Origin of the sequence: Halomonas litopenaei (assembly GCF_017303055.1) — a bacterium.
Taxonomy (GTDB): Bacteria; Pseudomonadota; Gammaproteobacteria; order Pseudomonadales; family Halomonadaceae; genus Halomonas; species Halomonas litopenaei_A.
Window position 1 is genome coordinate 1 of the sequence record NZ_JAEKJT010000011.1, and the last position, 57671, is coordinate 57671.

Genomic DNA, 57671 nt, shown 5'->3' on the forward strand with positions numbered 1-57671 from the left:
CGCGTACCACCTCCGTGGGCAGCGCTGCCATTCACCGCTTCCTGCGTCCGGTGTGCTACCAGAACCTGCCCGACAGCCTGCTGCCTGACGCGCTGAAAGACGGCAATCCGCTCAAGCTCAGTCGTCTGGTGGATGGCCAGCGCGAGGCGTGAGACTTGCCGCCAGTCATTCAGCAGCAAGGTAGATGATTCGGCAATACGTCGTACTGCAAGGACCGGCATATCATGCTGGTCCTTGTTTCTCCCTTATCCCAGGTTGTGCTTTCCCTTTGGCAGGCTCACCGGTCCCTTTTCGTGAACGCTATCGTCTGAATGACGAACATCAGGCGGTGACATCCGCTATCGATCAAGCTGAAGCATCCCCCTTACATCCGCCATGTCAGCGGTGCCTTTTCCTGCCCTTTACACCGAATTTCCGCAAAGTATTGACGTTGGAATGATGCGCTCAGGTCATCCTGTCAGCCTTGGTGTCTCTTTGCCTATTGTGCTGAAATTGCGCACTGACATCGTCCGATGCCCCGGCTCCCAAGCCTTGAACAAGCGGACGGCTGTATTGCGTCCGGTCTATCCGGTCAGCTCTTGCACCAGCTCCTTCAACGCTTGTGGCCAAGGCTCATTCTTGCGCGTGAGGATGCCGTAGTAGCCAAGCGGCTCGCCGATGGTCAGCGGCAGTACCGCAAAGCGACCCTGAGAAAAGGCGGTCTTGACCACCGAACTCGGCAACACCGACAGGGTGTCCGATGACGCCACCAGCTGCAGCGACGCCTGGGTTGAGGTGGTTTCGATGACGTTGCGCGGTGACGCGACACCCGCCTCGGCCAGTGCCGCTTCAAACAGGCCGCGCATGGGACTGGCCATGGGATGCAATACCCAGGGCCAACGCACCACCTCGGCAAGCTCTGGCACCCCTTGGCACAGCGGATGCTCCGGACGCGCCACCACCGATACCGGTTCTTCCTTCAGCGGCAGAAAATCGAACAGGTGGCGCTGGGAGGGGTCGGTATATCGGCCAATGACCGCATCCAGCAACTTGTACTCCAGGTCCACCAACAGCCTGTCGCTTGAGTTTTCCATCAACGAGATCGCCAGACGCGGTCGCTGGCGTTTCAAGGCGGCCATGGCGTGGGGCAGCATCACCGGTGCTGCACCGGGTACTGAGCCCAGCGCCAACCGGCCATGCCCGCCCTCGCGCAAGGAAGACAGCTCTTCTACCAGCCGATCGGTATCGTTCAATAGCCTTCTGGCATAGCGCAGCACTGTCTCACCGGCGGCAGTCGGCTCCATCCGCCCTGGTTCACGCTCGAACAGCGGCAGACCGAGAAAGCCCTCGATGTCCTTGAGCATCTTGCTGGCGGCCGGCTGACTGATATTTAGCTGTCTGGCAGCGGCATGCATGTTACGACTTTCGTCCAAAGCAACCAGCAACATCATATGTTTTACCCGCAGCCACGTCTTGACGTGAACGCCGCTATCATGGGCCATTGCGTGCCTCCGATGGGATCGGTATTCACGCATGATAACCTGTGGTTATCGGCACGACAAAAACTTCCATTGGCCGGTCTTTTTTCTGTCTGATTAGACTCTCCCTACGCCACTACATATCACGACAGATTTTTCTGACAGGTCTCTCTCTTCATCGTTTTCACAGCGCTTAATGGATGCGATATCGAGCCCTGCCTTTCAACAACATCAATGACAAGGCCGCCAGCATGACCACCATCACCCGCGTGGACGCCCGCGACATTCGCTTCCCCACATCCCGCCAGCTCGATGGCTCCGATGCCATGAACGAGGCCCCGGACTACTCCGCCACCTATGTCATCCTGCACACCGATCAGGAGACCGAAGGCCATGGCCTGAGCTTTACCATCGGCCGCGGTAACGACCTCTGTGTCGCTGCGGTAAAGGCACTGGCGCCGACCCTGGTCGGGCGTCGGCTGGAAGACATCACCGCGAACATGGGCACCTTCTGGCGAGAACTGACCAGCGGCGATAGCCAGCTGCGCTGGCTGGGTCCGGAAAAGGGGGTGATGCACCTGGCCAGCGCTGCCCTGGTCAATGCACTGTGGGACCTGTGGGCCAAGCACGAAGGCAAGCCGATCTGGAAGCTGCTGGTCGACATGCAGCCGGAAGAGCTGGTGCGCTGCCTCGACTTCCGCTTTGTCACGGATGCCATCACCCCGGAAGAAGCGATTGCCCTGCTCCGCCGCAATGCCGCCACCAAGGCGGATCGCGAAGCCGAGATGCGCGCCGACGGTTATCCCGGCTACACCACATCCGCTGGCTGGCTGGGCTACTCAGAAGAAAAGATGCGCAGGCTCTGCCGCGAGGCCCTGGCCGAGGGCTGGGAGCACTTCAAGCAGAAGGTCGGCGGGGACATCGAGGAGGATCGTCGCCGGGCCGCCATTCTGCGCGAAGAGATTGGCGAAGAGCGCACGCTGATGATGGACGCCAATCAGATGTGGGATGTGGACGAAACCATCGTCAACATGCGCCGTCTGGCCGAATTCAATCCGCACTGGATCGAAGAGCCGACCAGTCCAGACGATATCCTCGGCCACGCCGAGATCCGTCGACGTCTCGGTGGGGGCGTGTTCGGTCCCTCCCAGGGCAAGCAGCCGGGCGCCATTGGCGTGGCCACCGGCGAACACTGCCACAACCGGGTGATGTTCAAGCAGCTGCTCCAGGCAGGTGCCATCGATTACTGCCAGCTGGACGCCGCACGTCTGGGCGGGCTCAACGAAGTGATCATCGTGGTGCTGCTGGCGGCCAAGTACGGCGTGCCGATCTGCCCCCACGGCGGCGGTGTCGGCCTGTGCGAATACACCCAGCATATTTCGCTGTTCGACTACATTGCGGTCTCTGGCTCCCTCGAAGGTCGCCTGCTCGAATACGTCGACCACCTGCACGAACACTTCATCGATCCGGTGCGCATTCGCCACGGCCGCTACCTGGTACCCGAGGCGCCCGGCTACAGCATCACCATGAAGGCGGAATCTCTCGACGCCCACCAATTCCCCGAAGGCGCGGCCTGGCAAGACGCCTGAATCGCGCCCACCCCGGCCCATCCGACCCTGTCGGATGGGCCAGCATGCCACTCACCACAGCCTCTGAAAGGAGAGCACCATGACAACAACCACAATGCCCCAAGGCCCCTTCGCTCTTAGCCGACTCAAGCTGGCGATCTCAACCCTGACCGTCGCGTCGCTGGCCGCGGGCTTCGCCGCCACCAGCCAGGCGGCGACGGAAATGCCGCCGATTCCCGAGGTCTCCGGCAGCACTGTCGAGGGCGACGGCGACGACTACACCCTCAAGTTCAGCATCGGCACCACCCAGTCCGGTGCACAGTATCGCGGACTCGAGTACTTCGAAGACATCGTCGAGGCCCGCAGTGACGGCCACATCCAGGTCGAGCTGTTCCACAGCGCCCAGCTGGGTGACGACCTGCAGGCTGTCAGCGCCCTGCAGTCAGGCACGCTGGAAATGACCGCCCCGTCGACCTCTCCCCTGGTCAACATGTTCCCGCAGTTCGCGGTGTTCGACCTGCCGTTCCTGTTCCCGACCCCTGAAGTGGCGGATGAGGTGCTAGACGGCGAGATCGGCGACAGCATGCTCGAGGTGGCCAGCACCAACGGCCTGAAGGCCATCGGCTGGGCCGAGAACGGCTATCGCCAGCTGACCAACAGCCAGACGGCGGTAGACTCGCCTGACGATCTGGATGGCCTCAAGGTCCGCACCATGCAGAATCCGATCCACCTGGATATCTGGAAGACTCTGGGCGCGAACCCCACACCGATGTCCTTCGCCGAGCTGTTTACTGCACTGGAGCAGGGCGTGGTCGACGGCCAGGAGAACCCCTGGATCACGATCCAGTCGTCCAAGTTCAACGAAGTGCAGGGCTACGCGACCGAGTCCAACCACGTCTATACGCCGTTCATCACGCTGGTGTCGGAGCGCTTCTGGAACAAGCTTCCAGAGAGCTACCAGCAGCTGCTGGTCGAAGCCGCTGGCGAGATGGGTGACTACCAGCGCCATGTCAGCCGCACCCTGAACGGGCAGATCAAGCAGGAATTGATCGATGAGGGCATGACCATCACCGAGTTGACGCCGGAACAGGTGGCCACCTTCCAGGACACCCTGGCCCCGGTCTATGACGACTGGCGCGACAAGATTGGCGGCGAGCTGATCGACGATATCCGCGCCGTGTCCCAGTAAGTCGGCACGACACTGGATGCGGACCCACGAACGTCCATGACAGGGCTTGGCGCCACAGCAGCGTGCTGTGGCGCCAAGCCCTGCCGCCGCCCGCGGCGGCGGTGCTGTTGTCACCACGGAGGTGACCCATGACCACCCTATCTTCCACGACCACCCCGGGCATTCTGGGATGGCTCATCACGACGCTGCGTGTGGCCGTTGGCCTGCTGGTCCTCGGCGTCGTGTTCTGTGTGACCGCCAACGTGTTCGGTCGCTTCGTGCTCAACACCTCCTACGCCTGGGCGGAGGAGATGTCGCGCGTCATGTTCATCTGGCTGGTGCTGCTCGGTGCCGGTCTCGGCAGCCTCGAGAAAGAGCACGTGGCCGTCACCTACTTCAAGGACCTCGCCCCGGCGGGACTGCGTCGCCTGCTCGGATTTGCCGCAGTCGCGGTGATCTACCTGGTCTGTGCCTGCATCCTGATTGGCTTCAAGGAGCTGATTTCGGGCTACACCAGTTCGACCCCGATGCTCGGCATTCCCAAGACCTGGCTGTACAGCGCCATGCCGGTCATGGCTGGCCTGACCCTGATCGCCAATACCCTCGCCCTGGTGGCCCTGTGCAGGAGATCTGAACCATGATCCTCTGGAGCATTCTGATCGGTCTCGCGATCTGCATCGTCATCGGCATGCCGATTTCGTTTGGTCTTGGGGCCATCAGCCTGTTTATCTTCTTCTATTCGGACTACTCGCTGTCCCCCATCGTCGACCAGGCGGTCAATGGTCTCGACTCGTTCCCGCTACTCGCCATTCCGCTGTTCATCCTGGTGGGCGAAGTCATGAGTGAAGGCGGCATTGCTACGCGCCTGGTACGTCTGGCCAGCGCCCTGGTGGGCTTCGTGGCAGGCGGGCTTGGACAGGTCGCGGTCATGACCTCGATGTTCTTCGGCGGCATCAGTGGTTCTGCCGTGGCGGATGCCTCGGCCGTAGGCAGCATGATGATCGAGCCGATGAAGCAACACCGCTACACCGCTTCCATGGCGACCGCCATCGTGGTGGCGGCGTCGGTGGTCGGTATCATCATTCCTCCGTCGATTCCGATGATCCTGTTCGGGGTCGTGACCAATACCTCGATCTCGCAGCTGTTCCTGGCAGGTATCGTGCCAGGCATCTTGATCACCCTGGCACTGGCAGGAACCACCTACGTGCAGTCGCGCAAGAACGGCAAAGGACAGGCGTTTTCCTTTCCGGAGCTTGCCAGCGCGCTCAAGGACGCGATGTTGGCACTGCTGCTGCCGGTCATCATCGTCGGCGGGATTCTGACCGGCGTCTTCACCCCCACCGAGAGCGCGGCTATTGCGCTGGTCTACGCCTTCGCGGTGTCGTTCTTTGTCTATCGCAGCCTGACCCTCAAGCGCTTCTTCGAGCTGTGCATTGCCACCGGCCGCCTCACCGGCGTGGTCATGCTGCTGCTGGCCTTTGCCAGCGTGCTGGCGTGGCTGCTGACCGCCAATATGATCCCGCAGCAACTGGTGGTCAGCCTGTCCGCGATCACCGAAAACAAGCTGCTGCTGCTATTGATCCTGTCCGGTTTCCTGCTGATCGTCGGCTTCTTCATGGACCTGACTCCCGCCATGGTGATCCTGGCCCCCTTGATGACCCCCGTGGTCGTGAAGCTGGGTATCGATCCGGTGTACTTCGGCGTGCTGATGTCCTTCATCCTGGGCATCGGGTTGATCACGCCGCCGGTGGGAACCGTGCTCTACGTCGGCTGTGGCGTTGGCAAGGTGGGCATGGAAAGCCTGGTCAAGAGCCTGCTGCCCTTCTACTTCACCCTGGTGGCGCTGCTGGTGCTCTTCCTGCTCTTCCCTGGACTGGTGCTGTGGTTCAAGTGAGCCAGCGTGAACAACCCAGGGCGCCCGGAAAACCGGCGCCCTGGCCCCCTTTAGCGATGCGACCGAGCGCCTGTCTCGTCAAGACACTGGAGGGCGACGCTCCATCGCCCACTAAGCGGAGTTGGCCCATATGAGCCCCCACGATCCTCTTTTGCAATTCCTCGTACAGACCCTCGGCAACAAGGGGGTACTGACCGAGACGAGCGACATGGAGCGCTACCTGGTCGACTGGGCCGGAGCACGCGGTGGCCTGCCATTGGCCGTCGCCCGGCCCGACACACCCCAGCAGGTGGCGGACGTGCTTGGCTACTGCCATCGTCACGATATTCCGGTGGTGCCTCAGGGCGGTGGCAGCGGCCTGGTGGAAGGTGCGCTGCCGGACAGCCATGTGCCTGAGCTGGTGATCAGCCTCGAGCGACTCAATCGCGTGCGCTCGATCGACCCCCTCAACTTCAGCATGAGCGTCGATGCAGGCTGCATTCTGCAGACCGTAAAGGAAGCCGCTGAGGTACAGGATCTGACCTTCCCGCTGTCACTGGGCGCCCAGGGCAGCTGCCAGATCGGTGGCAATATCGCGACCAACGCCGGCGGTCTCAACGTATTGCGCTATGGCATGATGCGCCAGCTGGTGCTCGGCATCGAGGTGGCACTGCCCGACGGTCGCCTGCTCACCGATATGAAGGCGTTGCACAAGAACAACACAGGCTACGATCTGAAGCAGCTGTTCATCGGCGCCGAAGGGACCCTTGGCATTGTCACCGGAGCGGTGCTCAAGCTCTACCCTCGTCCCCAGGTCACCCGCACGGCCCTGATCGGCTGTCCCAGCGTCGAGGCCGTGCTCGGGCTCTACGCCCAGGCACGCCGCCACTGCTGCGATCTGTTGACGGCGTTCGAACTGATTCCCCGCGCCTGCCTGGAGCTGGCCTTCGAAGCCGATGCAACGTTACCCGACCCGTTGGACGGTGCCCATCCGGTGTATGTGCTGATGGAGGTGGCCGCCAGTGGGCCAGCAGATCTGGATGCGATGATCGAAGCGCTGTTCGAGCGTGGTATGGAAGACGGCCTGCTCGACGATGGCGTGCTGGCCTCCAGCGAGACCCAGGCCGCCCAGCTGTGGCAGCTGCGCGAGGCCATGCTCGAGGGCCAGCAGCGCCGTGGTGAACACCTGCGCACGGATGTTTCCCTGCCCATTTCCCAGCTGCCAGCGTTTCATGCTCAGGCGGAGGCAGCGGTGCTCGAGTCGTCACCGGAGTCCCAGGTCATTGCCTATGGCCACGTCGGCGACGGCAACCTGCACTTCAACATCCTGCCTCCCGGCCACCTGGACGATGACGCCAAGCGCAGCCTGCTGCACGAGCTGGAGGAACAGATCTTCTCCATTGTCGGCGAGTACAACGGCAGCATCAGCGCCGAGCATGGGATCGGCCGCGTCAAGCAGCCTCCCTTCCTCGAGAGCCTGTCCGCCCCGGAACACGACATCATGCGCGGCCTCAAGCGACTTCTCGATCCACGTGGCCTGATGTGCCCTGGACGCATCCTGCCGCGTACCCAGGGTTGAGCCAGGGCTAAGCGATAGGTAAGCGATAGGTGAGAAATAGTTCAGACATAGTTAAGAGCTAGTTAAGAGCTAGTTAAGCCAAAAGTGGTCAGGGCCGAGACACGCCCTGCCCCATGTGACGCTCGAGCGGCTGACGCGACATATAGCAACGCGAACTGACAAACGAACCAAAGGATGCCCCTATGAATAGCCTGCCTTCTGCCCACGACGTGCTGCCGCAAGACGCCGAGCGCGCCCTGCTGGTCGGCCGAGTCTGGCTTGATGATCAGCGCGGCCCTGTCGTCGTGACGGTGCGTAATGGTGAGGTGATCGACCTGTCCGCCACTGTCAACGTGATGGCTGACCTGCTGGAGCGGGATGACGCTGCACATATCGTAGCCAACGCCGAGGGCGAGTCCCTGGGGACTCTGGACCGCCTACTCGACAACGCTGGCTCCTCCAGCGCTCCTTACCTGCTCGCCCCCTGCGACGTCCAGGCCATCAAGGCCTGCGGCGTGACCTTCGCGGTCAGCCTGCTTGAGCGAGTGATCGAAGAACAGGCCGGCGGCGACGCCGCCCGTGCCGGTGAGCTTCGAGAAGAACTCAAGCGCGTCATCGGCGGCGACCTGTCAAAGATCCGTCCTGGCTCGGACGAGGCCATGGCGCTCAAGGCAGAGCTACAGTCCCGAGGCGCCTGGTCGCAATATATGGAGGTCGGCATCGGCCCCGATGCCGAGGTCTTTACCAAGGCTCAACCGCTGTCCGCCGTTGGCCACGGTGCTGCCGTCGGCCTGCACCCGTCGTCACACTGGAACAACCCGGAGCCGGAAATCGTGCTGGCAGTCGACGCCCGCGGCAACGCCCGCGGCGCTACGCTGGGCAACGACGTCAATCTGCGCGACATCGAGGGACGCAGCGCGCTGTTGCTGGGCAAGGCCAAGGACAACAACGCGTCTTGCGCAATCGGCCCCTTCATCCGCCTGTTTGACAAACACTTCTCCATGGATGACGTGCGCTCGGCGATGGTCAGTCTGCGTATCGAGGGGGACGATGATTTCCTGCTGGAAGACGCCAGCGACATGCGTGAGATCAGTCGCGATCCGCTGGACCTGGTAAGTCAGACCATTGGCGACCACCACCAGTACCCGGATGGCTTCATGCTGTTCCTTGGCACCATGTTCTCGCCCATCCAGGATCGCGATGGTCCCGGCCAGGGCTTTACCCATCATCTGGGTGATCGTGTCACCATCTCGACGCCACGCCTCGGCGCCCTCACCAACCAGGTCCAGCGCTCCGATCAGTTGCCCCCCTGGACCTATGGCATCCGTGCCTGGCTGAAGCATCAGAGCCGCGGCTAGCCCTTGATATGGCGCTTCGGTTGGCTCTTCGGGTCCACAGACAGCGCCTCCCACTCCCTTTTGCCTCGTCTCGCGACGGGGCTTTTTTCGTTATAGCGGTGCCTACACCGCGTCTCCCCAACGGCCGCTAACTCTGAGCTGAACCGCGCGGATACTACAGAAATCTCGCATGCAGTATGCGAGTTCCAGCACCACCCGTAGCTGCCTTTTCGAGCTTGACGTATACCTTCCACGACACCGGGCGCCCGCGGCCGCACTCGCTGCACCCCATGGCGACACAGCCAAACAACATAGCCGAGCGACATAGCCAAGCGACACAGCCAAGCGACACAGCCAAACAACATAGCCGAGCGACATAGCCAAGCAGCGCAAGCCGCCCACGCCCGCGCTCCTAAAAGAGCGACCGGAAACGTCTGATCAGAAACGCCTGTCCCGAAACGACTAACCGGAAACGCCTAACCGAAAGTCACTGGCTGGCCATCACTGGCCGGCAATTAATGACCGGCAATTACTGACCGGCAATCACTGACAAAGGAACCGGACTGAATCCAAAAGGCCAGCCAAGAGCCTTATGACCGACCGACTACCGTGCACAGCCCACAAGCGAGGCGACATCAGCCCTACAAGGCCGTCCCCTGCGCAAGGGCGATCAAGGAGGAACTACCATGCTCAACCTGCTGCGCTACTCAGCCGCCATGGCTGCAGGCCTGATGGCTACCAGCGCCCTGGCCGATACCTACTTCGAGATCAAGGACGGGGAGTTGACCCGGCCTACCGGCTTCCGCGAGTGGGTGTTCGTGGGGACCCCGCTGACCCCCAATGACATGAACAATGGCAAGGCCCCTTTCCCGGAATTCCATGCTGTCTACCTTGACCCGGAAAGCTGGGAGCATTGGAAGGAGACTGGCGAGTTTCGCGATGGCGCGATCATGGTCAAGGAGCTGATCAGCGTCGGCAGCAAGCAGGCTGCCAGTGGCAACGGCTACTTCATGGGTGAGTACATCGGTCTCGAGGCCACCATCAAGAGCAGCGAGCACTTCCCGGACGAGCCAGGCAACTGGGCCTACTACAGTTTCTCGACGCCGGATCACTCAAGCCTCAAGGAGACTGCGGCCCCCTTTCCCACCGCCGCCTGTAACGCCTGCCATGCGGCAGCGGCGGCAGACGACTTCGTCTTCACCCAGTACTACCCCGTGCTGACAGCGGGCAAGGGTGCTGGTGTAGACGCAGGCGGCGGCACGCAGTCCCAACTGGGCACCACCCCATAGCCTGACTGACAAATTCCACCTTAGCGCCTGACGCTTACCGGTTCCCTGCCCTTCTGGCGGCCACCTACGGCCGCCTCTTTTTACATCAAAGACCCTTCTTTACTGAGGCCTGCTGCTTGTTTCTGACGGCGCCGGTCACCGCGCTTTGCTGCGACCATGGCCACGGCGCCAGAGCGATACTTATGCACCCGTCCTCTCACCCCAGTTCTTTGCCCAGCACTTTCAAGCTCAGCACTTTCAAGCTCAGCTCTTTCAAACCCAGCCCTTTCACCTTCGACTCAGTCCACCCCAGTCCCTTGAAGTGAAGCCTCGCATGGGTGGTTGCCGCCGTATCGCGATGATCAGGCTCGACCAAAGTCGACCCGTTCAGGCAATTGCAATCTCTCGTAGCTGCGCCATACTGCACCTACCATCATGCTAGCATCCTGTCATACCACCAAGACTAACGTCGAACAAAAGGGCTCGCCCTGGCAAATCCCAGCGTCACGGCCACCATAAGCAAGTCGCGATGCCCTGTTAGGTGCTGCATGACGACACCGCCGAGCCATAACTGAGGCATAACTGAGGCATAACTGAGGCATAGCCGAGCCGTGACTGAGGAATGGCCGAGCCGTGACTGAGGAATGGCCGAGCAATGACCGAGCTGCGAGACAGCAGAAGAGCACAGGCACGGGCCGGCGGGAGAAGTGAAGAAAAGGACTGAGGTTGCCTCTGAACTCTCGCCGCGGTTGCGGCAGATCAGCAGGTCCGGCGACCAGACTAAGCCAGCCGACACGCTGGGTAAGCAGGTCGCTGTCGCCGAGCAACGAGGTCCACAACGATTCACAACAACGATGACCCGGATTACAGGAGTTGCCATGCGCCTGTCAGGAAAGACCGCCTTAATCACCGCCGCAGGTCAGGGTATTGGACGCGCCACCGTCGAACGTTTCTTGGCCGAGGGTGCCGAGGTGCACGCCACCGATATCGACGTGAGCAAGCTGGAGGATCTCGCCGGCACGCCCCGTCTTCACTGCCATCACCTGGACGTGACCCAGCCAAGTGCCATTGACGCCCTCAAGCACTCACTGCCAAGCCTGGATATTCTGTTCAACTGCGCGGGCTACGTGCACAGCGGTAGTCTGCTCGAATGCTCGGAAGACGCCTTCGAGCGCTCCATGGCGATCAACGTCACCGCCATGTACCACACCCTTCGCGCCTTTCTTCCCGGTATGCTGGATGCGGGCGGCGGCAGCATCATCAACATGGCGTCGGTTGCCAGCAGCCTCAAGGGGGTGCCGGGACGCTTCGCCTATGGCACCAGCAAGGCTGCCGTGATCGGCCTGACACGCTCGGTGGCGGCGGACTACGTCACCCATGGCATTCGCTGCAACGCCATTTGCCCGGGGACCGTCGAATCACCTTCCCTGAGCGAACGTATTCGCGCTCAAGCCGACGCGCTGGGCCAGGACGGAGCCCAGGTACGCCAAGCCTTTCTCGATCGTCAGCCCATGGGCAGACTGGGCAAGACGGACGAAATCGCGGCACTGGCCGTCTACTTGGGCTCAGACGAATCGGCCTATACCACCGGCACCTGTCAGATCATCGACGGAGGCTGGCTAGCCTGACGCCAGTCGACCGTGAGGTCTCGGCGCCTCACTTCGCCGCCCTGATATCGACGCCCTGTCATTGACACCACAACGCACAAGGACCACCCATGAAACTATTGAGATTCGGCAACCCAGGACAAGAAGCGCCAGGCATCCTTGATCAAGCCGGCCGCATTCGCGATCTGTCAGGCGTCCTCGACGATCTTTCCGGCGCAGCACTGGGTCGTGAAAGCCTGGAGAAAATCGCCCGCCTGGATCTTGAGCAACTTCCCCTGGTGCCTGCCGATACTCGTATCGGCCCCTGCGTCGGCAACGTCGGCAAGTTTATCTGTATCGGCCTGAATTACGCCGATCACGCCGCAGAGAGCGGAGCTGAGGTCCCGCCGGAACCGGTCATCTTCAACAAGTGGACCAGCGCTATTTGCGGCCCCGATGACGATGTCATGATTCCCCGCGACTCCAGCAAGACGGACTGGGAAGTGGAGCTCGGTGTCGTCATCGGCAAGGCCGGTCGCTATATCGACGAAGCGGAGGCACTCGAGCATGTTGCCGGCTACTGCGTCGTCAATGACGTGTCGGAGCGTGAGTTTCAGCTCGAGCGCAGCGGCACCTGGGACAAGGGCAAGGGCTGCGACACCTTCGGCCCCCTGGGCCCCTGGCTGGTCACCAGGGATGAAGTCGCTGACCCCCAGGATCTCAACCTCTGGCTTGAAGTCGACGGCAAGCGCTATCAGGACGGCAGCACCAAGACCATGGTGTATCAGGTCGCTTTCCTGGTCAGCTATCTGAGTCGTTTCATGAGCCTGCAGCCGGGCGATGTCATCTCCACCGGCACGCCCCCAGGCGTTGGGCTTGGCCAGAACCCACCGGTCTTCCTGCGCCCGGGCCAGACCATGCGCCTGGGTATCGAAGGGCTGGGCGAGCAGACCCAGAAGGTCATCGCGGATCCGCTGGCATGACCACCCCCGCTGCCCAGATGGATGTCGCCGTCTGCGTCGAGCCCGGTCACCTGCGACTGGAACAGCGCCACCTTCCCCGGCCGGACGCCGGGGAAGCGCTGGTGCGCATTCAGCGTATCGGCGTCTGCGGGACCGATATCCATGCCTTCTCCGGTCGTCAGCCCTATTTCTCTTACCCTAGGGTTCTGGGACACGAGCTCGCCGGCACCGTTGAAGCCCTGGCCGATGACGTGCCGGGGGCCTTGCGGGCGCAGCTGCTGGGGCAGCAGGTCTACGTGATTCCCTACCTTCACTGTGGCCAGTGCCGCGCATGCCAGCGCGGCACCACCAACTGCTGCCAGCAGATGCAGGTCGTCGGGGTCCATCAGGACGGTGGTATGGCCGAGTGGCTCACGGTCCCCGTCGGCCATCTTGTTGCTTGCCAGACGCTGACGCTGGATGAGCTGGCGCTGGTGGAATGCCAGGCCATCGGCGCCCACGCGGTGCGTCGCGCCGCCGTCACCGAGCGCGACCTGGTGGCCGTTGTCGGCACCGGTCCCATCGGTATCGGCGTGGCCCAGGTCGCTCGTGCCCAGGGCGCGCGGGTGGTGGTACTGGATAGCAATGCCGAGCGACTGGCGTTCTGCCGCGAGGCGCTTGGCTTCCATGACACCCTGCTGGTGGGACAGGACGACCCGGCGCAGCAGCTTGTACAGCTTAACCAAGGTGCCCTGGCCGACGTCGTGTTCGATGCCACCGGCAATCCCGCTGCCATGGAGGCGGGGTTCGAGCTGGTGGGCCACGGTGGACGCTACGTGCTGGTCAGCCTGGTCAAGGCCGACATCCGTTTTCATGACCCCGACTTCCACGCCAAGGAAGTCACCCTGCTGGCCAGCCGCAATGCCACCGGTGAAGACTTCGCCAAGGTGATTGACCTGCTGGCCACTGGCCAGCTCAAGGTCTCCCCGATGATTACCCACCGCGCCGAGTTATGCGAGCTGCCGGACACCATGGCGCAGTGGTGCGACAGCAGCAACGGGGTGATCAAGGCGATGATCAGCGTGCCCGACAGGACAGCGGATCAGTCCTAGAACGCGACAGGCCAGGACACCTATGAGCCAGCTAAAGGCAGACGCGCTATCGCTCCTCTTTCTGGCGCCTGGCCATACCCAGCTTCTCAACACATAGCGACAGTATTGACCGTGACGATGAGGACATCACTATCATGACCACGCAAGCCAGCCACCGCGCCTCGACCGCGACCATCGCCACCGACCTGCCGCAGGAAAGCCTGCGCGTGCACCCCGACGACAACGTCCGCGTGGCCTTGCGTGATCTTGCTGTGGGGCAGCAAATCGAAGATGAAGCGGGTTCGCTGACCCTGGTGGAGGCGATCCGCCGCAAGCACAAGTTTGCCCTGGTGGACCTCGCCGAGGGCGACATCGTCACCATGTACGGTGTGACCGTGGGAAAAGCCACCCGAGCCATCACCAAGGGTAGTGCGATTCGTACCGACAACCTTGAACACTTTACCCATTCGGACACGCCCGTCAGCCGTCGTCAGAGCTGGCAGGGACCGGATGTCTCGCGTTTCGACGGCACCACCTTCGATGGCTACCATCGCCCGGATGGCAGCGTCGGCACGGCCAACCTGTGGCTCGTGGTGCCCCTGGTATTCTGCGAAAACCGCAACATCGAGGTGCTGCGCCAATGCGTTGCCGACGCCCTTGGTGACGATCCTTTCCGCGACTACAAGCAGCTGGCGCGCACCATGCTGCACGGCGACACGTCCGCCAGTCTCTCGGCTCCGCTGACGTCTCCCTTCCCCAACGTCGACGGGGTGCGCTTCCTCACCCATACCCTGGGCTGTGGCGGCACTGACGACGACGCCCAGGCATTGTGCAATCTGCTCGCCGGGTACATTACCCATCCCAATGTGGCAGGCGCTACCGTGTTGAGCCTGGGCTGCCAGAAGGCTCAGATCGCCATGCTCAGGCAGGCGGTCGCCACCAAGGATCCCGACGGCCTGCGGCCGGTACACTATCTTGAGCAGCAGGCCAGTGACAGCGAAGATGCGCTGATCGAGCGCGCGCTGGGCACTATCTTCGACGGCCTCAAAGAGGCCAACCAGGTGACCCGTCAGCCGGCTCCCCTTTCCAAGCTGCGCATTGGCGTCGAATGTGGCGGATCCGATGGATTCTCCGGCCTGTCTGCCAACCCGGTGGTCGGGGGCACCATCGATCGCCTGGTCACCCTCGGGGGTAGCGGGATTCTCAGCGAATTTCCCGAACTGTGTGGCGTGGAGCATGAGCTGCTGGCCCGCTGTGTCGATGATGCCACCGCCGAACGCTTCTCTAGCCTGATGCAGGCCTATCAGCGACACGCCGAAGCCGTCGGCGCGAGCTTTTCCATGAACCCCTCACCGGGCAATATCCGCGATGGCTTGATCACTGATGCGATGAAGTCTGCAGGGGCCGCCAAGAAGGGCGGGGACAGCCCGGTGGTGGAAGTGCTCGACTACACCGAGACGGCCACTCGGACGGGGCTTGCCCTGCTCTGCTCCCCTGGCAATGATGTCGAGTCCACCACCGCCCTGGCGGGCTCCCACGCCAACCTGATCATCTTTACCACCGGACTGGGCACGCCGACCGGCAACCCGGTCGCCCCTACCTTGAAGGTCGCCAGCAACTCGGAGCTGGCACAGCGCATGTCCGATATCATCGATTTCGACACTGGCGCTGTCATCCGCGGGGAGGCGTCCATCGACGAGCTGGCCGATGCGCTGCTGGCGCTGTGCATCGAGACCGCCTCCGGGCGCTACACCACCCGTGCGGTAGGCCTCGCCCAACATGACTTCATCCCCTGGAAGCGGGGTGTCTCACTGTGACGCTAGTGCCGACAGAGACATCTGCGGCATTGCCTCCGGCGACGCTGATGCAGTTCGGCGTGGGACGTTTCCTGCTCGCCCATGTCGATCTGTTCGCCAGTCAGGCCCGCTCAGCCGGCGGTGACGTCGAGATCATCGCCGTACAGACCTCAGATCGCCCTACCGGTCGCGGCAAGGCCCGCGCCCTCGCCCAGGCAGCAAGCTATCCGGTTCAGCTGCGCGGACGACGCCACGGCGAGCTGATCGACACACGGCTCGCTGTCGACAGCATCACCCGCTCGCTGGTGGCCGCGGAGGACTGGGCGGAAGTACACCGGTCCTTCTGCAACGACGTCACCCATGTGGTGTCCAACACCAGCGAATCGGGTTATCTCGTCGCCACCGGAGACAGCCCGCTGGCGCCATGCCCGGTCAGCTTTCCTGCCAAGCTGACCCAGTTGCTAAAGGCACGCTTCGACGCTGATCGCCACGGGGTCACGCTGCTCCCCTGTGAACTGCTGACCGACAATGCCGGCGTGCTCAGAGACGTGGTGCTGGGCCTGGCCCGGGACAGCTATCAGGATGCAGCCTTCGAGCAATGGCTCACCGCTGAGTGCGTCTGGGTGCCTACCTTGGTGGATCGTATCGTGTCCGCCGAGCTTGAGCCGGTGGGCGCCGTGGCTGAGCCCTATGGCCTGTGGGCGATTCAGCAGGTGGACGGGCTGACACTTCCCTTTCGGCATGACGATGTGCTGCTGGTGGAGGACCTGGGCCCCTATGAACGTCGCAAGCTTCATCTGCTGAACCTGGCCCACACCTGGCTGGTGGCGCGAGCGCGGCAGCTGGGTGTGATGGAGCAGCTGCCGCTGGTGCGCCAGGCCATGGAGGATCCGCGACTCGGCGGTGAACTCATTGCGCTGCTGAGAGAGGAAGTCGTGCCGGTGCTCGATCATGAGTACCCGGGGATGGCGCTCGACGAGTACGTCGACAGCATCATCGAGCGCTTCTGCAACCCCTGGCTGGACCACCAGCTGGTCAATATTGCCCAGAATCATGAACAGAAGCTGGAGCGTAGACTGGCGCCTGTGCTTGCCATGGCAAGACGCCAAGGCAGAGCGCTGCCTCGCCTCGCTGCAGCCCTTGCGCCACACAAGAGAGACACGAGAGCGACCCCGCCATCAGCGCAATAGGCTGACAGCAGATACGACGCAGGCCCAGAGGCTTATGCCCCTGGGCCTGCACGTTTGGCGACCAGCGCTCACCATACCGACCACCAATGCGAGTCAGTCTGCGTCCTGTCGAGACCCCAGCCGTTGCTTCATCTGCATGTAGGTTCCGTAATGGCGGTCCAGATGACGTCGCATCGCTGACTCGGCAGCTTCGGGGTCACGGGCAGCAATCGCCTCCACAATCTCGGTATGCGCCTCCAGTGCCGCCAGATCCTCTCCGGGTTGTTGCAGCGCCTGGGCCCGACGATCGTCCAGCCATTCAGACAGGGCCTGATGGATGGCATCGTAGATGGGGTTGTGACCGATCCGCGCCAGCACCCCATGAAAGTCGTTGTCGGCGCGTTTGACCGCGGCCTCGTCACCGATGACGGAGCGCTGCGTCTCCAGCGCATCCCTCAGGGCCTGAACCTCTTCATCGGTGGCATGCTGAGCCGCCTGGCGAGCCAGCGCCACTTCGAACAAGGCCCGCGCCTCCTGGAAGTACTGCTGCCCCTCGGGCTTGGCCAACAGCTGTCGAGTGACCCCCGACAGGCGCGCCATCACCGCCTCGGCGGTAGGTCGAATCACCCTGGCGCGGGTGCCACTATTAATGGCGATCAGCCCAAGCTGCTGCAGGTAGAACAAGGCCTCCCTCACCGCAGGGCGGCCAACACCGAACTGCTCCATCAACTCACGCTCTGAGGGCAGCTGATCATTCTCCCCCAACCTGCCTTCCAGAATCTCGGCCTCAAGTTGTTCGGCCACCTGCTCGGACAGCGTCTTGCGCTCCACCCGAAATCTGCTCATCGACGCGTCTCTCCCTCAATCACGCCCCCGAGACATGCGGGGCATGGCGCACATGGTACTGCAACAGGGTGGCCCTGTGGGACTTCCCGCGTCAGCCAGGGCCGCGATGCCCTTGTGCGTCGCTGCTTGTCTGCGGCCCATTGACATCGTTGGCGCGACGAGTGACTTGCTCTTCAGCCCTCGCTGAGGGGCTCAACGCGGTATTGCTCGGCGATACGGCGATAGGCATCCCGCTGGGCATGATCCAATGGAATCCCCTCTGCACGTCGCTCGCGACGGGTCTGCCACTCTCGGTCTCCTGGCGCCAATACCTTCGCTTCTGCGCTTGACGCCATACCGCGCAAATCCCTGAGGTAGTCACCCATACGCTGCGCAAACTCGCCTTGGCCTGCAAAGGCGTCTGGATGCATCACCAGAAAGAAGTGGCCGACACCTCTCGGTGTGTGCATGTCGGGACCGCCCATGGGCAATAGATGGAAGCCATGGACCATATTGGACAGCGTCGAGCTAAGCACCTCGACCATGCCCGCCAGCCCCGCCCCCTTGAAGCCGAAGCTGCCTCCACCTAATGGCAGCAGCGCTTCCACCCGCTTGGCATCAGTGGTCGTGGTGCCGTTGCCATCCGCGGCAATGTCGGACGGCAGCGGCCGATCGATGGCGGCATACTGCTGCACCCTGTTCCAGGGCACCGCGCTGGTGGCCATGTCCAGCAGATAGGGGTCGTCGTTCTCCACCGGTGCGGCAAAGGCGATGGGGTTGGTGCCGTGGAAGGGGGCCTGACTACCATGCAGCAGAACAAACGGATCGGAATTGCAGAACGCCATACCGATCAGCCCCTGTTCTGCCGCAGCCAGGGCATAGCATCCCGCCGCACCGAAGTGAGAAGAATGACCGACCGCTACCGCACCCATTCCGGCCTGCCTTGCCATGGCGGCAGCGTGCTCCATCGCCCGGTAACCGGCCAGGTGGCCCAGGCCATTGTCTGCGTCCAGCACTCCTGTGGCGGCGAGGCGCTGTTCAAAGCGCATTTCCGGACTGCCATTGATGCGCCCTCCCTGCAACGCTTGCAAGTAGTGTGGCAGCAGCCGCAGACCGTGACTGTCGGTGCCCATCAGTGACGCCGTGACGAGGGCTCGGCTCACCGCCTGCTGCGATGCGGTATCGGCCCCCGCCGCCGCCAGCGCCTGCTGGATAAAGCGACTCAGGTCGTCTTGGCCCACCCTGCAGGCCAAGTATTGGCTGTGACTCATGTCGAGATCCTTGCGTGTCCTTGCGTGTGGTGAAATCCGTCCGGCATGGCGGGGAGCCCTTCACTCACCCGCCACACCCCGACGCGATGGGGTAACTCAGCGATAGACCAGCGTCGGCAACCATAGGGAGATCGCCGGAATGAAGGTGACCAGCGCCAAAGCCACGACCAGCGGCACCAGGAACGGCAGGGTCCCCCGCATGCATTTCTCGAAGGAGATATTCGATACCCGGGACAGCACGTACAGCACCATCCCCACCGGCGGCGTCAGCAGCCCGATCATCAGGTTAAGCACCATGATGACGCCGAAGTGCACCGGATCGACGCCCGAGGCCACCGCCACCGGCAGCAGTACCGGCACCAGGATGGTGATGGCGGCGATGGTTTCCATGAAACATCCCACCACAATCAGCACCAGGTTGATGATCAGCAAGACCGCGATCGGATTGTCCTGGAACGGGCCGAGCAGCCCCATCACGTGCTGGGTGACCTGGTTGCTGGTCAGTATCCAGGCAAAGATCGAGGCGCCGGCGACGATGAACAGGATCACCGCCGTGGTCTCGATGGTCTCGAAGCTGACCTTCAGCAGCCGTCGCCAGGTCAGGGTCCGGTAGACCAGTCCGCCAAGAATCAAGGCATACACCACCGCGGCGATGGCCGCCTCCGTGGGCGTGAACGCCCCGGTGACAATGCCGCCCACGATGATGACCGGAGTCAGCAGCGACAGCAGCGCCCTGGAAAAGGTCTGGCCCAGCACCGACACCGAAAAGCGCGCGTCACGCTGATAGCCACGACGACGGGACAACCAGGTAATCATCAGCATCAAGGTGAGCCCCATCAGCAGGCCCGGCACCAACCCTGCCGCGAACAGCTGGCCCACGGATACCGACGCCATCACACCATAGATGACCATCGGCAGGCTGGGCGGAATAATCGGGCCGATGGTGGATGACGCAGCGGTGATACCGACCGCGAACTCCTGGTCGTATCCCGCGTCACGCATGGCCTTGATCTCGATGGTACCCAGCCCCCCGGCATCTGCCACGGCGGCGCCGGACATGCCAGAGAACACGATGCTTGCGCCCACGTTGACGTGCCCCAGGCCACCGCGCATCCAGCCCATCAAGGCCTTGGCGAAATCAAAGATGCGTGTGGTAATGCCGCCGTTGTTCATCAGGTTGCCGGCCAGGATAAAGAAGGGAATCGCCAGCAACGGAAAGCTGTCGATACCGTTGATCATCCGGTGCACCACGACCACATCGGGCACCCGCCCGGTGAGCAGGACGTACATGAGGCACGAGCCAGCCAGACTGATCGCGATAGGCACGCCACAGACCAGCAGGGTGAACAGCGACGCAAACAAGAACGACAGATGGTAGTCAAACAGCGCCAGCCCAACGCACCCAACAACCGCCATCGCCGCCACGATGGGCGGGATGACGGAGCCGCGTCGAGCGCTGATCATAGCTTCAGTCATGTTGTTATTCCTTGTCAGTCGTCTTCACGGCACATCAGTTCGCTCTCGCCCGTCTTCCAGTGGCGAATCGCCAGCTGAATGGAGCGCACCAGCATCAGCACCACGCCGACGAAGACCACGTAGTAAAGCAGGCTCTTGGGCAGGTCTATCGACACCATCATCGAATTGGTGCGTCCCGCCAGCTGCCAGGTAATCCAGGCCAGCATGCCGAGAAAGGCAATCCGCACCAGGTCGACCAGGGTCCACATGGTGCGGGCGACCGGCTCCGACAGATAGCGATAGAAGAACTCCACAGCGATATGCGAGCCCTTGCGCGCCGCCATGGCGCTGCCAAGAAACCCGACGGCGACCAGCAGGTAGCGAGCGATCTCTTCCGTCCAGGCCAGCGAGTTGCCGAGGACATAGCGGCTGAAGAACTGCACAAAGACATCCAGCGCCAGTAACCAGAACACCACCAGGGTCAGGTAGTCCTCGAGGCCAACGTCACCCTTGCGAATGGCGTCGTCGTCCTCGGGAACGTCAAATGCGACGGTTGTTTGCTGGCTCGGGCCTTGCCCCGAAGATGGGCCGGCATCGGGTGACGGGCGCGCCGCTCCATCAGGTGCATGATGGATGTCAGCACCTTCATCAGAATGTGTCATCGATAGTCTCCTTCGGGGAGGGCGTCCAGCGCCCTCCCCGGCCGTCAATTACTGGCCGATGGCCTGGAGACGGTCGTAGGTTTCCTGATCCCAGGTCGCCACGTCACCGTTATGGGCAGGCAATACCGCCTCACGGAAAGGTTCGGTATCGACCTCGTTGACCGTGACGCCCTGCTCTTCGAACCAGGCAATCAAGTCCTGCTCCTGTTGCAGGATATCCGCGGTGATCTTCTCGCCGGCTTGCTGGTAGACATCGCGGAAGATCGCCCGATCCTCCTCGGACAGCCGATTCCACAGCGGGCCGCCGGCGATAGTGATCAGCGAGTCGGTAATGTGGCCGGTCAGGTTGATGTAGTCCTGCACTTCATAGAATGCCTTGGCCTTGATCGTGGGCAGCGGGTTTTCCTGCGCATCCACCACGCCCTGCTGCAGGGCCAGATAGACTTCGGCGAAGGCAATCGGGGTCGGGTTGGCACCGACCGCCTCGGGGAACATCATGTACATCGGTGCGTTGGGCACCCGAATCTTGAGATCCTCCATGTCCGCCGGAGTATCGATGGCGACATTAGAGGTAGTGTGGCGCTTGCCATAGTAGTTCATGGCCAGCGGGACGTTGCCCGTGGCCTCTTCGTAGCCCTGGGCGATCTCGGCGAAGAGGTCACTGTCCACATAGGCCTGCCAGTGGTCGACGTCGCGGAACATGTAGGGAGCCCCGGCAATGCCAATCGGTCCGTAGGAACGGCCAGCGAATTGATTGCCGGTAAAGATCAGATCGACGGTACCAAGACTTAGCCCCTCATTGATGTCCGCTTCCTTACCCAGAGAAGATGCAGGGTGCACTTCAACGGAATAGCGACCATCGGTTCGCTTCTCGATTTCTTCTCCTGCCCACACCGCCCACTCGTGATAGGGCTCGGACGTTTCGTAGACGTGGGCAAAGGTCAGGGTCTCTGCCTGAGCCGCAGCGGACATACTCAGGCCGACGGCGACCGCCAGGAGGGATCGACGTGCGAGACGGTGTGACGACTGGCGTTGGTTGGAGCGCATCTTGTTATTCTCCCGTGCTCTTGGACGGATGGATGAGGGACCGGTAAACCGCGAGTCAATCTGCCGCCCTGACAGGACGACTGTATACGTGTCATACCAGTCAGGCTGAATCTAGATGCGCATCACATCCTGTGCAAGCGTGTCAGGGACCAACTTTGGTCGACCAGGTACCGCTAGAGTGCTATCGCTACCGTGCTACCGATACCCGACATGCGCAGCAAGGCAGGCGTCTCACAGGTGCCTCACCCCGATGATTCCCACGACAACCTCACCCACGATTGATCTCGGTCAACCATCTGAGTCAGTTCGGAGAATAGTACGTCGCCGAAGATACCCCTCAACCACCAATAAAGTGTGCACTCTCACCTTTAACGGGGCATCGAGCATGCCTATTTTCACCCTTATCATCATCACGACTGATACACTACAGCGGCAAAGTTGATAGAGGTAAGCCAGTTCGACCAATATGTTGCGAGCTCTGTATCACTTGTGACCAAGCGCCCGCATATAAGTAAAACGCAAAGCATTAACCGCGTAACAAAGAACGGGCACACTATCAATATTGCTATGCCGGAAACGTCGCTACCCCCTGGCAACCCAATTCCCCTTAGGAACAAACTGTGACAACCTACCGCAAAGCATCATGAGAAGGACTCTGACGGAGCATTGGCTCTACTCGGTCAACCCCATGGTCCCAGACATCACCTTTTCCAGGAGTATCGGCATTGATCAGAGTTCTCGTCGCTGACGATCATCACCTGGTTCGCACCAGTATCGTTCATCTGCTGAACGCAGAAAAAGACATCAATGTGGTGGGCGAGGCTGCCGATGGTGAAGAAGCCATTGCGCAGACCCGGCGCCTCAACCCGGATGTGGTGGTCATGGACATACGCATGCCAGGCATCGGGGGTTTGGAGGCGACGCGCAAGATCCGGCGCCTGACCTCGGATATCCGCATTCTGGTGCTGACCGCCTTTATCGAAGAGGCCTTTGCCCAGCGCCTGCTGGAAGCCGGTGCCCATGGGTTTATCAGCAAGGGCTCCCAGCATGACGAAATGGTAAAGGCTATCCGAGCGGTATTTGCCGGCCAGCGCTTTGTCAGCCCGGAGATCGCTCAGCGGCTGGTGCTGTCACGCATCGATCACGAAGAAAACCCCTTTGATCAGCTGTCCCAGCGCGAGCTACAAGTGGCCATGATGATTGTCAACGCCCAGCGTGTTGCCGACATTGCGGATCGCATGTTCTTAAGCCCCAAGACGGTCAACACCTACCGCTATCGCATTTTCGAAAAGCTTGGGGTCAACTCCGATGTCGCGTTGACTCACCTGGGCCTGCGACACGGGCTGGTCGAGGGCTTCAAGGAAGACTGACGCCATGGCGGCGCGCCGAACCCTCTCATCTGCCATCAGATGTCGGCGCGCGTGCCCTGTGGCGGTCTGTCGAACGTCCCCCTCTTTTCCTGCTCCAGCTCCCCCCCAGCCAACGCGGCACGTCATCCCCACGTTACTTGGGCCGTCCTTCTAGCTTATAGCACCTTTCGTTTCCTTAAGGCGTGTACCTGGATTCTTGCCCACCTGCACCGACAACCTGGTGCGCAGCAATTGACGCAGCATGTTCATTGCTCTGGTAGCATGGCTCGACGATGCTACGCCAACGGAACACGCCACGCTCGCCTATGACCTTCGACGCTCGACGCTTTCTTGAGACGGTCAGTGAATCGCCCGGTATCTACCGGATGTACGATGACCAGTCCAACACCCTGTACATTGGCAAGGCTCGTCGTCTCAAGCCTCGTCTCGCCAGCTATTTCCGCGGCGCCTTGAATGCTAAGACACAGGCGCTGGTGAGCCGCATCCACGATATACAGGTCACGGTCACCAACAGCGAGACCGAAGCCCTGCTGCTCGAGCAGACCCTGATCAAGCAGCTGCGCCCGCCGTACAACATCCTGCTGCGTGACGACAAGTCGTATCCTTTTGTGTTTGTCAGCGATCGACACCCCTATCCCGCACTGGAATACAAGCGCGCCCGCACGCGCCACGAGGACGGGCGGTATTTCGGGCCCTATCCGAGCAGCAATGCGGTACGCGATACCTTGTCCTTGATGCAGAAGGTCTTTCGCATCCGCAATTGCGAGGACAGTGTCTTCGCCCACCGTACTCGTCCCTGTCTGCAGTACCAGATCCAGCGCTGCAGTGCTCCCTGTGTCGACTACATCAGCGAAGAGGACTATCGCCGCGATATCGAGCATGCCATTCAGTGCCTGGAGGGACGCAGCGAGGCGGTCAGCAAGGAGCTGACCGAGGAAATGGAAGCCGCCAGTGAGGCACTGAATTTCGAGGAGGCCGCGCGCCTGAGAGACCAGCTTCAGGACCTTCGCCGCCTGCAGCAGCGCCAGGTCGTGGATACTGGCAGCGGCGACGCTGATGCCTTTGCGCTGGCATCACAGCCCGGCGCGCTGTGCATCTCCGTGCTGTCTATTCGACAGGGGCGCCTGCTGGGCGCGCGCCACTACAGTCCCACCAACAACCTGGACCTGGGGGAAGCGCAGCTGCTGGGCGACTTCGTCAGCCAGTACTATCTCGGACAGGCCAGGGAAATCCCTTCTGACGTGCTGACCAGTCACCCGGTACCGGATGCAGAGCTGATCGCCAGCGCGCTCAGCGAAAATGCTGGGCGACGCATTCGCCTGACCGACAAGGTGCGTGGTCATCGCGCACAGTGGCGGGAGCTGGCCAGGACCAACGCTGAGCAGCAGCTGGCGGGACAGCTAGCGAATCAGACCCAGCTGGCCAAGCGCTTTGAAGACTTGCGCCAGGCACTCGACCTTGAACACACCCCCCAGCGGCTTGAGTGCTTTGACATCAGCCACAGCCACGGCGAAGCGACGGTGGCCTCCTGCGTTGTCTTCGACCAGGACGGACCGCGCAAGAGCGACTATCGCCGATTCAACATCAAGAACATCGCGCCAGGGGATGACTATGCGGCGATGCAGCAGGCGTTGACCCGGCGCTTCAAGCGCCTGGCGGAAGGCGAAGGGGTGCTCCCCGATATTCTGGTAGTGGACGGCGGCAAGGGTCAGCTCAACATGGCACGGGACGTGCTCGCTGACCTCGGCGTTACCCAGGTCCAGCTACTCGGCGTCGCCAAGGGCACCACCCGCAAGGCCGGGCTTGAAACGCTGTACGTCGATACTGTCGATCGCAGCCTGGCGCTGCCCCCCACCTCGCCCGGTCTTCATCTGATCCAGCATATCCGCGATGAATCTCATCGCTTCGCCATCGCCGGTCACCGGGCAAAACGCGACAAGGCCAGGCGCACCTCAACCCTGCAGGATATCCCCGGCGTCGGGCCCAAACGCCGCCGCGAGCTCCTGCGCTTCTTCGGCGGACTGCAAGGCATCAAGCAGGCCACCAAGGATGAGCTGGCTCGCGTCCCTGGCATCAGCGCGACCATGGCCGACACAATTCACCGCGCTCTGCATGGATGAGTTGAGGTATCGCGGATAGAATGGACCACCCTGACGGGGCACCGCGCATCCCCGACCCCTATTACAGCACCCTCCAGCAAGGACAGCGGTATCCATGAACATTCCCAACATTCTGACCCTGGCACGCATCGTCTTCATTCCTCTGCTGGTGGTACTTTTCTACCTCCCCTTCGAATCCAGCATGCTGGTCGCTGCGGCGCTCTTCGGGCTGGCCTCGGTGACCGACTGGCTGGACGGTTATCTGGCACGCAAGTGGGATCAATCCACGCCCTTCGGCGCCTTCCTCGACCCCGTGGCCGACAAGCTGATGGTGGCGGTGGCGCTGGCCCTGCTGATCGAGCGCTATGACGCAGCCTGGCTGACACTTCCCGCCCTGGTGATCATCGGGCGAGAGATCGTCATCTCGGCCCTGCGTGAATGGATGGCGGAGATGGGCAAGCGGGGCTCAGTGGCCGTTTCATGGATCGGCAAGGTCAAGACCACGCTGCAGATGGTGGCGCTGCTGTTGCTGCTGGCCTTCCCGCCTGGACACCTGATCGCAGAGGCGGGCGTCGCAACCCTCTACGCTGCCGCCATCCTGACCCTGTGGTCGATGATCCAGTACCTGCGGGCCGCTTGGCCCCATCTGGCTCGCTCGCTCTGATAAAAACATCGACTCGAGGAAAAGCGTTTGACAGTCACCGACTTATCCGTATAATACGTCCTCGAGTCAGGCGGGAATAGCTCAGTGGTAGAGCACAACCTTGCCAAGGTTGGGGTCGCGAGTTCGAATCTCGTTTCCCGCTCCATCAACAGACGATGGTTGACTCTTGAGGCTGGATGGCAGAGTGGTTATGCAGCGGACTGCAACTCCGTGTACGCCGGTTCGATTCCGACTCCAGCCTCCATCTTTTCTTTTCAGACCCCCATGCTCTGGAAAGTCTGATGGTTGCCCTGCCGCACCAGGTACAACGGCACCCCTCCTCTATTGCCACATGGCTGGCGATCTTGTTGCCCGGATGGCGAAATTGGTAGACGCAAGGGACTTAAAATCCCTCGGTGGCAACACCGTGCCGGTTCGAGCCCGGCTCCGGGCACCAATAGTTTCAATGCCTTACGCTACCTCCTGACGCTACTCAGCTCTCGACGCCCTCCTCTCTGGTCGCAGTTTGATCGCGCGAATCCGGCTAATGCCCCGCCCGCAGCATGTGTTAAGCATCAGAATGAAACGCTACATCACGCTTTATGCGACCTTGCTCAATAAGTGGCCTAGACTACACTTCAGAAGTGCAGGTAGCAGTGCAAGTCGCAGTCGTCCGAGAAGTACGCAGCGCCTCATACCATGAGGCAGCCAAGCAGTGACTTTTATTGGAGAGGCCGTATGAAGCTGAAGCTACTGAGCGCCATGGCGCTATCATCTCTCATGATGGCGGGTGCCGCATTCGCCATGGACTCCGAGATGCTCAACGAAAAGATGGCTGAGATCGAGGAGCGTACCGCGCAAGCAAGTGAGGAGGATCGTGTCGCAGCCCTTGAGCAGCAAGTGGAGGACCTCAAGGAACTTATCCATATGATGGCCGAGGAAGACCATAGCTCTTAAGAGTGGCTCTTGAGGATGACTCCTAAGGATAGCTCCTGAGGACTGCACGGACATCCATCACGCTACTTAGTTAAAGATCAGGGCCACTACGGGGTAGTGGCCCTAGCTTTATCCGCGCGACTTGTATCCGCCCGATCTGTATCCACCCCAGCTGTATCCGCCAAATGTCATCAATGACTCACCACGCTCACATCTCAGGACGCGAGCTGGCGGCATCCAGCGCCTCACCTTCATCGTGCCCCCTTCACCTGGCCCCTGCCCCTTAGCCAGGCCGCGACATACACCTGGGTCCGGTACTGAATAGCCCCTGAGGCCAGGACGACGTCGCCGTGACGTGTTAGCATCTGCGCCTCTTTACGCCACTTCATGACGGCCGCCGAACCTTGAGCAACCGCTTGCTTCCGCCCGCCCTTCGCCAGACATCAATGACGCTTCCAGCCGTGACCGCACCCCACTGCGCGGAACCAGCCTTGCGCACATTGCCGCTTGCACCCACGCTGGCCAGGAGCTGATCCATGTTACTCGGACGCCTGCGCGACCCCTTTATCAACCACCGACATCGGCGCCTGTTCCATGTGCTGCGCGTCACGCTGGCCCTGATGGTGACCTTCACCATTGTCGAGCTGTTGCCGCTGCAACATAGTGGCTGGGCCCTGGTGAGCACCGTTATGGTCATGGGCAATCTGCCCCATGTTGGCGGCGTCATCGACAAGGGCCGTCAGCGCCTGGCAGGTACGCTGATTGGTGCCGCCCTGGGCCTGTTGCTGATCAGCCTGCCCATCCCACCCTGGGCGGTGCAGCTGGGCTCTCTGGCCGGTATCGCTGTCGCCACCTGGTGGGTATTCGGTGCCCGCCAGGCCTACGGCGGCCTGATGTTTGCCATCAGCCTGCTGCTCGTTATCGGCGATGGTACCCAGCAGCTGGATGTCGCCCTGTGGCGAGGCCTCGACGTGCTGGTCGGCACCCTGGTGGGCATCGCCGCCACGCTGGTCTTTCTGCCCCACAAGGCAACGGACCTGCAGCGCTTTCTGCTGGCCGACTGCCTTGATCAGATGGCCCGGCTGTATCACGCCCACACGTCATCCACCGCGGCACCGGGAATCGACACCCGAGAGCTGTTCAAGGCGGCCAGCCAGCTACTGATCAAGCAGCGCGGACTGACGGACGCGGTGCACCGTGAGGGCAGGCTGTCTCGCACGGACGTCGACGGTCTTATTTCCTACCAACGACGCATGCTGTCGACGCTGGAGCTGCTGCTGGAGACTCACTGGAGCACCCGCCAGGGACACGAGCAGATCGATACCATGGAGGGGCTGCGGGCCCAACAGCATGTGCTCGCCAGGGATATCGGCACCCTGGCGTTCGAGATACGCACGGGTCGGCCCATCAAGGCCAACATCACGCCTTTTTCGCTGGAAGCCTTTGCCGCAGAGGCCTCCACCGCGCGCAGTGATGATGGCAGAATGCTGTTTGGTCCCAGCGGCTACCTGTGGCTGAACCGCGAGCTGGCCCGCCTCTCCGGGTCCATCGCTGAGCAGCTTGGCAAACTCGAACGCCTCCCCAGCAAGCGACTGCGACGACGAGCCCCGCGTCACGGCCTGCACCAGGCACCCTCTCTCGACAGCAAGGAAGGAAGATCCCATGACCCACGCCAGTCATGACGTCCTGATCATCGGTGGCGGCGTCGCCGGTCTTGCCATGGCCCTGGAGCTGGCCGATCACCGCAGGGTGACGCTGCTGCGGCCCGGCAACGACGATAGAGGGGCCAGCCGCTGGGCGCAGGGCGGGATCGCGGCGGTATTATCCCCCCAGGATAATGTCGAGGCTCACGTACAGGACACTCTGGTCGCCGGTGACGGACTATGCGACGAGCAAGCCGTGCGCTTCACCGTGGAACAAGGTCCTGACGCCATCGACTGGCTGCTTCAACTCGGGGTGCCCTTCACCCCCGAACCAGATCCTAGCCTGGGGTATCCCTATCACCTCACTCGGGAAGGCGGGCACAATGCCAGACGGATCATTCACGCAGAAGATGCCACCGGTCGCGCGGTCATTGATACCCTGAGGGAGCGCGCCCTCCAGCATCCGTCCATTACCTTGCGTGACGACCTGGTCGCCTATGAGCTGATCAGCAACGATCAGGGCCAGTGCTGCGGAGCCCGCTGCCTCGATCCCCAGCATCAGGTCCGGGAACTCATTGCCCAGGACACGGTACTGGCGACCGGAGGCGCCAGCGGACTCTATCTGCACACCACCAGCCCCTCTCCCGCCAGTGGCGAGGGCATGGCCATGGCCTACGATGCCGGTGCGCAGCTGAGCAACCTGGAATTCCAGCAGTTCCATCCCACCTGCCTGTATGACCCGGAGGGTCCTCCTTTCCTGATCAGCGAGGCGGTACGCGGAGAAGGCGGCCTGCTGCTGAATGCGGATGGCAAACGCTTCATGCCAGACATCGACCCACGGGCCGAGCTGGCCCCACGCGATGTGGTGGCAAGGGCCATTGACGCCGAAATGCAACGCACCAACAGCCCCTGTGTGATGCTGGATATCCGCCATCTGGGGGCGGCGACCATTCGGCACCACTTCCCGACGATCCATGCCCACTGCCTGGGGCGTGGCCTGGATATCACCCAGCAGCCGATCCCCGTCGTCCCTGCCGCCCACTATAGCTGTGGCGGGATCAGCGTTGATCAACACGGCGCGACCAGCGTGACAGGGCTGTATGCGATTGGAGAGGTGACCTGCACCGGTTTGCATGGTGCCAATCGCATGGCCAGCAATTCGCTACTGGAGTGCCTCGTGTACGCCCGCTCGGCGGCTCGTCATCTCGCCACGCTAAGGGAGCCACCACGTCAGCATCCGGCGACGTCAGTCATCGCTGGCACCCGCCAGACCAAGGCGTCCGACACCGTTGAACTACACCAGGAACTGCGCCGAGTGATGAGCGCCAGGGTGGCCATCGTGCGCTTCGACGAGGGCCTCAAGGAGGCGGCCGCCCGTATCGAGACCCTGGCCTCCCGCTATGCGGAGCTGGCCGACGACGCCTGCCCGACACCCGCCCTGCTGGCCCTCCGTCACGCCCTGACACTGGCACGACTGACCGTCGCCAGCGCCCTGGCACGCCGCGAATCAAGAGGCCTGCACTACAATCCCCAATGCCCGCGCCACGCAGACCCCGCGCCCCAGCCTTCACGCTACGCGAGACACTGACACGGAACGCCAACCGCCCATGGCCGTTGCCGCCGCTGACCGTTGCCGCAGATAGGCGCCCGCATTGACGGTTGGCCCAGCCGCCAGCACAGCAAGCCAAACCCCTCGACATCCGGGGGCTCACTTCCGGTCATCATCGAGATAGCGTCGATCGTTGAACGTCGCCACCCAGTGCGGGTGATAGAACATCAGAATGCTGAGCAGCATGCCGCTGATAAAGGCTTCCGAAGGCATCAGCAGCGGCAGAAAGCGTAGGTATTCACGGACCTGAAACAGCACCTCGGCATTCACTGCGGCAAACCACGCAACGCCCATGACCGCGAGTCCCGAGGCCAGCGAAGAGAGTGCGGCACAGCCAAAACCGCCGACAAACAGAAACACCATGGGGTGGGCAGGGAGGCGCCTGTCGACCAAACGCCATATGGCGATGGTCACCAGCATGGGCACCACCCCTGTCACGACAAGATTGAGGCCGATAAGCGGCCAGGCCACCCTGCCGGTCACGCACAGCGACAGGTTGACCAGCAGACAGCTCAACAGCGCCAGCGGTGCCCGAAAAACCAGCGTCAGCAGGGTGGTGAAGAGCAAGTGCAAGCTCAGCCAGTCCACCGCCTGGGCACGCAACTGCCACAGCAAGGCCATCATCACGGTGGCGGCCAGCCATCGGTGCTGCAGCCCGGCACTGGCTACCAGCGCCTGCCAGGGCCGCTGGCGCACTACCAGCAGCAAACACCCTGCTGACAGCGCCCCACCCAGCCACAGCATCCAGCCCGCCACCACTACCTCGGCGAACGACATGACCGCCCCCTCCTCTCGGCGAGCTCGACACGTCGCTGCAGGGGCTCCGACCTGACGTAGCGCTCAGGCGAAGACGACGGTCTTGTTATCGTGGATCAGTACCCGATCTTCCAGATGCCAGCGTAGCCCCCTCGCCAGCACCGTCTTTTCCACATCTCGGCCGAAGCGAACCAGGTCGGTAGGCGTGTGGCAATGACTGACACGGTGGATGTCCTGCTCGATGATCGGCCCGGCATCCAGCTCCTCTGTCACATAGTGGCAGGTCGCACCAATCAGCTTCACCCCTCGCTGGTAGGCCTGATGGTACGGCTTGGCGCCGGCAAACGATGGCAGGAAGCTATGGTGGATATTGATCACGCGACCGCTGTAGCGCTGGCACAGGTCCGGCGGAAGAATCTGCATGTAGCGCGCCAGCACGATGCTGTCCGCAGCCGACGCCTCTACCAGACGCTCCACCTCAGCGAATGCCGCCTGCTTGTCACCAGCGACGACCGGCACATGGTGGTAGGGAATGCCATGCCACTCCACCATGCTGCGCATATCGTCGTGATTGCTGATCACCGCCGCAATGTCGCAATCCAGCTCCCCCGCCGTCCAGCGATACAGCAGATCGACCAGGCAGTGGGATTCCTTGGACACCATGAGCACCACTCGGCGCTTCTGACGAGTGTCACGCAGCGCCCAATCCATTTCAAACTCCCTGGCTACCGGGGCAAAGGCGTCACACAGCGCCTCCCGAGACATGCCAATCGAATCCGCCAGAATCTCGTAGCGCATGAAGAAGCGTCCCGACGCCAGGTCGGAATGCTGATTGGCCTCGGTAATGGAACCACCATGCCCAGCAATAAAGTTGGAGACACGGGCGACGATCCCCAGTCGATCAGGACAGGACACCACCAGACGATAGAAATGCGACATAACACTTGTCTCTTGAAGCCAACCCTTGGCGTGCCCTTGGCACCACCTCTCGACGCGCTCGATAGCGCGCCACGAAAACCGGCCATTGTAGCGAAAAGTGAGGTAGCGAACGACTCTTGCTGCGCTGCCAGGGGCGTCCTGCGTTGAGTGAGCCGACCTCCATCCCTTATAGTGGCGTTACCTGTCTTCACTATGCCGAGCCCGATGTCGATCCCTCGAATTCAGATTCGTCCACGCCGCCGCTCCCCCCTGCATTTCCTGCCCCTGGGCGGTTGCGGCGAAATCGGGATGAACCTGAGCCTCTATGGCCACCAGGGACGCTGGGTGGCGGTCGATTGCGGCATGATGATTCGCCAGGACCTGCCGGGCGATCCCATTCAGGTCCCGGACACCACCGTCCTGGAGACCCTCGGCATTCAGCCCAGCGCGCTGCTCATCACCCATGGCCACGAGGACCATATCGGTGCCGTTGCCTGGCTGTGGCCGCGCTGGGGCTGCCCGATCATTGCCACGCCCCTGGCCGCGGCCATGCTGAGGATCAAGTTCGCCGAACGCGGCCTGTCCAGCGATGCCATCGAGGTCATCACCCCGGGAGAGGCCAGGGACATCGCAGGTTTTTCCTGTCGCTTCCTCGCCCTGACACACTCGATTCCAGAAAGCTGCGCGGTGTTCATTCAAGCGGGCAATACGCGCCTGCTGCACACCGGTGACTGGAAGCTCGATCCGCAGCCGGTGCTCGGCGAACCTGTTGATGAAGACGCCTTCCGCGCCCTGGCTCCCATCGACCTGGTCGTCGCCGACTCCACCAACGCGAACGTGCCGGGGCATTCACGCAGCGAGGGAGACGTCGCCAAGGCCATGGCGGACACCATTGCCGGCTGCAGTGGGCGGGTCGTTGTTTCCTGCTTCGCCAGCAACCTCGCTCGTGTGCTCGCAATAGGCCGCGCAGCACGTCGCTGCGGCAGGCGTGTCAGCCTGCTGGGACGCTCGATGGAGAGGATGGTCGGGCATGCGCGCCAGCTCGGGTATTTTGACGATTTCCCGACGCTGGTCCCGGTCAGCGACCTCGGGTATCTGCCCCCTGAAGAGGTACTGGTGATCGCCACAGGAAGCCAGGGAGAACCCCGCGCCGCCTTGTCGCGACTGGCCCAGGGACGACATCCGCATTTCGAGCTGACAGCGGGCGACAGCGTGATATTTTCGGCCAAGGCCATCCCCGGCAACGAGCACCTGATCGAACGCCTGAAACGAGGCCTTGCCCGCTTCGATGTTCATCTCCTCGACGACGCCAGCCACCCACAGCTACATGCCTCTGGTCATCCCGCCCAGGAAGAACTTGAGCGCCTCTATCAGTGGATACAGCCGGCCAGACTGCTACCGGTGCACGGCGAGGCTCCCCATCAGGCCGCCCACCAGGCACTGGCGGAACGGCTCGGCATTGATGCCCCGCTGGCACCCCAAAATGGTGACCTGATCCGTCTCGATCAGGACGGTTTGACGGTAGAGCAGCGCTTTGCGGTATCCCAATGCATCATCGAGCGAGGCGGCATCGATCGGCGCACCTCGCGCTCTTCCGCGCGTCAGCGCCAGGAAGAGCTGTATCTGGCCATCAGCCTGGTGGCAACTGAACGAGGCTGGGCAAGAATTGGGCGCCTGATGCTGGACACCAGCCATTCACTGGGCGTCGACGAAGATAGCTTCAGCGACTGGCTTGACGATCAGCTCGATGAGCTGACAGCCGACACCCTATCCGCCCTGCGTCATGGCCTTTATCCACGCATTCTCGCGTGGCTTCATGACCATATCCAGCGTCGACCGAAGCTGGAATTACAGCTGATGGCTACCGATATGGAAGGCATTGCAGGGGATCTCTAGGCCCCAAACGAAAGCGGCCCCGGAGGTATCCGGGGCCGCTTGCACGGAGGGGCATCATCGCTAACACGACACCCTCGGTGCCACACCTCAAGGCAGGGCCAGCAACGCTAGCGGTGAAATACCTGCCTTGGGTGGTGTAGCTTACTTGGCATTCTTGGGCGGACGGCCACGCTTGCGCTTGGGCTGCTCGGACACCAGGTCGTCCAGCGACAATCCCGCCTCAGTGATCTGCTCGCGGATTTCCGCCAGCTTCTGCGCTTTCTGCATCTCTTCTTGCTGGCGCTGGCGCTCTTCATCACGCTTTTGATCGATCACTTCCTCGACCACTTCCGCCAGCTTTTGCAGTTGCTCCATGCTGAGCTGTCGGGCCGCTGCGCGTGCCACATTCTTGTTTCGTGCAATGCGTTCCAATGTTTCGCTGGACATAGCTCACTCCATAGCCTTGGCATAAAACGGCGCGCGCCGTGATTCACTTGAAGAAAAGTATATGCAACCTCTGGCTCTTGGCAAGAAATGCAGCAAATATTTCCTGGTCAATTATCAAAAACCGGCGTGCCAATACCCATCATACATCGCCTTCCATTCCCCAGCATACCTGGCCATTCCCTTACATGGCGGAGCCTTCAACAGCGGGTTACCTTGAGTGAAGAAGCAGCACAACGCAACGCGGGCGCCCATGGCGCCCGCGAAAACTTATTCGGCAAATGGCAGATAAAGCCCCAAGCCATTAGCCACCTGTCATGTTCATGAAGCGCACGACCTGGACATCCCCGTCAGTCGTGAAATGATGCCTTTCCGGCTTCATGGGCATGGCCTCGACGATAGCTCGCTTGAGCCGCTCGATGTCGCCGGGATAACGTCTCAACACCGCCCTCAGGTCAACCGAGTGCTCGTTGCCTAGACACAGCAACAGGCGTCCCTCGACGGTGACGCGAACCCGATTGCAACTTGCGCAGAAGTTGTGGCTATGGGGAGAAATAAAGCCGATGCGGGTATCACTGTCCTCCATCCGGAAATAGCGTGAAGGGCCCGCCGTGGCTTCCGCCGTGGACAACAGCGGATGGCGCTGCTCAATCAGCGCCCTGACCTCATCGCTGGAACAGTATGTCTCTGCGCGTGAGTGATCCGAGACGTCGCCGAGGGGCATTTCCTCGATGAAGCTGATATCAAGCTGCTGGTTCCTGGCAAAGGTCACCAGATCCAGCACCTCATCCTCATTGCGCCCCTTCAGCACGACCGCATTGAGCTTGATCCGCTCGAACCCCGCCTCTCGCGCAGCCTCGATACCATCGAGTACTCGACTCAGGTCACCGGTACGGGTCAGGCGGCGGAAGCGCTGAGGATCCAGCGAATCCAGGCTGACATTCAGGCGTTTCAGACCCGCCTGACGAAGCTCGACAGCATGACGCCGAAGTCCGGCGCCATTGGTGGTCATTGCGAAATCCCTGAGCCCTGACAAGGCACCGATACGCGCCACCAGTTCACCGATATTACGCCGCACCAGGGGTTCTCCACCGGTCAGACGTATCTTTTCGACGCCAAGCTCGGTGAAGGCTCGCGCCACCTGGGCGATTTCTTCCAGCGTCAGCACCTGTGCCCGCGGGAGGAACGTCATTTCCTCGCTCATGCAGTAAACACAGCGGAAGTCACAGCGGTCCGTCACCGATAGCCTGACGTAATTCACGCGCCGGCCGAAGCTGTCGACCAAGCCCTCGCTCATGCTGTCCGTCATTGCACACCACCTTCCCATCGACGAGCGTCCGCATGGTCCTGACAGCGCTCGGATACCCAATAATCGCCGCTGGCCGTGTGCTCCTTCTTCCAGAAGGGTGCCCGCGTCTTCAACTGGTCCATCAGGAATTCGCAGGCCTCGTAGGCGGCGCGGCGATGAGCACTGGCTACCACCACCAGAACGATGGGATCACCTGGCGCAAGCCGCCCTACCCGATGGATGATGGACACGTCCTCGAGCGTCCAGCGCCGGCGCGCCTCATCCTCGATCTCGGCCAGCGAGGCCTCGGTCATGCCGGGATAATGCTCCAACGTCAACGCTGTGACGTCGGGGCGTTCATTGAAATCTCTGACCAACCCGGTGAAGCTGACGACAGCCCCCACATCGGAGCGACCTTGCAGCATCGCCTGCTGTACGTCACCTGCGTCAAAGCGCTCTTGCTGCACCCGAATCATCATCAACCTCCAGTGACCGGCGGGAAAAAGGCCACCTCGTCATCGCACGTCAGGCGTGTGCTGTCGCTGGCCATCACCTGATTCACCGCACACAGCACCCGACCTTCTTCCAAACCGGAAAAACGCTGGTCCAGCGTCTTCAAGGCCTTCTTGAGGCCTGCCACATCGGCACTGGGTAAACGGTCCAAGGGTACCGAGGTTTCCCCGATACCCAGGCGCTCTCGCAGCTCGGCCAGGCATTTCACCCTGACGCTTTGCTGCTCTGCAGAGGCAAGCCCCAAGGTCAATGCAGGACTGTTCTCCGGACTCGTCACGATGGGAGCGACGGTTTCCTGTGCTATCTCTCGGCGATGATAATCTCCGGATTTGCCACCCTGCTTGGCATCCACATGGATCTGGCCAATCTCCATCTCCTTGTCGACCGCCTTGCACATGTCATACAGCGTCAGACAGGCCACGGACACCGCCGTGAGCGCTTCCATCTCGACGCCTGTCTTGCCACTCAACCGGCACGTCGCGGACACCCTGACCATGCTCGCCTCGCGATCGATATCGAAGTCGATACTGACCTTGGACAGGGCCAGTTGATGACACAGCGGAATCAACTCGTGGGTGCGCTTGGCCGCCTGGATACCGGCAATTCTGGCGGTGGCCAGCACATCTCCCTTGGGCAGCTGACCATCGCTGAGCAAGGCCAAGGTCTCAGGCGCCATACTGATAGCCCCTGTAGCCGTTGCTTCACGTCGGGTAGATGCCTTGTCACCGACGTCCACCATATTGGCTTCGCCGCGGGCATTGAGATGGGAAAGCGTCATGTTCAAGCCTCAGGGGAAACGAAAGAGAGGGAATACGGTCACCATATCATTGATGGCAACCGCTGCCTTGTCGGCAGGAATTTCCACCAGACACTCGGCAGCCACCATGGAGGACAGGATACCGGAACCCTGGCTACCTGTATTGACCACCCGCAAGGTCCCGTCATCACTCCGTTTGAGCACGCCACGACTGTAATCGGTGCGACCTTCACGACTGCGGAAGTCGCTGTCGGCCACCGCCTGCCACGCAGGCGAGCGCAGCTCACGTCCCTGCAGCTTGCGTACAAGGGGAATAACGAAGACCAGACAGGTCACCATGCAGGCCACCGGATTGCCGGGCAGGCCCAGAAATGGCGTCGCGCCGTCCCCCATCACGCCGCATGCCATCGGCCTGCCAGGACGCATGGCGATTCGCCACAGGGTCAGTCGCCCCAGCCGCTCCAAGGCAGCTCGAGTATGGTCGGCCTGCCCCACCGACACGCCCCCGCTGGACACCACAAGATCGGCCAGCTGCGCCGCTCGTGCCAGGGCATCCTCCAGCGCCTGCGGGTCATCAGGTACGATGCCCAGATCCAGCACCTCTGCGCCATGCTCCTGCAACATGCCCATCAAGGTGAAGCGGTTGGCATCATAAATCGCGGCATCAGCGCGAGGCTGTCCAGGGGCGGTCACCTCGTCCCCGGTGGAAAACACCGCCACACGGGGCTGGCGGCGCACCTCAACGGACGCGCAGCCCAACGACGCCAGCAACCCCAACGCCGCTGCCTCCAGCCGCCTGCCGGATTCCAGCGCCACCTCACCCCGACGTAGATCCTCGCCCGCCTGGCGGACGTTCTGCCCTCGCTTGACTCGATCAGCCTGGAGGATCTCGACCACATCCCCGTGCTGCTGAAGTTGCTCGACCATGATTACCGTGTCGGTGCCAGCCGGCAGCGGCGCTCCGGTAGTGATACTGACGCACTCGCCACTGCCCACCCTCCCGGCGAAAGGCCGGCCGGCCAGGGCGGAACCGACGCGCTGCAGGGAGCCTGCGACGCCTTCCTCGGGCCAGCTCAGAGCGATGCCATCCATCGCCGAATTGGTGTGGCCTGGAACATTGAAAGGCGCCGTCACCGGCTTGGCCAGCACCCGCCCATGAGCCTGGGCCAGCGCCACGGACTCCGTCGCCAGCTGGCCATCCACCAGGGTAAGCAGCGCCTGACGTGCCTCATCGACGCTCAGCATGTGCTCGCCCAGGTCAAAGCAAGACAATGAGGACATCATCAACGTCCCTCCTGCGTCGCCAGCCAGCCGCTCCAGTCAGCAGCCCACCGCAACATCCACTCGACCAGCTGGTCGTGGGCATTCAGATCCAGCGTCTCGACCGCGGTGCTCAGGGGAGTATCACAGGCTACCGCCTGCACCCAGGGATCCTCGGTCGCCAGCAGCGGCTTGCCTAACGTGGCACGGTGCAGTTCCAGCTTGGGCATTGGCCAGTCCTTGAACCCCTCCACCAGCGTCAGGTCCGCCTTCAGTGGCGCCACCATGGCCAGCAGCGTCTGCAGGTCCGCTTCCTCAGCTTCGGGAGTCTCCAGCATCATCGCCACCCTTGCCCGGGAGGCGATCAGCACCGGCTCCGCCCCGGCCATTCGCAAGCGGTGACTGTCCTTGCCAGGCTGATCGACATCGAAACGGTGATGCGCGTGCTTGATGACCGATACCCGCAGCCCCTTCCCCTTCAGCATCGGTACGATGCGCTCCAGCAAGGTGGTCTTGCCGGTCCCGCTCCAGGCGGCGATGCCCAATACCGGCTGTTGCGGTTGCCATTGCAGCCGGGACCTCATGAGCCCTCCCCTGGACGAGTGGGCTCAAGACGCTGACGCTCTTCTTCAGTGTTGAGGTTGGCAAAAGCGTCCGCACAGTCGCTCAGATCGACCGTGGCCCAGGCATGTCGCGCGTACCAGCGATCGATCTTGCGCTCTCCCTGCGCCAACGCCTGTGCCAGATCTTCGCGCAGATGACCTGCCAGCAGCGCTACCACCGGGTGCAGGCGCTCTCCGTCATGGGCCACCAGGATGTCCATCCCCTCACGCCAGCCCGCCAACATGCGTGGCACCAGGTCATGGGGCAGTAGCGGACTGTCGCAGGGCACGACCATGACCCAGGGGCTGTCCGCAGCCTCAAGCGCACTGTAGATGCCCATCAGCGGCCCCTGAAAGCCCTCGGCAGCATCCTTGAAGACACCATCGGCAAGCGCCGCATAGTCCTCATGATGACGATTGGCGTTGATCAGTACCGAACCCACGTGGGGTCGCAGACAGGCGACCGCATGGGCGGCCAGGGGCTGACCCGCAAAGGACACCAGGCCCTTGTCGATGCCTCCCATGCGACGTCCCTGACCACCCGCCAGGACAACACCACATACCTCGCTTGCCTGAGGTTTCACCACAAGAAGCTCCTATTGCTATGTTCGTCATGCATCACTACATGATGCCTCAGGCCGTAGGTAGTCGCCATGCACGCATAGAGGTAGTCCGAGAGCGCGAGGGTGACCCACCCAGGCCATAGCAGGTATCATGTGTCCATCATTTTGCACGACAGCGACTCACGAATGGCGGACACCAGGATGGACGACGGTTTCGATGTCGGCGCTAGGTTGCGCCAACTACGTCAGGAAAAACAGTTATCTCAGCGCGAACTAGCGAAAAGAGCGGGCGTCACCAACAGTACTATCTCGCTTATCGAGCTGAATAATGTCAGCCCTTCGGTCAGCTCCCTTAAGAAGATACTTGACGCCTTACCGGTCTCCATCAGCGCCTTCTTCGCCGCCGACGAGCCCAATCATCCGAGCCCCTTCTATCGCGCTGCGGAGTTGACCGAGATCGGTGATCGCCACCTTTCATGGCGACTTGTCGCCGCCAGACGCCCCGACCGGCGCATGTCGGTATTGCACGAGCGCTATCCACCTGGTGCCGATACCGGCGAGGAAATGCTGGAGCATGATGGCGAAGAAGGCGGTGTCGTCATCGCCGGGGAGATCGAGATTACCGTCAACGGAGAGACGGGGCTGCTTGGCCCAGGAGATGCCTACTACTTTGACTCCCGCCTGCCCCACCGGTTTCGCAATCTGGGGCAGGAAGAATGCGTGATCGTCAGCGCCAATACCCCGCCCACCTTTTCAGATGGTGGCGAACAGATCCATCACTGAGAGCTTGGCTGTTCAGCCCTTGTCCGATCAGGACCGCGGGGACAATCTCACCGCTCACCGAGTGAGCGTCAAAGCAGTGGACGACGCCGCCAGGCTGCGGCGTCGCCCCGGCACTTCGGCTAGGCCTCTTCCCGAGCGCGCGGCAGTATCAAATTCAGCGCGATGCCCACCAGGGCGGCAAGGCTGACGCCCTGCAGGGCAAACTGCCCTCCACCAAACTGCATGCCACCGATACCGAAGACCAGAATCAACGACACGACCACCAGGTTACGCGGCGCTGTCAGCGGCTTGCCCGCGCGCACCAGGGTATTCATCCCGACTACCGCAATGGAACCGAACAGCAGCGTCATGATGCCCCCCATGACCGGCGCAGGTATGGTCTGGAGCACGGCTCCCAGCTTGGCCACGAAGGCCAGCAGGATGGCCACCAACGCCGCCGACACCATGAACATCGGATTGAACGCCCGGGTCAGGGTGACCGCCCCGGTTACCTCGGAGTAGGTGGTATTGGGCGGCCCGCCAAACATGGCCGCAGAGATGGTGGCGAGGCCATCGCCCAGCAAGGTGCGATGAAGACCGGGCTTTTCCAGGTAGTTGCGGCGCGTGACCGAACCGATGGCAATCATGTCACCAATGTGCTCGACCGCAGGCGCAATGGCCACAGGGATCATGAACGCGATGGCCAACCAGTTGAAGCTAGGAGCGGTAAAGGATGGCAGCGCCAGCCAAGAGGCTTCGCGCACCGGAGTAAAGTCAACGACTCCCATCAACAGGGCCAGCAGGTAGCCCGTCACGATGCCACCCATGATCGGCACCAGGCGCAGCAGACCACGTCCGAACACTGCCAGAATCAAGGTAACCAGCAAGCTCGACATGGACAGAACCATGGCTTGAGCGTAACCGATCCCTTCGCTGTTCTCACCGGTCGCCATATTGACCGCTACGGGCGCCAGAGCAAGGCCGATCACCATGATGACGGGCCCTACCACCACCGGCGGCAGCAACCGATGAAGCCAGCCGGTCCCCTTCAGACGCACCGCCTGCGAGATCACCACGTACACCAGGCCCGCCGCGATCAACCCGCCCAGAGTGGCTGACACCCCAAAGTGCGCAATCGAGCCCTGAATTGGCGCGATGAAGGCAAAGGAGGATGCCAGGAACACCGGCACCGTCATCCGCGTGGTGAAGTGAAACACCAGCGTACCGATACCGGCGGTGAACATAGCGACATTGGGATCAAGCCCGGTCAGCAGAGGCACCAGCACCAGGGCACCGAAGGCCACGAACAGCATCTGCGCGCCGACCAGCGCGAGTCTGGGCAATGAATCCGACGCCGTCGCTGAGGGTTCGGGTGGCTGAGTTGACGAAGAATGGGGGTCAGACATGAGGGGGCTCCGTGGTGAACAGGAAGTCTGTTGTGGGGCGAGAAGAGACTCATCGCGCCGACAGCCGATTCCAAACGCGGGCCATGTTACCAATCCCGGCGCCCCTTCAGGGCACAATTTTGCGCCAACCCCAGGTCGCCAACGTAGCAATCACGCAACCCTCCCCCTTTTTGCCAAGCGCTAGTCCCCACTTTGGCTCCCCCTGATGGTTCCCCTTGATGGCTCACTCAGTGCTGCTGAAACTGCTCTGCAAGACAAAGCCCCCCATCCTGAGGATTGGGGGGGCCGGCACACACCGCTATACCGGGATTACTCTCGGGTACCCGCGGACATCCAGTCTTCCATCATCTGGTCATAGGGCACCGTGGTGCCCTGGGGCATTTCATCGTCCAGCTTGGCCTTGGGCGAGCCAGGCTGGCTCAGCCACTGCTCGGGATCCTTGGGCTCGTTGAGAATCGGCTCGTAGGTGGCAAACACCTTGGCCCGAGCCAGTCGCGCCATGATGTTATCCAGATCTGCCGCCAGATTATCGAGCGCCTCCTGGGCGGAAATATCGCCATTCACCGCCGGTGCCAAGTTCTGCCACCACAATGGGGCCATGCGCGGATAGTCCGGCACATTGGTGCCCGTTGGCGTCCACTTGGCTTCGTTGGGGCTGCGGTAGAACTCCACCAGTCCACCCAGCTTGGGCGCCATCTCGGTCATCTGCTCGGAGAAGATGTCCGACCGCCGAATCGGCGTCAGCCCCGCCATCAGCTTTTCCAGAGACACCGTCTTTGACACGCTGAATTGGGCGAACAACCAGGCAGCACTGCGACGGTCTTCAGGCGTCGAGTCGAAGAAGGTCCAGGCGCCAACATCCTGATAGCCCACCTTCATTCCTTCTTCCCAGTACGGACCCGTCGGTGATGGGGCCATCCGCCATTTGGGATTGCCCTGGTCATCGGTCACCGCCACGTCCGGGCTGACCATGTCGGCGGTAAAGGCGGTGTACCAGAACATCTGCTGCGCCACATTACCCTGGGCCGGCACGGGGCCCGCCTCACCAAAGGTCATGCCCTGTGCCTCGGGAGGAGCAAAGTCTCTGAGCCACTCGACCATCTTGGTGACGGCAAACACCGAAGCCGGAGAATTGGTGGCCCCGCCTCGGCTGACGCTGGCTCCCACCGGATGACTGTCCTCGTCTACGCGAATACCCCAGTCATCCACCGGGTTGCCGAACGGCACCCCAGGGCTGCCCATTCCGGCCATTGATAGCCAGGAGTCATGGAAACGCCAACCCAGCGAGGGATCTCGACGTCCATAATCCATATGGCCATAGACCTTTTGCCCGTCGATCTCGCCGATGTGCTCGCTGAAGAACTCAGCGATATCCTGGTACGCCGTCCAGTTGGTCGGCACGCCTAGCTCATAGCCGTAGAGATCACGGAACTGCTGTTGAAAGTCCTCTCTCTGGAACCAGTCGTAGCGGAACCAGTAAAGGTTCGCGAACTGCTGGTCCGGTAGCTGGTAAAGGCTGCCATCTGGCCCCGTGGTGTACTGAATCCCGATAAAGTCCTCCAGATCCAGGCTTGGCAGCGTCAGCTCCTTCCACTCGTTGGCCATGGCATCACTGAGATTGATGGTCGATCCGTAGCGAATGTGGGTGCCAATGGAATCGGAGTCATTGATATAGGCGTCGTAGATATTGCGACCCGACTGCATCTGGGTCTGCATGTTCTGAACCACATCCCCCTCGCCGATGATGTTGTGGGTCACCTCTATCCCGGTCAGCTCGAGAAAGGCCGGCGTCAGCACGTCCCGCTCCCAGGTATGGGTGGTCAACCCTTCCGCCACCGTGTTGATTGCCATGCCACGAAAGGGCTCCGCGGCCTCGGCAAACCACTCCAGTTCGGCGATCCGCTGCTCCCGCGTCAAGGTGGAGTTTGCGAACACTTCATCGGCCAGCCGCTCGATCACTGCGGCACGATCTTCCTGGGCAATGGCGTCGCCTGCCAATAGCAGCAATCCGGCTACACCTACCCTGCTGAGCTTGCGTCTCACGTTCATGGTCACCTCATTGTTATCATTGATGAAGGCCAGCCTCGCTATCGTCGCCAGCCAATGGGTGCAGGCATCCTGTCGGTTACCCCCAGCGCAACAGCAGCACCATCCACACCACCGATAACGCCAATGCCAGCCACAGACCAAGGCTGGTAAAGCCGATAACGGCGAGGTGGATATACGCCGCCGACAGCATGCCGATAAAGAACCGGTCTCCCCGCGTTGTGCTGATCGGAAGAAAACCGCGGCGCTCGCGGCTGGGCGAGATCAGCTCCCAGGTGGTCATCAGCACCAGCAGCAGTGCGATCACGGAGAAGAACATCGCCGTAGGTAGGGTCCACACCATCCAGTCCATGTCGCGGCTCCTTAGGTGCGCCCCAGAGCAAAGCCCTTGGCGATATGATGACGGACGAAAAACACCACCACGATGCCCGGCACGATGGTCAGCACTCCCGCTGCCGCCAGGGTTCCCCAATCGATACCAGAGGCGGTGGAGGTTCTCGTCATGACAGACACGATGGGCTGGGCCTCCGTGGAGGTGAGGGTACGGGCCAGCAGCAGCTCGACCCAGGAAAACATGAACAGAAAGAACAGGGTCACGCCGATGCCTGAGCGAATCATCGGAATGAAGACCTGGACAAAGAACCGCGGAAAGCTATAGCCATCGATAAAGGCGGTCTCGTCAATTTCCTTGGGCACGCTGGACATGAAGCCCTCGAGAATCCAGACCGCCAACGGTATGTTGAACAGGCAATGGGCCAAGGCCACGGCGATGTGCGTATCGAACAAGCCGACCGTGTAGTAGAGCTGAAAGTAAGGCAGCAGGAAGACGGCAGGCGGCGCCATCATGTTGGTCAAAAGCCAGAAGAACAGGTGCTTGTCACCGATGAACCGATAGCGACTGAAGGCATAGGCGGCGGGCAAGGCCACCACCATGCTGATGACCATGTTCATCACCACATAGGTCATGGAGTTGACGTAGCCCATGTACCAGCTGGGGTCGGTGAAGATCCGGGTGTAGTTGTCGAAGGTCAGCGCCTGAGGCCACAGGGTCAGCTCTCCCAGGATCTCGTTGTTGGTCTGCAGTGACATATTGACCAACCAGTAGATGGGTAGCAGTACGAACACCAGATAGGCCAGCATCAACCCACCGCGGCGTATCCTGCGTCCGGCCGAGCGCTGGCGACGCCGACGCCTGGCCGCCTGCCGTGCGGCGTGCTCGTTCACCTGGTCAGGGCTGGATGGCAATGGCCTAGTCATGGCGCGACCCTCCTTGGCGATCCTTCTGCAGATTCATGATGGCGGTATAGAACACCCAGCACACCAGCAGAATGATCAGGAAGTAGATCAACGAGAACGCCGCCGACGGCCCCACATCGAACTGGGCGGTGGCCATGATGGCGAGGGACTGACTGAGAAAGGTGGTGGCACTGCCCGGCCCACCGCCGGTCAGCACGAAGGGTTCCGCATAGATCATGAAGGAGTGCATGAACCGGAGCAGCACGCCAATCACCAGCACATTGGTCAACTTGGGCAATTGGATGTAGCGGAACACCGCCCAGCGTGACGCCCGGTCAATCCTGGCAGCCTGGTAGTAGGCCTCGGGAATCGCCTGCAGACCGCTGTAACACAGCAAGGCGATCAGCGATGTCCAATGCCACACATCCATCAGCACGATGGTGACCCAGGCATCCATCGGATTCGAGGTGATGTTGTAGGGATACCCCAGTTGGCGCAGGCTGAAACCCATCAGACCGATATCCCCGCGGGTGAAGATCTGCCAGATGCTGCCGACCACATTCCAGGGAATCAGCAGTGGCAATGTCACCAGCACCAGCACCAGCGAGGCCCGCCAGCCCCGCTTGGGCATCAGCAACGCGATACCGACCCCCAGGGGCACTTGAATCACCAGAATGGTCAGCGAGAAGGCAAACTGCCGACCCAGAGCCGCCTGCAAGGCGGGGTCATTGAGCATTTGCACGAACCATTCGGTTCCGGTGAAAAACCGCGTATTGGCGTCGAACACATCCTGTACGGAGTAATTGACCACGGTCATCAACGGCACAATGGCGGAGAATGCCACCAGCAACAGCATGGGCAGCACCAGCCACCAGGCCCGGTTATTCGGCACCTTGTTCATGACGCCACCTCCACCCGCCGTTCATCCACGTAGAGCCCCAACCAACGCTCGGGAAAGTACAGGTGAATGCACGACGTCGCTGGGTCGAGGGCATCGTCGACCCGTACCTTGCAGGTCAAACTGCCCAGCGAGGCAGTGACAATGCGGTAGGTACCAAGATCTTGAAGGTGGGAGACCGTGGCTAGCATGCCGCCGTCGTCCGCGGACACCACCTCGATGAATTCAGGCCGAATGCCGAGGGTGACGTTGTCACTGCGGGACATGGCATCGCGCAGGGCGTTCATAAAGCCGGGCGAAAGCGGCAGCGGCTGCCCACCCACGAGTGCCCCATCGGCGTCGAGCTGTGGCGTGAAGAAGTTCATGCCGGGACTACCGATGAAGTAACCGACAAAGGTATGTGCGGGGGCTTCAAAGAGTTCCCGCGGCGTCCCGAATTGCACGATGCTGCCTTGGTACATCACCGCGATCTTGTCGGCAAAGGTGGAGGCCTCCAGCTGATCATGGGTCACGTAGATCATCGTGACCGCAAAGCGCTGATGAATCTCCTTGAGCTTGCGACGCAGCTTCCATTTCAGCTGGGGATCGATCACCGTCAATGGCTCATCAAACAGAATCGCCGCAACATCGTCGCGCACCAGACCCCGCCCCATCGACACTTTCTGCTTTTCATCGGCCGTCAGATTGCGCGCCTTGCGCGGCAGTTGCGCGGTCAGGTCGAGAATGTCCGCCACCTCCTCGACCCGCTCTCTGACGCGCTCCTCGGAAGTGCCGACGTTACGCAGAGGAAAGGCCAGGTTGTCGAACACGGTCATGGTGTCGTAGACCACCGGAAACTGGAACACCTGGGCAATGTTGCGCTCTTCCGGCGGCAGTTCATTGACCTGAACACCATCGAATAGCACCTCGCCCTGGGACGGCACCAGTAGACCGGAGATAATATTCAGCAGCGTCGACTTGCCGCATCCAGACGGCCCAAGCAGCGCGTAGGCGCCTCCCTGTTCCCAGGTATGCGTCATGCGCTCGATCGCAAAGTCAGCCGGACCGGACGGCTGCTGCAGATAGCTGTGCGCCAGTTGCTCAAGACGTATCTCTGCCATCTAGCGCTCCTCCCGATGGATCGCACTCGCGGGGGCGTGCTCGGCTCTGCGTGACATACTGGCCCCCACCTCAGCAGGCACGGCCACCGTCCTGCCCTCCATGTCGAACACGTACAGTCGATGCACCGGCACGTATAGCCGCAGCGGAGCGTCTACCTGAAAGCCGTGCACACCCTCCAGATGGGCCACCAGCGACATGCGAGCGTTGCCCACATGGAGAAACGTCTCGGAGCCGCTGATCTCGGCCAGCTCGACGCAGACATCCAAGGCCAGATCATCGTCGGATTGCGGCGCAATCGCCAGGTGGGCAGGACGTACCCCAAAGTGGTAGCGCCCCTCTTCGAGCCGCGACATGCCGGCGTCAACGGCGAAAGCGGGCTCGCCTTCAAAACTGACGTGGCCGTCCCGGATCTCGCCTTCGAGCACATTCATGGGGGGTTCGGAGAACATGTCCGCAGCGGTCAGCGACACCGGCTCACGGTACACCGTCGCGGCAGGCCCATGCTGGACTAGGCGACCTTCATGCAGAATGGCGGTGTCGCCACCCAACGCGAGCGCCTCTGCGGGCTCCGTAGTGGCATAGACAGCGATGCAGTCCCGTCGGGCGAACAGCTCACGCAGCTCTTCCCGAAACTCTTCCCGCAGCTTGTAGTCCAGATTGACCAGAGGCTCATCGAACAACACCAGCTCAGCGTCCTTGACCAGCGCCCGCGCCATCGCGGTGCGCTGCTGCTGCCCGCCAGACAGCTCCAGCGGCTGACGATCCAGTAGTCCCTCGATATGCAGCAGCTCCGCCACCTCCTGCACCCGGCGCCGAAGTTCTGCCTTGGGAACCCGCGCCAGCTTGAGCGGAGATGCAATGTTGTCGAAGACACTCTGGTGGGGGTAGTTGATGAACTGCTGGTAGACCATGGCCACATTGCGTTGGCGCACGCCCTTGCCTGTCACGTCTTCACCGTTGATCAGGATACGTCCTCGGCTGGGTTGATCCAGCCCAGCCATCAAGCGCATCAGGCTCGTCTTTCCCGCCAGGGTTCGCCCCAGCAGAACATTGAACGAGCCTGGCGCCAGCGTCAGACTAACGTCGTCAATGTGGGTCTCGTTTGCCACCCTGCGGGTGACACCGTCGAGGATCAGGGTCATGGGCCGTCTCATTCCACCGAACATCGCCCTCCTTCGAAGGCGTCATCTGTACGGTAGTAGAGATTGTCGAAGGCACCCCGGTGTTTTTAAACGAAACCCCTCAATCACCCCGACACATCACCAACAATCCATTACAACACATTGAAATAAAAAGCTTTTCACCAATTCATCAACTTTTGTCTAATGCAGAACACTTCTGCGCAGCATCCTCTCGTGCGCAGGCAATGTTGTTTTAGTGAAAAAAAATGCGCCCAATGTTCGTAAAAGAACATTGGGCGCATGTCTTGACAGCCAGTCTGATCAACTCGCCGGGGCGACGGCCGTGACCGACCGCATCATGACCCCGCAGGCGTGGCTGGTCTCAACGAGTACCAAAGATCTTGTCGCCGGCATCGCCGAGACCGGGAACGATATAGCCGTTCTCGTCCAGGCGCTCATCCACGGATGCGGTATAAATCTCGATATCCGGGTAGGCCTCCTGCACGCGGCGAATGCCCTCCGGCGCCGCGACCAGCACGATCACACGCATCAGCTGACAGCCGCGTTCACGCAGCATGTCGAGCGTGGCGACCATGGAGCCACCGGTAGCCAGCATCGGGTCGATGACTACCGCCATGCGCTCATCGAGGTCGTTGGTAAACTTCGAGAAATAGGGAACAGGCTCCAGCGTTTCCTCATCACGGTACAGGCCAACGACGCTGACCCGCGCACTGGGAATCAGGTCGGTCACGCCCTCCAGCATGCCCAGACCGGCACGCAGGATCGGGACGATCGTCACCTTCTTGCCCTTGAGCTGCTTGACGGTAATGGTGTTGCCACTCCAGCCGTCGATGGCGTGATCTTCCAGCTCCAGATCCTGAGTCGCCTCGTAGGTGAGCAGTTTGGCCACCTCGCCAGCCAGCTCACGGAAGCTCTTGGTGCTGATACCGGCTTCACGCATCAAACCGAGTTTGTGCTGGACCAGGGGGTGATCGATGGCATGGACGCTCATGACGAGTCCTCTTAGATGACGGAGAGGGTGGGACTAGGACGACCTTCGTCGCATGGACGCGGGCGACAAATTGCGCGCCATTCTACCCGTATCCTGCTCTCAGGTTAACCCGCTGCGAACAATCGCCGCTGAGCCTTGCCACCGACGCCTGCACGGCCCGGTGGCGAGGCAGCCCGCTAGGGGCTAGACGGCAGCTGCCAGTCGATCGGCCCACGCCCCTGCTCTTGGAGAAACGCATTCGCCCGCGAGAAGTGGTGGTTACCGAAGAAGCCTCGATGGGCGGACAGCGGCGAGGGGTGCGGCGACTCCAGCACCAGGTGACGCTGACGATCCACCAGCGCTTTCTTCTGGCGCGCGTGGGAGCCCCACAGCAGGAACACGCAGGGCCCTGCTTCGGCGCTCACGGTCTGGATGGCACGATCGGTAAACGTCTCCCAGCCCTTGCCGCGGTGGGAGCCGGCATTGCCCTCTTCCACCGTCAACGAGGTGTTCAACAGCAGTACGCCCTGCCTCGCCCAGGCCTCGAGATGCCCGTGGGGCACAGGCTCCACACCCAGGTCCTGGGCCAGTTCCTTGTAGACATTGACCAGGGAAGGCGGCGGCTTGATGCCGGCACGTACCGAAAAGCACAGGCCGTGGGCCTGACCAGGACCGTGGTAGGGGTCCTGGCCGAGAATAACGACCCTGACGTCTTCGAGCGGGGTCAGTTCAAAGGCGCGAAACCAGTCTGACGAATGCGGGTAGATCACCTTGCGCGCAGCCTTCTCGTCAGCTAGGAAGGCCTTCAACTGCTGCATGTAAGGCGCGTCGAACTCTGCTCCCAGATGACGCTGCCACGCTCCCGACAACACCTGCCCCATGGCCATCACCGACGCTGGTCGGCCAGGGGTTCCACATAGGCCACACCCATGTCCCAGGGGAACTGGATCCAGCAGTCCTGAGCCACCTCCGTCAGGTACTGGTCTACCAGGGGGCGCCCTTCAGGCTTGGCATAGATCGTCACGAAATGCGCCTTGGGCAGCATCTCGCGGACGGCCTTGGCGGTCTTGCCGGTATCGACCAGGTCGTCGACAAGCAGCCAACCTTCGCCGTCGTGATCGACGCCCTTGAGCACCTCGAGGCCCTCTTGCTCCATGTGGTCGTAGCTCTTGATACAGACCGTATCGATCAAGCGCACATTGAGTTCACGGGCGATCAAGGCGGCCGGAATCAGTCCGCCCCGAGTAATCGCGATGATGCCCTTGGTGTCCCGCTCGATCAGCCGATGACACAGCTCGCGCACGTCGCGATGCAGCTGGTCCCAGGAGACGACAAAATGACGGTGATAACGATGGCTACTCATGGATCATTCGTCCTCAGTGAACGAGCAAACGGCGAATACGCTGTGACCTGCATCACGAATCTTCTGCGAACCGCCCAGGTCGGGCAGGTCCACGATGGCAGAGGTCTCCACCACCTGGCCGCCACTGCGACTGATCAATTCAGCTGCCGCCAGCATGGTGCCTCCGGTAGCGATCAGATCATCGACGACCAGGATACGATCACCATTGCGGAAGGCATCGGAGTGCAGCTCAACCTCAGCCGTGCCGTACTCGAGCGTATAGGTCTGGCTGATGGTGCGAAACGGCAGTTTGCCCTTCTTGCGCACCGGCACAAAGCTGCAGCCCAGCTCGTAAGCGACGGGCGCGCCGACGATAAAACCGCGAGCGTCGATCGCCGCAATCGCGTCCAGATCCATCTCCTGATAGCGGTGCACAAAGCTATCGATGAGCTTGCGGAAGGCGGCACTGTTCTGCAAAAGCGGGGTGATGTCACGAAAATTGACGCCCGGCTGTGGCCAGTCGGGAACGGTGCGAATGACAGACTTGATGTAGTCGCCGTAAATGCTCATGGCGGTTCTCGCTAGAAATCGGGTACGAAGGAAATGACAACATCGGGTAGCCCCGCTGACAAGCTACCCGTCAGATTGACCGTTGCACGGTCCGTCACGCCACCCGCCGCCATTTGCGTCAAACCCGGCGGCGGAGAGAGGCGGAGGAGCGCCGGTCAATCGAGGAAAATCATCTTGATGGCAAACAGTACGCCCAGGATGACCACGGCAACGTTCAGGTCCTTGAAGCGACCTGACAGGGCCTTGATGGCGACATAGCTGACAAAGCCAAAGGCAATACCCTCGGCAATCGAGAAGGTCAACGGCATGGCCAGAGCGGCGATCAGTACCGGGGCCGCCTCGGTGGCATCATCCCAGTCGGCGTGAGCCAGACTGCCCGCCATCAGGGAGGCCACGTACAGCAGCGCCCCCGCCGTGGCGTAGGCAGGTATGGAGCCCGCCAGCGGCGCAAAGAACAGGCTGAGCAGGAACAGTACGGCCACTACCACGGCCGTCAGGCCAGTCCGCCCGCCGGCAGCGATACCTGCCGTGCTTTCGACGTAGCTGGTAGTGGTCGAGGTGCCCAGCGCCGCACCTGCCATGGAGGCAGTAGAGTCGGCCATCAGCGCGCGCCCCAGACGAGGCAGCTTGCCATCCTTGTCCAGCAGTCCACCGCGATGAGCCACGCCGACCAGCGTGCCGGAGGTATCGAACAAGTCAACAAACAGGAAGGCAAAGACCACGCTGATCATCGCCACGTTGAACGCGCCAGCGAGGTCCATCGACATCAAGGTCGGTGCAATGGAAGGCGGCATCGACACCACACCGCTGAATTCATTGTGTCCAAGCAGCATGGCAACCAGCGTCACGCCGAGAATGCCGATCATCACCGCCCCGGTGACCCGCAGGTGAGCAAGCGCGGTGATAACGAAGAAACCGGCAAGGGCGTAAAGCGGCGCAGGTTCGGAAAGGTCACCGACTGACACCAGAGTGGCCGGGTTATCCACGATGATGCCAGCATTTTTCATGGCCACCATGGCAAGAAACAGGCCGATGCCGGCAGCAATCCCGAGCCTCAATGTGATCGGAATGGAATTGATGATCCATTCGCGAATGCGGAAGATACTGAGCAGAAAGAAGGTAACGCCCGACAGGAACACCGCACCCAGTGCCGCCTCCCAGGTATAGCCCATCCCGAGCACGACGCCGTAGGTGAAGAAGGCATTGAGGCCCATACCCGGCGCCAGGGCGATGGGGTAATTGGCCCACAGACCCATGATCAGACAGCCCACCGCCGCGGCCACACAGGTAGCCACGAAGACCGCCCCGTAGTCCATGCCCGCTTCGGACAGGATGCTTGGGTTAACGAAGATGATGTACGCCATGGTCAGGAAGGTCGTGATCCCGGCGATGACCTCTGTCTTCACGGTAGTACGGTGTTCGCTGAGCTTGAAGAAGCGATCGAGGGGACTCTTGCCCTGGTTCGATTCAGGCTGGGGATTGGACATGCGCTAGGTCCTGCACGTGGAGTCAATGAGGGGGTGTCCAGGACGAGAGTCACCGACCGTGCCCCGCCACCCGGTGGCTAGAGACACCATATAGCAGGCCGCCGGGGGACGCACGACGATACTGCACAATGAAGCCAACGCTTGACCGCGTCTGCCACCGAACAGATCGGTGCCAAAACGCACATCGGGCGCGATGCAACAGCACCTGCGCCCGACGGTGGCGACTCTCGAAAGCGCGCTACTCTACCAGAATCGGGTAGGCTTCGGTATAGATCCAGTCCTTGTCCTTTGCCGGGACATGGCAGCCCAGGCAGTCGGTCTGGTAGTCCGCCGACACATTGGTCGCCGGGTCGTCAGTCTTGAACAAGGCCCAGCCCCAGCCGTCCCCCCAACTGCCATTGCTGTCGGCAAAGCGGTTGGTTGCGTCCTTGACCATCACAAACCACTGTTTGATGGTGTCGTTCTCGTAGCTCACACCGGCGCCAGTGGTGTAGTCACCGGTGCTATGGGCGCGCAGCTCCTTCACCAGCACAGCACCGTCGGGGAACACGCCGTTTTCCCGATAGGCAGCAATGCTCTCGGGCTCGGTATAGACGTTGTGGAAGCCGCTCGCATCTCCCCCTGGCACAAACCAGGAGCCCAGGTGGGCCATCTCGGTGCGGAAATCATCGGGCAGATGAATGGTGCCGTCGTCGTCTACCCAGGGTGATAGATCACTTTCGGCGGTCGCCATCGTGGCAAACCCGCACGCTAGGATGCACGCCCCTGCCGCCAATGCCTTGGCTGTCATTTTCATGGTCGTCCTCACTGATCACGGTCGGTGCAAAATCGGAATGTGGCATCCGATTAAGTTAGCACCGCCTCAAGCGAGGAAGGCCCTCGTCTCCTCTGCTACGGGCGCTACGGCACAGCGAGCAAGACGATCTCCGACGTCCACAGCGAACAAGGCCACCACCCCTGATTCAGGCGCCGCCTTTCGCCGCCAACACTCGCTCAACGGTCTCGACAATCGCCTGGGTCTGGGGGTCCACCTCGATATTGACCCTGTCTCCGGGTCGACGATCCGCCAGCGTCGTGCGGGCCAGCGTTTCCGGAATCAGGTCGACGCAGAACGCACCGCCACGGGTTTCCTGACGCAGTGCACCGATGGTCAGACTGATGCCATCGACGCCGATATAGCCCTTGGTGAAGACGAACCTGTCCAGCCCCTCCGGCAACAGAAACCAAAGGCGCCGATTATTGGGCGCCTCGTCCAGCTCCACCAGCTCCGCCTGCGCCATGACATGCCCTGACATGGCGTGCCCGCCGATCTCATCGCCAAAACGCGCCGCACGCTCGATGTTGACGCGGTCGCCAATGGACACCGCGCCTAGATTGGTCACCCTGAGGGTCTCGCGCATCAGGTCGAAACTGACCCGATCGCGGTCCACCGCAGTCACCGTCAGACACACCCCGTTATGGGCCACCGACGCGCCCAGCGCCAGACCTTCCAGCAAGTGCTCCGGCAGGCGCACGACATGGGTGCGAAACGCCTCAGCTTCGATCATGTCGACCACTTCAGCGGTGCCTTGCACAATCCCGGTAAACATCCTCATCTCCTCGCCAGCGAAAAGGCCTCGGCCTTCGATCGGGCCAGTCTATGGATCTCCGCCCTAAAGTTCCATGCAAGCGACGGCCCCGCCCCACGAAAGACGATGATCAAGCGTCACCCTCATGGCCTTCATGGGCCTTCTGCCGGCATTCCCCGTGGGTGGATAAGTGGGCGGGTGAGTTGGCGGTAGACGAACCTCCATCTTGACGCCCCCATCCACGTCGACAAGTGATTGACAGGACTCAGCAAGCCCCCTATTCTTGCCGGCTACATTTTTAGGCGCCGATTTGTACCCGGATTGCGGGCGCCCGTGCCATGACACTCACAAGGTGTCAGCGCATGAAGTGCAGCTAAAAGGGTGTGTCCAGCGTTGATGGCCACCCGCCAGGGTGGCCTTTTTTTTGGACACCCCTTGCTCTTGCCTGCCCTCTGCCTGACCTGCCCATGGTCCTGCCCGCCCCCGGTCACTCGGTGCCCACCCGGTGGCTGACATGATACGACTGACCAACCTCTCAAAGACCTTCGGCACCGGACCACGCGCGGTCCAGGCGCTGAAAAACGTCAACCTGCATGTGCCTCGCGGACAGATTCACGGCGTCATCGGCCTGTCGGGCGCTGGCAAGTCCACCCTGATTCGTTGCGTCAACCTGCTGGAGCGCCCTACCACGGGCACCGTGGAAGTCGACGGCCAGGAGCTGACCGGGCTCGCGGGGCCGGCCCTCAATCAGGCCCGCCATCGCATCGGCATGATCTTCCAGCATTTCAACCTGCTGACGTCGCGCACCGTGTTCGACAACGTGGCGCTGCCGCTTGAGCTGATGGGCGTCAAGGGAACGGAGATCAAGGAACGTGTCACGCCTCTGCTCGAGCTGGTTGGCCTGGCGGATAAGGCCAAGCAGTATCCCGCCCAGCTGTCCGGCGGCCAGAAGCAGCGCGTCGCGATTGCCCGGGCCCTGGCCAGCCGGCCACAAGTGCTGCTGTGCGATGAAGCCACCTCAGCGCTGGATCCGCAGACCACCACCTCTATTCTGGAACTGCTTCAGGACATCAACCAGAAGCTCGGACTGACCATCCTGCTGATTACCCATGAGATGGAGGTGGTCAAGACCATCTGCCACCGAGTCGGCCTGATTTCCGGCGGCGAGCTGGTCGAGGAGGCCGATGTGGGTGACTTCTTCACCTCGCCACGCACGGCCCTTGGCCGCCACTTCCTCAATGACTTTCTCGAGCTGGAGCCGCCACGGGAGCTGATCGACCGACTCGAACCCCAGGCGGGCGAGCACACTCACCCGGTGGTACGCCTGGCCTTCTCCGGCGATGCAGTATCAACGCCATTGATCTCGCGCCTGGCCCGGGAGTGTGGAGTCGACGTCAGCATTCTGCAGGCCAAGGTCGAGTCCATCCAGGAACGCACCCTCGGCCTGATGATCGCCGAACTGATGGGAGGTGCCGACGACACTCGCCGCGCCCTCGACTATCTGCAAGCCCATGACCTGACAGTGGAGGTGCTCGGCCATGTCCAGCGCGATGTTTAATCTGATTCTCGAAGCCACTCTGGACACGCTGTACATGGTGGCGGTCTCGGGCATTCTCTCCGCCCTGGTCGGCATCCCGCTGGGCGTCCTGCTGTATGTGACTCGGCCTGGCCAGATCCTGGCACAGCCGGTCCTTCAGTCGGTGCTCGGCATCGTGACCAATATCGGGCGCTCGATCCCCTTTATCATCCTGATGGTGGCCATCATTCCGTTCACTCGCATGCTGGTCGGCTCCTCCATTGGCACCAATGCCGCGGCCGTCCCCCTGACAATCGCGGCCATTCCCTTTATTGCACGTCTGGTGGAGGGAGCACTGAACGAAATCTCTCCCGGCCTGGTGGAAGCCGCGCAGTCCATGGGCGCCACGCCCTGGCAAATCATTTCAAAAGTGCTTCTGCCAGAAGCACGTGGCGGCATCTTTACCGCATTGACGGTCACCGCCGTCACCCTGGTCAGTTACTCCGCCATGGCCGGAGCCGTTGGCGGCGGCGGATTAGGCGACCTGGGCATCCGCTATGGCTACAATCGCTTCAATCCAACGATCATGCTGATCACCGTCGCTATTCTGGTCGTCATGGTGCAAGTCTTTCAGAGCCTGGGCGACTATCTGGTGCGCAAGAGCAACCATAAATGACCCTCAGCAACATATAGCGAAAACGAATTAGCAAAACCTTTGTTATTCCATTATCATCGCGGCACACGTCATCACCGCCTATGGGAGACACCGATCATGCGCAAGACATTGCTGGGCGCCCTTGCCCTTTCTACCCTGTCACTGGCCATCAGCCAGGCCAACGCTGACGAGCACAGCATCAAGGTAGGCACCGTAGCGGGCCCGGAGACCGACGTCATGCAGGTCGCCGCCGAGCTGGCAGAAGAACGTTATGGCCTGGACGTGGAGATCATTGAGTTCACCGACTACGTGACACCCAATGCCGCACTCGCCGACGGCAGCCTGGACGCGAACGCCTACCAGCATGAGCCGTACATGAACGCCATGGTCAATGATCGGGGCTATGACTTCGCCATTGCCGGACGCACCTTCGTGTACCCCATCGGCGCCTATTCCGAGAAGTACACCAGCATCGACGAACTGCCGGAGGGCGCCACCATCGCCCTGCCCAACGACCCGTCGAACGAAGGCCGCTCGCTGATCCTGCTGCACAATGAGGGCCTGATCACCCTCGATGATCCGGAGAACCTCGAGGCCACACCGCTGAACATCGTGGAAAATCCCCACGACTTCGACTTCCGCGAAATCGAAGCGGCCCAGCTCCCCCGCGTACTGCCGGATGTGGACATGGCCTTCATCAATAACACCTTCGCTCAGCCCGCCGGCCTGACCCTGGAGGACGCGCTGGTCAAGGAAGGTCCCGAGTCACCCTACGTCAACATCATTGCCGTGCGTAGCGGCGACGAAGACAGCGAAGCCATTCAGCAGCTGGTCGACGCCTACCAGAGCGACGAAGTCGCTGCCAAGGCCGAGGAGCTGTTCAAGGGCTCCGCGGTGCCTGGCTGGAAGTAACCCATACTGGCTCTTCGAGGCCGACCAATGCTGATCAGCATGGTCGGCCTTTTTCACTTCTGCAGGACGGAATCAAGACCTTCATGTCATCCTATGACCTTCTGGAGCGTCAGCTCAGCGCCCTTCTCGACAGCGATGATTGGCTGACCAACGCCGCCCAGACCAGTGCCTTTATCATGCAGGAAATCGAAGCGCTGAACTGGGCAGGCTTCTATCTTCACAAGACGCCACAGGTGCTGTCGCTTGGCCCTTTCCAGGGCAAGCCAGCCTGCCACCCCATTCCGTTCAACAAGGGGGTATGCGGTGCGGCGGCTCGCAGCCTTGAGACCCAGCGCGTCGACGACGTGCATGCGGTGGCGGACCACATCGCCTGCGACAGCGCATCCCGCTCCGAGCTGGTCGTTCCGATTCTCGATGCCGCAGGCCAGCTGTGGGGAGTCCTCGACCTGGACAGCCCACAGCAAGGGCGCTTCAGCGCCGACGACCAGGCAGGCATCGAGCGCCTGGTAGAGGTCTTTCGGCAGGCCAGCGGGCTGAGCTCAGAGTTCTAAGTTCGGAGGCCTAAGTCTCACCACATCGCGGCCACCTCAAGGGCAGTGACGCCTCCAGGGCGTACTGCCCTACTCTGCCCGCCGCTACCCCTTCCGCCTGCTCTCTCGTCACCTACCCCTCGCCAGCCTGTCCCTCGTCACCACGCCTCTCGTCACCACGC

Annotated in this window: 53 protein-coding genes and 3 tRNA genes; 27 read left to right on the forward strand and 29 right to left on the reverse strand. The window is 61.6% G+C overall.

All coding sequences use genetic code 11. From position 1 onward, the window contains the following. Positions 1-563: 563 nt before the first annotated feature. Entirely contained in the window at positions 564-1481 is a 918-nt protein-coding gene (locus JF545_RS18515; protein ID WP_206944524.1) for a LysR family transcriptional regulator, read from the reverse strand. Positions 1482-1708: 227 nt separating this feature from the next. Here JF545_RS18515 and JF545_RS18520 point away from each other — a divergent pair, with 227 nt between their 5' ends. The 12 genes from JF545_RS18520 (at position 1709) to JF545_RS18575 (ending at position 16833) form a co-directional block, all read left to right on the forward strand. Then, on the forward strand, positions 1709-3046 hold the full coding sequence (locus JF545_RS18520; protein ID WP_206944526.1) for an L-fuconate dehydratase: 1338 nt from the start codon (positions 1709-1711) through the stop codon (positions 3044-3046). A gap of 79 nt (positions 3047-3125) precedes the next feature. Beyond that, positions 3126-4214, forward strand: coding sequence for a TRAP transporter substrate-binding protein (locus tag JF545_RS18525; RefSeq protein WP_224907602.1), 1089 nt, complete (start codon positions 3126-3128; stop codon positions 4212-4214). A 128-nt stretch (positions 4215-4342) separates the two neighbouring features. After that, positions 4343-4834, forward strand: coding sequence for a TRAP transporter small permease (locus tag JF545_RS18530; protein WP_206944527.1), 492 nt, complete (start codon positions 4343-4345; stop codon positions 4832-4834). Next, positions 4831-6087 carry a TRAP transporter large permease gene (locus JF545_RS18535; RefSeq protein WP_206944529.1) on the forward strand — a complete coding sequence of 419 codons (1257 nt, stop codon included), beginning with the start codon at positions 4831-4833 and terminating at the stop codon, positions 6085-6087. Before JF545_RS18530 ends, JF545_RS18535 begins: the two co-directional genes overlap by 4 nt. A 130-nt stretch (positions 6088-6217) precedes the next feature. Then, the gene (locus JF545_RS18540; RefSeq protein ID WP_206944531.1) at positions 6218-7645 is read left to right on the forward strand and encodes an FAD-binding oxidoreductase; all 1428 of its coding nucleotides are present in this window, start codon (positions 6218-6220) and stop codon (positions 7643-7645) included. A 182-nt stretch (positions 7646-7827) separates the two neighbouring features. Next, positions 7828-8982 carry a fumarylacetoacetate hydrolase family protein gene (locus tag JF545_RS18545; RefSeq protein ID WP_206944533.1) on the forward strand — a complete coding sequence of 385 codons (1155 nt, stop codon included), beginning with the start codon at positions 7828-7830 and terminating at the stop codon, positions 8980-8982. Between the two features lie 665 nt (positions 8983-9647). Then, on the forward strand, positions 9648-10250 hold the full coding sequence (locus JF545_RS18550) for a cytochrome P460 family protein (protein WP_206944536.1): 603 nt from the start codon (positions 9648-9650) through the stop codon (positions 10248-10250). A gap of 857 nt (positions 10251-11107) precedes the next feature. After that, positions 11108-11857: an SDR family oxidoreductase gene (locus JF545_RS18555; protein WP_206944538.1), complete on the forward strand. Its 750-nt coding sequence runs from the start codon at positions 11108-11110 to the stop codon at positions 11855-11857. Positions 11858-11946: 89 nt separating this feature from the next. Continuing rightward, the gene (locus JF545_RS18560) at positions 11947-12798 is read left to right on the forward strand and encodes a fumarylacetoacetate hydrolase family protein (RefSeq protein ID WP_206944539.1); all 852 of its coding nucleotides are present in this window, start codon (positions 11947-11949) and stop codon (positions 12796-12798) included. Continuing rightward, positions 12795-13868 carry a zinc-binding alcohol dehydrogenase family protein gene (locus JF545_RS18565; protein WP_242520964.1) on the forward strand — a complete coding sequence of 358 codons (1074 nt, stop codon included), beginning with the start codon at positions 12795-12797 and terminating at the stop codon, positions 13866-13868. Before JF545_RS18560 ends, JF545_RS18565 begins: the two co-directional genes overlap by 4 nt. A 134-nt stretch (positions 13869-14002) precedes the next feature. Then, positions 14003-15664 carry a UxaA family hydrolase gene (locus tag JF545_RS18570; RefSeq protein ID WP_206944541.1) on the forward strand — a complete coding sequence of 554 codons (1662 nt, stop codon included), beginning with the start codon at positions 14003-14005 and terminating at the stop codon, positions 15662-15664. After that, on the forward strand, positions 15661-16833 hold the full coding sequence (locus JF545_RS18575; RefSeq protein ID WP_315900661.1) for a mannitol dehydrogenase: 1173 nt from the start codon (positions 15661-15663) through the stop codon (positions 16831-16833). The genes JF545_RS18570 and JF545_RS18575 overlap by 4 nt, the downstream gene beginning before the upstream one ends. Before the next feature lie 93 nt (positions 16834-16926). Here JF545_RS18575 and nanR read toward each other — a convergent pair whose 3' ends face one another. From nanR to JF545_RS18600, 5 genes are all read right to left on the reverse strand, one after another. Then, positions 16927-17658: a transcriptional regulator NanR gene (nanR, locus tag JF545_RS18580; protein ID WP_206944544.1), complete on the reverse strand. Its 732-nt coding sequence runs from the start codon at positions 17656-17658 to the stop codon at positions 16927-16929. A 173-nt stretch (positions 17659-17831) separates the two neighbouring features. Next, the gene (locus JF545_RS18585) at positions 17832-18908 is read right to left on the reverse strand and encodes an Ldh family oxidoreductase (protein ID WP_206944547.1); all 1077 of its coding nucleotides are present in this window, start codon (positions 18906-18908) and stop codon (positions 17832-17834) included. 96 nt (positions 18909-19004) lie between these two features. Then, a complete protein-coding gene (locus tag JF545_RS18590) occupies positions 19005-20384 on the reverse strand; it encodes a TRAP transporter large permease (protein WP_224852079.1) in 1380 nt (459 codons plus the stop codon). A 14-nt stretch (positions 20385-20398) separates the two neighbouring features. Continuing rightward, positions 20399-21025: a TRAP transporter small permease gene (locus JF545_RS18595; protein WP_206944549.1), complete on the reverse strand. Its 627-nt coding sequence runs from the start codon at positions 21023-21025 to the stop codon at positions 20399-20401. A 48-nt stretch (positions 21026-21073) separates the two neighbouring features. After that, on the reverse strand, positions 21074-22072 hold the full coding sequence (locus tag JF545_RS18600; protein WP_206944551.1) for a sialic acid TRAP transporter substrate-binding protein SiaP: 999 nt from the start codon (positions 22070-22072) through the stop codon (positions 21074-21076). 725 nt (positions 22073-22797) lie between these two features. On the opposite strand from JF545_RS18600, the gene JF545_RS18605 reads away from it, so the two are divergent. The 9 genes from JF545_RS18605 (at position 22798) to nadB (ending at position 30351) form a co-directional block, all read left to right on the forward strand. Beyond that, entirely contained in the window at positions 22798-23442 is a 645-nt protein-coding gene (locus JF545_RS18605; protein WP_045994188.1) for a response regulator, read from the forward strand. Between the two features lie 305 nt (positions 23443-23747). Further along, positions 23748-25562, forward strand: coding sequence for an excinuclease ABC subunit UvrC (uvrC, locus tag JF545_RS18610; RefSeq protein ID WP_206944760.1), 1815 nt, complete (start codon positions 23748-23750; stop codon positions 25560-25562). 94 nt (positions 25563-25656) lie between these two features. Next, entirely contained in the window at positions 25657-26205 is a 549-nt protein-coding gene (gene pgsA, locus JF545_RS18615) for a CDP-diacylglycerol--glycerol-3-phosphate 3-phosphatidyltransferase (RefSeq protein ID WP_206944553.1), read from the forward strand. A gap of 70 nt (positions 26206-26275) precedes the next feature. Continuing rightward, a tRNA-Gly gene (locus tag JF545_RS18620) sits at positions 26276-26350 on the forward strand. 25 nt (positions 26351-26375) lie between these two features. Further along, a tRNA-Cys gene (locus tag JF545_RS18625) sits at positions 26376-26449 on the forward strand. A gap of 105 nt (positions 26450-26554) precedes the next feature. Then, positions 26555-26641 (forward strand) — tRNA-Leu (locus JF545_RS18630). Positions 26642-26922: 281 nt separating this feature from the next. Next, on the forward strand, positions 26923-27141 hold the full coding sequence (locus tag JF545_RS18635; RefSeq protein WP_206944555.1) for a hypothetical protein: 219 nt from the start codon (positions 26923-26925) through the stop codon (positions 27139-27141). 515 nt (positions 27142-27656) lie between these two features. Next, the gene (locus JF545_RS18640) at positions 27657-28802 is read left to right on the forward strand and encodes an FUSC family protein (RefSeq protein ID WP_206944557.1); all 1146 of its coding nucleotides are present in this window, start codon (positions 27657-27659) and stop codon (positions 28800-28802) included. Next, entirely contained in the window at positions 28783-30351 is a 1569-nt protein-coding gene (gene nadB, locus JF545_RS18645) for an L-aspartate oxidase (protein WP_206944559.1), read from the forward strand. The genes JF545_RS18640 and nadB overlap by 20 nt, the downstream gene beginning before the upstream one ends. 120 nt (positions 30352-30471) lie before the next feature. Here the strand turns inward: nadB and JF545_RS18650 are convergent, their stop codons facing one another. Continuing rightward, complete coding sequence (locus JF545_RS18650) at positions 30472-31149, reverse strand: energy-coupling factor ABC transporter permease (protein ID WP_206944561.1); 678 nt, start codon at positions 31147-31149, stop codon at positions 30472-30474. 63 nt (positions 31150-31212) lie between these two features. After that, a complete protein-coding gene (purU, locus tag JF545_RS18655; RefSeq protein ID WP_206944563.1) occupies positions 31213-32067 on the reverse strand; it encodes a formyltetrahydrofolate deformylase in 855 nt (284 codons plus the stop codon). Positions 32068-32355: 288 nt separating this feature from the next. On the opposite strand from purU, the gene JF545_RS18660 reads away from it, so the two are divergent. Continuing rightward, positions 32356-33942 (forward strand): ribonuclease J, encoded by a 1587-nt coding sequence (locus tag JF545_RS18660; RefSeq protein WP_206944761.1) that lies wholly within the window; start codon positions 32356-32358, stop codon positions 33940-33942. Between the two features lie 141 nt (positions 33943-34083). On the opposite strand, the gene JF545_RS18665 is transcribed toward JF545_RS18660, so the two are convergent. The 7 genes from JF545_RS18665 to mobA all read right to left on the reverse strand — a co-directional run bounded on the left by JF545_RS18665 (position 34084) and on the right by mobA (position 39372). Then, entirely contained in the window at positions 34084-34368 is a 285-nt protein-coding gene (locus tag JF545_RS18665; protein WP_206944564.1) for a hypothetical protein, read from the reverse strand. Between the two features lie 301 nt (positions 34369-34669). Beyond that, complete coding sequence (gene moaA / locus JF545_RS18670) at positions 34670-35662, reverse strand: GTP 3',8-cyclase MoaA (RefSeq protein ID WP_206944762.1); 993 nt, start codon at positions 35660-35662, stop codon at positions 34670-34672. A gap of 8 nt (positions 35663-35670) precedes the next feature. Next, complete coding sequence (gene moaE / locus JF545_RS18675; protein WP_206944763.1) at positions 35671-36129, reverse strand: molybdopterin synthase catalytic subunit MoaE; 459 nt, start codon at positions 36127-36129, stop codon at positions 35671-35673. A gap of 2 nt (positions 36130-36131) precedes the next feature. Then, positions 36132-36944, reverse strand: coding sequence for a cyclic pyranopterin monophosphate synthase MoaC (moaC, locus tag JF545_RS18680; RefSeq protein ID WP_206944566.1), 813 nt, complete (start codon positions 36942-36944; stop codon positions 36132-36134). Positions 36945-36953: 9 nt separating this feature from the next. Further along, on the reverse strand, positions 36954-38204 hold the full coding sequence (moeA, locus tag JF545_RS18685; RefSeq protein ID WP_206944568.1) for a molybdopterin molybdotransferase MoeA: 1251 nt from the start codon (positions 38202-38204) through the stop codon (positions 36954-36956). A 2-nt stretch (positions 38205-38206) separates the two neighbouring features. Next, on the reverse strand, positions 38207-38767 hold the full coding sequence (mobB, locus tag JF545_RS18690) for a molybdopterin-guanine dinucleotide biosynthesis protein B (RefSeq protein ID WP_206944569.1): 561 nt from the start codon (positions 38765-38767) through the stop codon (positions 38207-38209). Then, positions 38764-39372, reverse strand: coding sequence for a molybdenum cofactor guanylyltransferase MobA (gene mobA / locus JF545_RS18695; protein ID WP_206944570.1), 609 nt, complete (start codon positions 39370-39372; stop codon positions 38764-38766). The genes mobB and mobA overlap by 4 nt, the downstream gene beginning before the upstream one ends. Positions 39373-39549: 177 nt before the next feature. Here mobA and JF545_RS18700 point away from each other — a divergent pair, with 177 nt between their 5' ends. Next, on the forward strand, positions 39550-40131 hold the full coding sequence (locus tag JF545_RS18700) for a cupin domain-containing protein (RefSeq protein WP_206944764.1): 582 nt from the start codon (positions 39550-39552) through the stop codon (positions 40129-40131). 119 nt (positions 40132-40250) lie between these two features. On the opposite strand, the gene JF545_RS18705 is transcribed toward JF545_RS18700, so the two are convergent. The 14 genes from JF545_RS18705 to JF545_RS18770 all read right to left on the reverse strand — a co-directional run bounded on the left by JF545_RS18705 (position 40251) and on the right by JF545_RS18770 (position 53897). Further along, a complete protein-coding gene (locus tag JF545_RS18705) occupies positions 40251-41516 on the reverse strand; it encodes a uracil-xanthine permease family protein (protein WP_206944571.1) in 1266 nt (421 codons plus the stop codon). A 309-nt stretch (positions 41517-41825) separates the two neighbouring features. Continuing rightward, on the reverse strand, positions 41826-43565 hold the full coding sequence (locus tag JF545_RS18710; protein ID WP_206944572.1) for an ABC transporter substrate-binding protein: 1740 nt from the start codon (positions 43563-43565) through the stop codon (positions 41826-41828). Positions 43566-43641: 76 nt separating this feature from the next. Continuing rightward, positions 43642-43914, reverse strand: a complete 273-nt coding sequence (locus JF545_RS18715; protein WP_206944573.1) for a DUF2160 domain-containing protein — start codon at positions 43912-43914, stop codon at positions 43642-43644. Between the two features lie 11 nt (positions 43915-43925). Continuing rightward, positions 43926-44702 carry a carbohydrate ABC transporter permease gene (locus tag JF545_RS18720; protein WP_374107045.1) on the reverse strand — a complete coding sequence of 259 codons (777 nt, stop codon included), beginning with the start codon at positions 44700-44702 and terminating at the stop codon, positions 43926-43928. 109 nt (positions 44703-44811) lie between these two features. Continuing rightward, entirely contained in the window at positions 44812-45699 is an 888-nt protein-coding gene (locus tag JF545_RS18725; RefSeq protein WP_206944575.1) for a carbohydrate ABC transporter permease, read from the reverse strand. After that, a complete protein-coding gene (locus tag JF545_RS18730) occupies positions 45696-46796 on the reverse strand; it encodes an ABC transporter ATP-binding protein (RefSeq protein ID WP_206944576.1) in 1101 nt (366 codons plus the stop codon). Before JF545_RS18730 ends, JF545_RS18725 begins: the two co-directional genes overlap by 4 nt. Then, positions 46797-47939, reverse strand: coding sequence for an ABC transporter ATP-binding protein (locus JF545_RS18735; protein WP_206944578.1), 1143 nt, complete (start codon positions 47937-47939; stop codon positions 46797-46799). It lies immediately after the preceding gene. Between the two features lie 361 nt (positions 47940-48300). After that, positions 48301-48930: a uracil phosphoribosyltransferase gene (upp, locus tag JF545_RS18740; RefSeq protein WP_206944580.1), complete on the reverse strand. Its 630-nt coding sequence runs from the start codon at positions 48928-48930 to the stop codon at positions 48301-48303. Positions 48931-49106: 176 nt separating this feature from the next. Further along, positions 49107-49790 (reverse strand): uracil-DNA glycosylase, encoded by a 684-nt coding sequence (gene ung / locus JF545_RS18745; RefSeq protein ID WP_206944582.1) that lies wholly within the window; start codon positions 49788-49790, stop codon positions 49107-49109. 5 nt (positions 49791-49795) lie between these two features. Continuing rightward, on the reverse strand, positions 49796-50272 hold the full coding sequence (gene gpt, locus JF545_RS18750) for a xanthine phosphoribosyltransferase (RefSeq protein WP_206944584.1): 477 nt from the start codon (positions 50270-50272) through the stop codon (positions 49796-49798). Positions 50273-50275: 3 nt separating this feature from the next. After that, positions 50276-50821: an adenine phosphoribosyltransferase gene (locus tag JF545_RS18755; protein WP_206944586.1), complete on the reverse strand. Its 546-nt coding sequence runs from the start codon at positions 50819-50821 to the stop codon at positions 50276-50278. Between the two features lie 155 nt (positions 50822-50976). Continuing rightward, complete coding sequence (locus JF545_RS18760) at positions 50977-52308, reverse strand: NCS2 family permease (RefSeq protein ID WP_206944588.1); 1332 nt, start codon at positions 52306-52308, stop codon at positions 50977-50979. 238 nt (positions 52309-52546) lie between these two features. After that, positions 52547-53041: a cytochrome P460 family protein gene (locus JF545_RS18765; protein WP_242520965.1), complete on the reverse strand. Its 495-nt coding sequence runs from the start codon at positions 53039-53041 to the stop codon at positions 52547-52549. Between the two features lie 229 nt (positions 53042-53270). After that, the gene (locus tag JF545_RS18770; RefSeq protein ID WP_206944592.1) at positions 53271-53897 is read right to left on the reverse strand and encodes a riboflavin synthase subunit alpha; all 627 of its coding nucleotides are present in this window, start codon (positions 53895-53897) and stop codon (positions 53271-53273) included. 493 nt (positions 53898-54390) lie between these two features. On the opposite strand from JF545_RS18770, the gene JF545_RS18775 reads away from it, so the two are divergent. The 4 genes from JF545_RS18775 to JF545_RS18790 all read left to right on the forward strand — a co-directional run bounded on the left by JF545_RS18775 (position 54391) and on the right by JF545_RS18790 (position 57510). Continuing rightward, on the forward strand, positions 54391-55434 hold the full coding sequence (locus tag JF545_RS18775) for a methionine ABC transporter ATP-binding protein (RefSeq protein WP_206944594.1): 1044 nt from the start codon (positions 54391-54393) through the stop codon (positions 55432-55434). Then, positions 55415-56068: a methionine ABC transporter permease gene (locus JF545_RS18780; protein ID WP_206944596.1), complete on the forward strand. Its 654-nt coding sequence runs from the start codon at positions 55415-55417 to the stop codon at positions 56066-56068. Before JF545_RS18775 ends, JF545_RS18780 begins: the two co-directional genes overlap by 20 nt. A gap of 96 nt (positions 56069-56164) precedes the next feature. Then, entirely contained in the window at positions 56165-56959 is a 795-nt protein-coding gene (locus JF545_RS18785) for a MetQ/NlpA family ABC transporter substrate-binding protein (protein WP_206944598.1), read from the forward strand. Between the two features lie 83 nt (positions 56960-57042). Next, positions 57043-57510 carry a GAF domain-containing protein gene (locus tag JF545_RS18790; protein WP_206944600.1) on the forward strand — a complete coding sequence of 156 codons (468 nt, stop codon included), beginning with the start codon at positions 57043-57045 and terminating at the stop codon, positions 57508-57510. Positions 57511-57671: the final 161 nt, after the last annotated feature.

Bases quoted from the DNA above. Each gene is read 5' to 3' on its own strand.
- JF545_RS18715 (WP_206944573.1), bottom strand. From the start codon at position 43,914: ATGGACTGGATGGTGTGGACCCTACCTACGGCGATGTTCTTCTCCGTG.
- uvrC (WP_206944760.1), top strand. From the start codon at position 23,748: ATGACCTTCGACGCTCGACGCTTTCTTGAGACGGTCAGTGAATCGCCC.
- JF545_RS18700 (WP_206944764.1), top strand. From the start codon at position 39,550: ATGGACGACGGTTTCGATGTCGGCGCTAGGTTGCGCCAACTACGTCAG.
- JF545_RS18770 (WP_206944592.1), bottom strand. From the start codon at position 53,897: ATGTTTACCGGGATTGTGCAAGGCACCGCTGAAGTGGTCGACATGATC.
- JF545_RS18785 (WP_206944598.1), top strand. From the start codon at position 56,165: ATGCGCAAGACATTGCTGGGCGCCCTTGCCCTTTCTACCCTGTCACTG.
- JF545_RS18530 (WP_206944527.1), top strand. From the start codon at position 4,343: ATGACCACCCTATCTTCCACGACCACCCCGGGCATTCTGGGATGGCTC.
- moaC (WP_206944566.1), bottom strand. From the start codon at position 36,944: ATGACGCTTTCCCATCTCAATGCCCGCGGCGAAGCCAATATGGTGGAC.
- nanR (WP_206944544.1), bottom strand. From the start codon at position 17,658: ATGAGCAGATTTCGGGTGGAGCGCAAGACGCTGTCCGAGCAGGTGGCC.
- JF545_RS18600 (WP_206944551.1), bottom strand. From the start codon at position 22,072: ATGCGCTCCAACCAACGCCAGTCGTCACACCGTCTCGCACGTCGATCC.
- gpt (WP_206944584.1), bottom strand. From the start codon at position 50,272: ATGAGTAGCCATCGTTATCACCGTCATTTTGTCGTCTCCTGGGACCAG.
- moaE (WP_206944763.1), bottom strand. From the start codon at position 36,129: ATGATTCGGGTGCAGCAAGAGCGCTTTGACGCAGGTGACGTACAGCAG.
- JF545_RS18640 (WP_206944557.1), top strand. From the start codon at position 27,657: ATGTTACTCGGACGCCTGCGCGACCCCTTTATCAACCACCGACATCGG.
- JF545_RS18775 (WP_206944594.1), top strand. From the start codon at position 54,391: ATGATACGACTGACCAACCTCTCAAAGACCTTCGGCACCGGACCACGC.
- JF545_RS18765 (WP_242520965.1), bottom strand. From the start codon at position 53,041: ATGGCGACCGCCGAAAGTGATCTATCACCCTGGGTAGACGACGACGGC.
- JF545_RS18660 (WP_206944761.1), top strand. From the start codon at position 32,356: ATGAACCTGAGCCTCTATGGCCACCAGGGACGCTGGGTGGCGGTCGAT.
- JF545_RS18720 (WP_374107045.1), bottom strand. From the start codon at position 44,702: ATGCTGGCCTATCTGGTGTTCGTACTGCTACCCATCTACTGGTTGGTC.
- moeA (WP_206944568.1), bottom strand. From the start codon at position 38,204: ATGTCCTCATTGTCTTGCTTTGACCTGGGCGAGCACATGCTGAGCGTC.
- JF545_RS18525 (WP_224907602.1), top strand. From the start codon at position 3,126: ATGACAACAACCACAATGCCCCAAGGCCCCTTCGCTCTTAGCCGACTC.
- JF545_RS18550 (WP_206944536.1), top strand. From the start codon at position 9,648: ATGCTCAACCTGCTGCGCTACTCAGCCGCCATGGCTGCAGGCCTGATG.
- JF545_RS18705 (WP_206944571.1), bottom strand. From the start codon at position 41,516: ATGTCTGACCCCCATTCTTCGTCAACTCAGCCACCCGAACCCTCAGCG.
- JF545_RS18555 (WP_206944538.1), top strand. From the start codon at position 11,108: ATGCGCCTGTCAGGAAAGACCGCCTTAATCACCGCCGCAGGTCAGGGT.
- JF545_RS18545 (WP_206944533.1), top strand. From the start codon at position 7,828: ATGAATAGCCTGCCTTCTGCCCACGACGTGCTGCCGCAAGACGCCGAG.
- JF545_RS18790 (WP_206944600.1), top strand. From the start codon at position 57,043: ATGTCATCCTATGACCTTCTGGAGCGTCAGCTCAGCGCCCTTCTCGAC.
- JF545_RS18665 (WP_206944564.1), bottom strand. From the start codon at position 34,368: ATGTCCAGCGAAACATTGGAACGCATTGCACGAAACAAGAATGTGGCA.
- ung (WP_206944582.1), bottom strand. From the start codon at position 49,790: ATGGGGCAGGTGTTGTCGGGAGCGTGGCAGCGTCATCTGGGAGCAGAG.
- moaA (WP_206944762.1), bottom strand. From the start codon at position 35,662: ATGAGCGAGGGCTTGGTCGACAGCTTCGGCCGGCGCGTGAATTACGTC.
- JF545_RS18585 (WP_206944547.1), bottom strand. From the start codon at position 18,908: ATGAGTCACAGCCAATACTTGGCCTGCAGGGTGGGCCAAGACGACCTG.
- JF545_RS18635 (WP_206944555.1), top strand. From the start codon at position 26,923: ATGAAGCTGAAGCTACTGAGCGCCATGGCGCTATCATCTCTCATGATG.
- nadB (WP_206944559.1), top strand. From the start codon at position 28,783: ATGACCCACGCCAGTCATGACGTCCTGATCATCGGTGGCGGCGTCGCC.
- JF545_RS18755 (WP_206944586.1), bottom strand. From the start codon at position 50,821: ATGAGCATTTACGGCGACTACATCAAGTCTGTCATTCGCACCGTTCCC.
- JF545_RS18520 (WP_206944526.1), top strand. From the start codon at position 1,709: ATGACCACCATCACCCGCGTGGACGCCCGCGACATTCGCTTCCCCACA.
- JF545_RS18560 (WP_206944539.1), top strand. From the start codon at position 11,947: ATGAAACTATTGAGATTCGGCAACCCAGGACAAGAAGCGCCAGGCATC.
- JF545_RS18760 (WP_206944588.1), bottom strand. From the start codon at position 52,308: ATGTCCAATCCCCAGCCTGAATCGAACCAGGGCAAGAGTCCCCTCGAT.
- upp (WP_206944580.1), bottom strand. From the start codon at position 48,930: ATGAGCGTCCATGCCATCGATCACCCCCTGGTCCAGCACAAACTCGGT.
- pgsA (WP_206944553.1), top strand. From the start codon at position 25,657: ATGAACATTCCCAACATTCTGACCCTGGCACGCATCGTCTTCATTCCT.
- JF545_RS18780 (WP_206944596.1), top strand. From the start codon at position 55,415: ATGTCCAGCGCGATGTTTAATCTGATTCTCGAAGCCACTCTGGACACG.
- JF545_RS18730 (WP_206944576.1), bottom strand. From the start codon at position 46,796: ATGGCAGAGATACGTCTTGAGCAACTGGCGCACAGCTATCTGCAGCAG.
- purU (WP_206944563.1), bottom strand. From the start codon at position 32,067: ATGTCGCATTTCTATCGTCTGGTGGTGTCCTGTCCTGATCGACTGGGG.
- JF545_RS18540 (WP_206944531.1), top strand. From the start codon at position 6,218: ATGAGCCCCCACGATCCTCTTTTGCAATTCCTCGTACAGACCCTCGGC.
- JF545_RS18710 (WP_206944572.1), bottom strand. From the start codon at position 43,565: ATGAACGTGAGACGCAAGCTCAGCAGGGTAGGTGTAGCCGGATTGCTG.
- mobB (WP_206944569.1), bottom strand. From the start codon at position 38,767: ATGAGGTCCCGGCTGCAATGGCAACCGCAACAGCCGGTATTGGGCATC.
- JF545_RS18650 (WP_206944561.1), bottom strand. From the start codon at position 31,149: ATGTCGTTCGCCGAGGTAGTGGTGGCGGGCTGGATGCTGTGGCTGGGT.
- JF545_RS18590 (WP_224852079.1), bottom strand. From the start codon at position 20,384: ATGACTGAAGCTATGATCAGCGCTCGACGCGGCTCCGTCATCCCGCCC.
- JF545_RS18515 (WP_206944524.1), bottom strand. From the start codon at position 1,481: ATGGCCCATGATAGCGGCGTTCACGTCAAGACGTGGCTGCGGGTAAAA.
- JF545_RS18565 (WP_242520964.1), top strand. From the start codon at position 12,795: ATGACCACCCCCGCTGCCCAGATGGATGTCGCCGTCTGCGTCGAGCCC.
- JF545_RS18725 (WP_206944575.1), bottom strand. From the start codon at position 45,699: ATGAACAAGGTGCCGAATAACCGGGCCTGGTGGCTGGTGCTGCCCATG.
- JF545_RS18570 (WP_206944541.1), top strand. From the start codon at position 14,003: ATGACCACGCAAGCCAGCCACCGCGCCTCGACCGCGACCATCGCCACC.
- JF545_RS18735 (WP_206944578.1), bottom strand. From the start codon at position 47,939: ATGACCCTGATCCTCGACGGTGTCACCCGCAGGGTGGCAAACGAGACC.
- JF545_RS18595 (WP_206944549.1), bottom strand. From the start codon at position 21,025: ATGACACATTCTGATGAAGGTGCTGACATCCATCATGCACCTGATGGA.
- JF545_RS18535 (WP_206944529.1), top strand. From the start codon at position 4,831: ATGATCCTCTGGAGCATTCTGATCGGTCTCGCGATCTGCATCGTCATC.